51 protein-coding genes and 1 pseudogene are annotated in these 57671 nt (G+C 39.8%); 35 read left to right on the top strand and 17 right to left on the bottom strand.

What is annotated here, in order from left to right:
• The first annotated feature begins 666 nt into the window (after nucleotides 1–666).
• Together AB5Z52_RS00005 and AB5Z52_RS00010 are read left to right on the top strand one after the other, a co-directional pair.
• Entirely contained in the window at nucleotides 667–2190 is a 1524-nt protein-coding gene (locus tag AB5Z52_RS00005) for a helix-turn-helix domain-containing protein (protein ID WP_238696153.1), read from the top strand.
• Nucleotides 2191–2639: 449 nt separating this feature from the next.
• Entirely contained in the window at nucleotides 2640–4160 is a 1521-nt protein-coding gene (locus AB5Z52_RS00010) for a flavocytochrome c (RefSeq protein ID WP_005470590.1), read from the top strand.
• Nucleotides 4161–4251: 91 nt separating this feature from the next.
• Here the strand turns inward: AB5Z52_RS00010 and AB5Z52_RS00015 are convergent, their stop codons facing one another.
• Both AB5Z52_RS00015 and AB5Z52_RS00020 read right to left on the bottom strand, forming a co-directional pair.
• Nucleotides 4252–4827: a CDP-alcohol phosphatidyltransferase family protein gene (locus AB5Z52_RS00015; RefSeq protein WP_050762646.1), complete on the bottom strand. Its 576-nt coding sequence runs from the start codon at nucleotides 4825–4827 to the stop codon at nucleotides 4252–4254.
• Between the two features lie 131 nt (nucleotides 4828–4958).
• Nucleotides 4959–5399: a DUF1761 domain-containing protein gene (locus AB5Z52_RS00020; protein WP_003125662.1), complete on the bottom strand. Its 441-nt coding sequence runs from the start codon at nucleotides 5397–5399 to the stop codon at nucleotides 4959–4961.
• A 201-nt stretch (nucleotides 5400–5600) separates the two neighbouring features.
• On the opposite strand from AB5Z52_RS00020, the gene AB5Z52_RS00025 reads away from it, so the two are divergent.
• On the top strand, nucleotides 5601–5978 hold the full coding sequence (locus AB5Z52_RS00025) for a YxeA family protein (protein ID WP_003125663.1): 378 nt from the start codon (nucleotides 5601–5603) through the stop codon (nucleotides 5976–5978).
• A 296-nt stretch (nucleotides 5979–6274) separates the two neighbouring features.
• Here the strand turns inward: AB5Z52_RS00025 and AB5Z52_RS00030 are convergent, their stop codons facing one another.
• Nucleotides 6275–6595: a hypothetical protein gene (locus AB5Z52_RS00030; RefSeq protein WP_003125664.1), complete on the bottom strand. Its 321-nt coding sequence runs from the start codon at nucleotides 6593–6595 to the stop codon at nucleotides 6275–6277.
• A 169-nt stretch (nucleotides 6596–6764) separates the two neighbouring features.
• Here AB5Z52_RS00030 and AB5Z52_RS00035 point away from each other — a divergent pair, with 169 nt between their 5' ends.
• Both AB5Z52_RS00035 and AB5Z52_RS00040 read left to right on the top strand, forming a co-directional pair.
• Nucleotides 6765–7223: a DUF5626 family protein gene (locus tag AB5Z52_RS00035; RefSeq protein ID WP_003125665.1), complete on the top strand. Its 459-nt coding sequence runs from the start codon at nucleotides 6765–6767 to the stop codon at nucleotides 7221–7223.
• 127 nt (nucleotides 7224–7350) lie between these two features.
• A complete protein-coding gene (locus AB5Z52_RS00040) occupies nucleotides 7351–7668 on the top strand; it encodes a hypothetical protein (RefSeq protein ID WP_261981888.1) in 318 nt (105 codons plus the stop codon).
• Nucleotides 7669–8487: 819 nt separating this feature from the next.
• Here AB5Z52_RS00040 and AB5Z52_RS00045 read toward each other — a convergent pair.
• Nucleotides 8488–9156: a DUF421 domain-containing protein gene (locus tag AB5Z52_RS00045; RefSeq protein ID WP_287035654.1), complete on the bottom strand. Its 669-nt coding sequence runs from the start codon at nucleotides 9154–9156 to the stop codon at nucleotides 8488–8490.
• 236 nt (nucleotides 9157–9392) lie between these two features.
• On the opposite strand from AB5Z52_RS00045, the gene AB5Z52_RS00050 reads away from it, so the two are divergent.
• The 3 genes from AB5Z52_RS00050 to AB5Z52_RS00060 are packed head-to-tail and all read left to right on the top strand — an operon-like array spanning nucleotide 9393 to nucleotide 12440.
• Entirely contained in the window at nucleotides 9393–10706 is a 1314-nt protein-coding gene (locus AB5Z52_RS00050; protein WP_368243326.1) for an ABC transporter substrate-binding protein, read from the top strand.
• 29 nt (nucleotides 10707–10735) lie between these two features.
• Nucleotides 10736–11608, top strand: coding sequence for a carbohydrate ABC transporter permease (locus AB5Z52_RS00055; RefSeq protein WP_005470603.1), 873 nt, complete (start codon nucleotides 10736–10738; stop codon nucleotides 11606–11608).
• A 16-nt stretch (nucleotides 11609–11624) separates the two neighbouring features.
• Nucleotides 11625–12440 (top strand): carbohydrate ABC transporter permease, encoded by an 816-nt coding sequence (locus AB5Z52_RS00060; RefSeq protein WP_003125672.1) that lies wholly within the window; start codon nucleotides 11625–11627, stop codon nucleotides 12438–12440.
• A gap of 120 nt (nucleotides 12441–12560) precedes the next feature.
• Here AB5Z52_RS00060 and AB5Z52_RS00065 read toward each other — a convergent pair whose 3' ends face one another.
• A complete protein-coding gene (locus AB5Z52_RS00065) occupies nucleotides 12561–12698 on the bottom strand; it encodes a hypothetical protein (protein WP_021150289.1) in 138 nt (45 codons plus the stop codon).
• Nucleotides 12699–13123: 425 nt separating this feature from the next.
• Between AB5Z52_RS00065 and AB5Z52_RS00070 the strand changes: the two genes are divergently transcribed.
• The 6 genes from AB5Z52_RS00070 to AB5Z52_RS00095 all read left to right on the top strand — a co-directional run bounded on the left by AB5Z52_RS00070 (nucleotide 13124) and on the right by AB5Z52_RS00095 (nucleotide 20958).
• Nucleotides 13124–14743, top strand: a complete 1620-nt coding sequence (locus AB5Z52_RS00070; protein WP_003125674.1) for an SH3 domain-containing protein — start codon at nucleotides 13124–13126, stop codon at nucleotides 14741–14743.
• Between the two features lie 131 nt (nucleotides 14744–14874).
• Nucleotides 14875–15633 carry a DeoR/GlpR family DNA-binding transcription regulator gene (locus AB5Z52_RS00075; RefSeq protein WP_003125675.1) on the top strand — a complete coding sequence of 253 codons (759 nt, stop codon included), beginning with the start codon at nucleotides 14875–14877 and terminating at the stop codon, nucleotides 15631–15633.
• A 19-nt stretch (nucleotides 15634–15652) separates the two neighbouring features.
• A complete protein-coding gene (locus AB5Z52_RS00080) occupies nucleotides 15653–17047 on the top strand; it encodes a Xaa-Pro peptidase family protein (RefSeq protein ID WP_003125676.1) in 1395 nt (464 codons plus the stop codon).
• A 74-nt stretch (nucleotides 17048–17121) separates the two neighbouring features.
• Complete coding sequence (locus AB5Z52_RS00085; protein WP_003125677.1) at nucleotides 17122–17958, top strand: Cof-type HAD-IIB family hydrolase; 837 nt, start codon at nucleotides 17122–17124, stop codon at nucleotides 17956–17958.
• A gap of 149 nt (nucleotides 17959–18107) precedes the next feature.
• On the top strand, nucleotides 18108–19058 hold the full coding sequence (locus AB5Z52_RS00090; RefSeq protein ID WP_003125678.1) for a hypothetical protein: 951 nt from the start codon (nucleotides 18108–18110) through the stop codon (nucleotides 19056–19058).
• A 238-nt stretch (nucleotides 19059–19296) separates the two neighbouring features.
• A complete protein-coding gene (locus AB5Z52_RS00095; protein ID WP_003125679.1) occupies nucleotides 19297–20958 on the top strand; it encodes a peptide ABC transporter substrate-binding protein in 1662 nt (553 codons plus the stop codon).
• Nucleotides 20959–21222: 264 nt separating this feature from the next.
• Here the strand turns inward: AB5Z52_RS00095 and AB5Z52_RS00100 are convergent, their stop codons facing one another.
• Nucleotides 21223–21798: a polymer-forming cytoskeletal protein gene (locus tag AB5Z52_RS00100; RefSeq protein WP_288551421.1), complete on the bottom strand. Its 576-nt coding sequence runs from the start codon at nucleotides 21796–21798 to the stop codon at nucleotides 21223–21225.
• A 776-nt stretch (nucleotides 21799–22574) separates the two neighbouring features.
• On the opposite strand from AB5Z52_RS00100, the gene AB5Z52_RS00105 reads away from it, so the two are divergent.
• Nucleotides 22575–22775, top strand: coding sequence for a cold-shock protein (locus AB5Z52_RS00105; RefSeq protein WP_003125681.1), 201 nt, complete (start codon nucleotides 22575–22577; stop codon nucleotides 22773–22775).
• A gap of 225 nt (nucleotides 22776–23000) precedes the next feature.
• On the opposite strand, the gene AB5Z52_RS00110 is transcribed toward AB5Z52_RS00105, so the two are convergent.
• Together AB5Z52_RS00110 and AB5Z52_RS00115 are read right to left on the bottom strand one after the other, a co-directional pair.
• The gene (locus AB5Z52_RS00110; RefSeq protein WP_003125683.1) at nucleotides 23001–24785 is read right to left on the bottom strand and encodes an ABC transporter ATP-binding protein; all 1785 of its coding nucleotides are present in this window, start codon (nucleotides 24783–24785) and stop codon (nucleotides 23001–23003) included.
• Complete coding sequence (locus AB5Z52_RS00115; protein WP_288551422.1) at nucleotides 24766–26508, bottom strand: ABC transporter ATP-binding protein; 1743 nt, start codon at nucleotides 26506–26508, stop codon at nucleotides 24766–24768. Before AB5Z52_RS00115 ends, AB5Z52_RS00110 begins: the two co-directional genes overlap by 20 nt.
• Before the next feature lie 82 nt (nucleotides 26509–26590).
• Here AB5Z52_RS00115 and AB5Z52_RS00120 point away from each other — a divergent pair, with 82 nt between their 5' ends.
• Complete coding sequence (locus AB5Z52_RS00120) at nucleotides 26591–27430, top strand: MerR family transcriptional regulator (protein ID WP_003125686.1); 840 nt, start codon at nucleotides 26591–26593, stop codon at nucleotides 27428–27430.
• A gap of 282 nt (nucleotides 27431–27712) precedes the next feature.
• On the opposite strand, the gene AB5Z52_RS00125 is transcribed toward AB5Z52_RS00120, so the two are convergent.
• Together AB5Z52_RS00125 and AB5Z52_RS00130 are read right to left on the bottom strand one after the other, a co-directional pair.
• Nucleotides 27713–28999: a metallophosphoesterase gene (locus tag AB5Z52_RS00125; protein WP_042620360.1), complete on the bottom strand. Its 1287-nt coding sequence runs from the start codon at nucleotides 28997–28999 to the stop codon at nucleotides 27713–27715.
• A 123-nt stretch (nucleotides 29000–29122) separates the two neighbouring features.
• Nucleotides 29123–29380: a hypothetical protein gene (locus tag AB5Z52_RS00130; protein ID WP_003125689.1), complete on the bottom strand. Its 258-nt coding sequence runs from the start codon at nucleotides 29378–29380 to the stop codon at nucleotides 29123–29125.
• Nucleotides 29381–29516: 136 nt separating this feature from the next.
• On the opposite strand from AB5Z52_RS00130, the gene AB5Z52_RS00135 reads away from it, so the two are divergent.
• The gene (locus tag AB5Z52_RS00135; protein ID WP_227760635.1) at nucleotides 29517–30854 is read left to right on the top strand and encodes a CHAP domain-containing protein; all 1338 of its coding nucleotides are present in this window, start codon (nucleotides 29517–29519) and stop codon (nucleotides 30852–30854) included.
• A gap of 536 nt (nucleotides 30855–31390) precedes the next feature.
• On the opposite strand, the gene AB5Z52_RS00140 is transcribed toward AB5Z52_RS00135, so the two are convergent.
• Nucleotides 31391–33535, bottom strand: coding sequence for a UvrD-helicase domain-containing protein (locus AB5Z52_RS00140; protein WP_137264316.1), 2145 nt, complete (start codon nucleotides 33533–33535; stop codon nucleotides 31391–31393).
• A 354-nt stretch (nucleotides 33536–33889) separates the two neighbouring features.
• Here AB5Z52_RS00140 and AB5Z52_RS00145 point away from each other — a divergent pair, with 354 nt between their 5' ends.
• From AB5Z52_RS00145 to AB5Z52_RS00200, 12 genes are all read left to right on the top strand, one after another.
• Nucleotides 33890–34927, top strand: coding sequence for an NADPH dehydrogenase (locus AB5Z52_RS00145; RefSeq protein ID WP_003125693.1), 1038 nt, complete (start codon nucleotides 33890–33892; stop codon nucleotides 34925–34927).
• Between the two features lie 141 nt (nucleotides 34928–35068).
• The gene (locus tag AB5Z52_RS00150; protein ID WP_005470611.1) at nucleotides 35069–35386 is read left to right on the top strand and encodes a PadR family transcriptional regulator; all 318 of its coding nucleotides are present in this window, start codon (nucleotides 35069–35071) and stop codon (nucleotides 35384–35386) included.
• Between the two features lie 4 nt (nucleotides 35387–35390).
• Nucleotides 35391–35876, top strand: a complete 486-nt coding sequence (locus AB5Z52_RS00155; RefSeq protein WP_288551423.1) for a hypothetical protein — start codon at nucleotides 35391–35393, stop codon at nucleotides 35874–35876.
• Between the two features lie 29 nt (nucleotides 35877–35905).
• Nucleotides 35906–36229: a hypothetical protein gene (locus AB5Z52_RS00160; protein WP_288551424.1), complete on the top strand. Its 324-nt coding sequence runs from the start codon at nucleotides 35906–35908 to the stop codon at nucleotides 36227–36229.
• A 122-nt stretch (nucleotides 36230–36351) separates the two neighbouring features.
• A complete protein-coding gene (locus tag AB5Z52_RS00165; protein ID WP_137264318.1) occupies nucleotides 36352–37299 on the top strand; it encodes a tocopherol cyclase family protein in 948 nt (315 codons plus the stop codon).
• A gap of 78 nt (nucleotides 37300–37377) precedes the next feature.
• On the top strand, nucleotides 37378–39357 hold the full coding sequence (locus AB5Z52_RS00170) for a S9 family peptidase (RefSeq protein WP_137264319.1): 1980 nt from the start codon (nucleotides 37378–37380) through the stop codon (nucleotides 39355–39357).
• A 318-nt stretch (nucleotides 39358–39675) separates the two neighbouring features.
• On the top strand, nucleotides 39676–39828 hold the full coding sequence (rpmG, locus tag AB5Z52_RS00175) for a 50S ribosomal protein L33 (protein WP_003125699.1): 153 nt from the start codon (nucleotides 39676–39678) through the stop codon (nucleotides 39826–39828).
• Between the two features lie 58 nt (nucleotides 39829–39886).
• Nucleotides 39887–40006 (top strand): putative metal homeostasis protein, encoded by a 120-nt coding sequence (locus AB5Z52_RS00180; protein WP_137264320.1) that lies wholly within the window; start codon nucleotides 39887–39889, stop codon nucleotides 40004–40006.
• Between the two features lie 31 nt (nucleotides 40007–40037).
• Nucleotides 40038–40217: a 50S ribosomal protein L32 gene (gene rpmF, locus AB5Z52_RS00185; protein ID WP_003125700.1), complete on the top strand. Its 180-nt coding sequence runs from the start codon at nucleotides 40038–40040 to the stop codon at nucleotides 40215–40217.
• A 16-nt stretch (nucleotides 40218–40233) separates the two neighbouring features.
• Nucleotides 40234–40632 (top strand): hypothetical protein, encoded by a 399-nt coding sequence (locus tag AB5Z52_RS00190; protein WP_005470614.1) that lies wholly within the window; start codon nucleotides 40234–40236, stop codon nucleotides 40630–40632.
• 199 nt (nucleotides 40633–40831) lie between these two features.
• Nucleotides 40832–41059 carry a hypothetical protein gene (locus AB5Z52_RS00195; protein WP_003125702.1) on the top strand — a complete coding sequence of 76 codons (228 nt, stop codon included), beginning with the start codon at nucleotides 40832–40834 and terminating at the stop codon, nucleotides 41057–41059.
• A gap of 226 nt (nucleotides 41060–41285) precedes the next feature.
• Nucleotides 41286–41687, top strand: coding sequence for a NusG domain II-containing protein (locus AB5Z52_RS00200; RefSeq protein ID WP_005470615.1), 402 nt, complete (start codon nucleotides 41286–41288; stop codon nucleotides 41685–41687).
• Between the two features lie 77 nt (nucleotides 41688–41764).
• Here the strand turns inward: AB5Z52_RS00200 and AB5Z52_RS00205 are convergent, their stop codons facing one another.
• From AB5Z52_RS00205 to AB5Z52_RS00220, 4 genes are all read right to left on the bottom strand, one after another.
• Nucleotides 41765–42040, bottom strand: a complete 276-nt coding sequence (locus AB5Z52_RS00205; RefSeq protein ID WP_005470617.1) for a hypothetical protein — start codon at nucleotides 42038–42040, stop codon at nucleotides 41765–41767.
• Nucleotides 42041–42173: 133 nt separating this feature from the next.
• Nucleotides 42174–43319, bottom strand: a complete 1146-nt coding sequence (locus AB5Z52_RS00210) for a cation:proton antiporter (protein ID WP_005470619.1) — start codon at nucleotides 43317–43319, stop codon at nucleotides 42174–42176.
• Between the two features lie 187 nt (nucleotides 43320–43506).
• A complete protein-coding gene (locus AB5Z52_RS00215) occupies nucleotides 43507–44319 on the bottom strand; it encodes an alpha/beta hydrolase (protein ID WP_003125709.1) in 813 nt (270 codons plus the stop codon).
• Nucleotides 44320–45894 (bottom strand): PucR family transcriptional regulator, encoded by a 1575-nt coding sequence (locus tag AB5Z52_RS00220; RefSeq protein WP_003125710.1) that lies wholly within the window; start codon nucleotides 45892–45894, stop codon nucleotides 44320–44322.
• 116 nt (nucleotides 45895–46010) lie between these two features.
• Between AB5Z52_RS00220 and fdrA the strand changes: the two genes are divergently transcribed.
• The 6 genes and pseudogenes from fdrA to allD all read left to right on the top strand — a co-directional run bounded on the left by fdrA (nucleotide 46011) and on the right by allD (nucleotide 54364).
• Nucleotides 46011–49019, top strand: a complete 3009-nt coding sequence (gene fdrA, locus AB5Z52_RS00225) for a DUF1116 domain-containing protein (RefSeq protein WP_034706799.1) — start codon at nucleotides 46011–46013, stop codon at nucleotides 49017–49019.
• Complete coding sequence (locus AB5Z52_RS00230) at nucleotides 49012–49818, top strand: DUF2877 domain-containing protein (protein WP_368243333.1); 807 nt, start codon at nucleotides 49012–49014, stop codon at nucleotides 49816–49818. Before fdrA ends, AB5Z52_RS00230 begins: the two co-directional genes overlap by 8 nt.
• A gap of 15 nt (nucleotides 49819–49833) precedes the next feature.
• Nucleotides 49834–51084 (top strand): MFS transporter, encoded by a 1251-nt coding sequence (locus tag AB5Z52_RS00235; protein WP_003125713.1) that lies wholly within the window; start codon nucleotides 49834–49836, stop codon nucleotides 51082–51084.
• Complete coding sequence (gene arcC / locus AB5Z52_RS00240) at nucleotides 51081–52013, top strand: carbamate kinase (RefSeq protein ID WP_003125714.1); 933 nt, start codon at nucleotides 51081–51083, stop codon at nucleotides 52011–52013. Before AB5Z52_RS00235 ends, arcC begins: the two co-directional genes overlap by 4 nt.
• Nucleotides 52014–52026: 13 nt before the next feature.
• Nucleotides 52027–53244: a dicarboxylate/amino acid:cation symporter gene (locus AB5Z52_RS00245; protein WP_288551426.1), complete on the top strand. Its 1218-nt coding sequence runs from the start codon at nucleotides 52027–52029 to the stop codon at nucleotides 53242–53244.
• Nucleotides 53245–53310: 66 nt separating this feature from the next.
• Nucleotides 53311–54364: pseudogene (gene allD / locus AB5Z52_RS00250) on the top strand (ureidoglycolate dehydrogenase).
• A gap of 105 nt (nucleotides 54365–54469) precedes the next feature.
• Here the strand turns inward: allD and AB5Z52_RS00255 are convergent.
• Together AB5Z52_RS00255 and AB5Z52_RS00260 are read right to left on the bottom strand one after the other, a co-directional pair.
• On the bottom strand, nucleotides 54470–55252 hold the full coding sequence (locus AB5Z52_RS00255; RefSeq protein ID WP_003125717.1) for a formate/nitrite transporter family protein: 783 nt from the start codon (nucleotides 55250–55252) through the stop codon (nucleotides 54470–54472).
• A gap of 216 nt (nucleotides 55253–55468) precedes the next feature.
• Nucleotides 55469–57493 (bottom strand): urocanate hydratase, encoded by a 2025-nt coding sequence (locus AB5Z52_RS00260; RefSeq protein WP_003125719.1) that lies wholly within the window; start codon nucleotides 57491–57493, stop codon nucleotides 55469–55471.
• Nucleotides 57494–57671 lie beyond the last annotated feature (178 nt).

The raw sequence follows: 57671 nt of genomic DNA on the forward strand, positions 1-57671 counted from the left end.
ATTCGTTTTCATAAATCTATTATAAAAGAAAAGACTGTAGACATCATCCATAAAATGGACTTTGTCTACAGTCTGAATTTTTTCAAGAGACCTTTGGCTATTCTCGAAGGTCTCTTTTGCTTGTGTAAGATAAAATAGGGGGATTTGTTTTTCCTGAAAAAGTATAAAAGCATCACATGGATAATTATCGTCAGTAAATGGCTAACCGAAAGCAGCGATAAAAAGGTCTTTATTAACAATAATTTTCCTGCATTTATAGGAGTTCCTGCCAAAACATTTCTAGTGACAATGTAAAAAAAAGTGAGTTCATTTTCCCGAATTGGGTTTCTCAAGATACAGATTAACTTTATAATTTTTAGTTAGTGGAGTTAAATTCTCATTAAAAATTGATGGCTGAAAGGAAGCACTTAAGTAGTAGGGAGGATCAATTACAGAATTAAGGTCAGAGAAGGCAGTCAGATGCCTTTTTTTATAACAGTAAAAAGTTGAGCGTTCTTCCTTTGTTGAGTCGCACTACATAGAACAGATGAAGAATGAGCGACTTATTCGACAAATGTTTAAAATTAGATTAAAAATTAATATATATATTTAATCGTTTTGTCAGTTTATATGAGTATGAAAGAAAGCAACTTATGAACGAACTTCTATTTAATGCAGGAGGAAGACATGATTATTCAGGATCTTTTTGAAAAGCGAACCCAATTAATGGTCAATTGCTTGCGTTATATTTATCAGTCAAATAGTTTTGTAACAATCGTTAATTTATCAGAAAGACTGAATGTGAATCGAAAAACAACGGATAGTATTCTTAATGAATTGCAAAAAATCAATCCGCAAGCAATCAAAATCAAAAAAGCATTAGGGTGCTCTTTTAGTGGCAATAAAAACATTTATTTTGATATACAACATGAAATTTATAATCAGTCAGTCATATATCAAGTGATCGAGAACTGTCTATTGTCAAAAAGAATTAAGATTGAAGAGTTTTGTGAATTGAATTACATAAGCCTTTCAAACCTAAGAAAAAAATTTCTTTGCATCAACCGTAGTCTGCAACGCTTTGAATTAAAGATAGGCACCAAAAATAGACGAATCGTGATTGAAGGGTCCGAAAGCCAAATTCGTTACTTTGGTCATTCCTTTTTTTGGACGATTTGTAAAGGCGGTCAGTGGCCCTACCCCGAATTGAATTATGCTCATATCAGAGAATTATTCGTTCAGCGAATCTTACCTAATTTTGATTTTCAACTGAAGCAATCGATCGTGGATAAATGGTGCTACTTGATTGCGATCAACATCCTCAGAGATAAAAAAGGCAACCGCTTGAAAATGGAGGAAATGCCTCAATGGTCGATCAATATGACTCAAGATCTATTTGAAAAAGAGTTTCAAAATATCAAAGATTCTTTCTTTCAGTATAGCTTTTTTAGAGATGAAAGCATTTATTTTCTATTTTTGATGATGCAAACTTCCACGCAGTTTTACGCTAAAAAGGCGACCTATAAGCAAATCATCGATTTTTGGGAAAGAGAAAAAGCAGAGGTGTATTTAGAAGCAGTCAGTCTCTCAGAAAAATTGACATTGCCGTTAAATGGCGGAAATGAGAAAAATGTCTTCGGCATTTTATTGGCGGTGCATTCTTTTTATGACGCTTTTGAAGGATTCCTGGAAGTAGGTTCCGATTCAGATATCATCCGCTATTACAGACACTACTACCCAGTGCTTGTGAATAAAATACGTACCATTTGTTTTGGCAGCACAACAGGGCAACTTACAGAAAAACAGGAGTTTCTGCTCTTACGATATGTTCTTGCCTACACGGCTCTGATCACACCTACTTTATTTGAGAAAAAGATCATTGTTTCTGTAGAAACAGATTTTCCTTTCTCATTTGAACAGTTCTTCATTATGCAGCTGAAAAAGATCTTCTCCGCTCTTTATAATATTGATTTTATTGCTGCGGAATCACTAGTTGAAGAGCCAGACATCATTATCTCAAACACCTACCAGAATCGTTCGGCAATCTACATGAGTGGAGCGATCGACAGTTTAGAGATTGAACGTCTGACAAAGAAAATCGAATCCATCAGAGGAGAACACATCTTGCAGGAGAATGTGATTGTTTTTTCGCAACAAGTAGTCAGTGCCGTTTTCGAAAATCATGAAAGCGCTAAGGATATTTCTGTGTAATAAAGATGTAGAAAATTATCGTTCCAAAAAAGCAACTAGCAGTTGGCAAGTAAAGAATAGAAGCAATCAAATAAATTTTGACCAGAAGCAATCAAAGAAAAATTCCTAAGGTTTTGCCTGCGGTGTGTATATATTTCTATGTATGCACCGCTGATCAATGGGGACATATACACAGTAAATGAAATTTCGATTAGAACAACTAATGAAAAATTACACAAAATATAAGCGTGATTTTATTATTTTCTATTTTTATTATGTTTATATAAATATGTTGGGTTTGTTTTTTAGATGATAACGCTGATTTTAAAGCAATTGAAATTGTTAATAGTCAAAATATTTTTTTATTCTTGTTTGTTAATAAAGTAACAATCAATAGTGCTAGAGCGCTGCTTTTTCAGTGGAAGAATCAAAGAACAATCAAACAAAAGAAAGAAAGTTGGGGGAAAAAAGTGAAAACAAGTGGATTAAAGAAATTGGTCATTGGCGCTGCAAGTTTATTATTGCTCAGTGCTTGTGGTAGTAACGGGGCGACAAAAGATAGTGAAACAGCAAAAAGTTCAGCATCATCAAGCGAAACAGAAGTGGCTTCAGGTGCATCTGAACAAGAATATACCGATCCTTCTGAACTAAAAGATCAATATGACATTGTCATTGTTGGTGCTGGTGGTGCCGGAATGGCAGCTGCTTTATCTGCCAAAGAAGCTGGGATGAATCCAGTCATCTTGGAAAAAATGCCGATCGCAGGCGGAAACACATTGAAATCTTCTGGTGGGATGAATGCTTCTGAAACAAAATTCCAAAAAGAACAAGGAATCGAAGACAGCAACCAACAGTTCTTTGATGACACACTAAAAGGTGGTAAAGGTACGAATGACCAAGAACTTTTACACTACTTAGTCGATAACTCAGCTTCAGCCATTGACTGGTTAGACGGCATGGGAATCACATTAGACAACATCAGCTACAGTGGTGGTGCAAGTGTCAAACGTATCCACCGTCCACATGACGGCTCTGCTGTCGGAACCTACTTGGTAGATGGACTATTGAGAAATATCCATGAAAAGGAAATTCCTTTGTTTGTGAATGCTGATGTGAAGAAAATCAACGAAAAAGACGGAAAAGTCACTGGCGTTTCTGTAAAAATCGGTGATGAAGAAAAAACGATCAATGGGAATGCAGTTGTCGTTACCACTGGTGGCTTTGGCTCAAACAAAGAAATGATTGAAAAATATCGTCCGGATTTAAAAGGCTATGTCAGCACAACATCTGAAGGCAGTACAGGTGACGGCATCAAGATGATTGAATCTCTTGGCGGTGCAACAGTCGATATGGATCAAATTCAAGTTCACCCAACAGTTGTTCAAGATACAGGGATGTTAGTCAGTGAAACAGTCCGTGGAGAAGGTGCGATTTTAGTCAACCAACAAGGTGAACGTTTCTACAACGAATTAGAAACCCGCGACAATGTTTCTGCGGCGATTACCGCTCTTCCAGAAAGCTATGCTTACTTGATCTTTGACGATGCATTAGCAGGTCGAGCAAAACAAGTTGATTTCTACAAAGAACAAGGTGTAGTCGTTGAAGCAGATACGATCGAAGCCTTAGCGAAGAAAATCGACATGGACGCTGATACATTGGCAAAAACACTAGATACATGGAATCAATCTGTTAAAGATAAAAAAGACGAAGCATTTGGTCGAGAAACAGCAATGGATTATGACTTAACAACTGGTCCTTACTATGCAATCAAAATCGCACCAGGAATCCACCACACAATGGGTGGTGTAAAAATCAATACCAATACACAAGTCTTGAAAAAAGACGGTTCTGTTATTGATGGTTTATACGCTGCTGGAGAAGTAACTGGTGGTATTCACGGACAAAACCGTATCGGCGGAAATGCAGTTGCTGATATCATGGTCTTTGGTCGTCAAGCAGGGGTCCAAGCTTCAGAATACGCTAAAAAATAAATAAACATTACTATTCATAATAGATAGTACGCAAAAAACGTCCAGCTCTTATTACAGCTGGACGTTTTTTTGATACTCTTGTTGCTAAAATTTAGCTGGATTGATGAGAAACAGTGAAAAAGCCTTTTGGATTCGGTTCGTAATAAGTGCTGCGCCAGACAATCAGTGTTTCCTCTATAGATGAAAACAAAGCGAGCAGGAATGTCACGACCCAAATATATCCTGATACGTCACCAAAAGTAAATGCCACGAAACACAGGAGAAACAAGGCAAGACCTGTTATCTTGTTGCTCAATGTGTGCAGCATCCCCCACTGAGCAAACTTAACTTTAGTCAAAATCAAATTAAGAAATCGAATGCTAGCGACTAAGACAATGCCATAAATGATCCAATCTGGATAGATCTTAGTTTTAATGTAAAGAAATAGGACAATGGACCAAAAAACAAAATCACCTAAACTATCTAGTTTTGAGCCCAAGGTCGTTTGCAATCGATAGTTTCGTGCAATAAATCCGTCTAAAACATCCGTCAATCCGCAAATGAGGTAGCAGACTGAAAACAAAGGCTGCTGATTGATCAATAGAAGACCAGCTAACGCGATCCGTGCAATGGACAAGAGATTGGGCAGGTAGTTGATGGTGATCCCTTCTTTCTTTTTTTGGCCCAAGAATAATCAAAAAACGACAAGCTAGCCCACTCATACCTTACGACAGGTTTTCACTGATTGGTTTACATTACCTGTTTTTTTCTGCCCCCGATAGCTTGAGAAACACTTGCTTATGATTGCGTATCAGCTTGTTAACCTACCACTGGAAACAAGCCAATGATGATTCCCATAATGACTAACTCGATTGCACCATTCAATAAATGCAGACCAATCAGTTTTTTGCTTTGTCCAGCATAGGCTGCATTTACGAAAGTTGCCACAGCAAATACGCCCAGCCATAGCAAAAAGGCCACTTGCAAGCTCGTCATCATCCAACCGTCATGGTCAAACTTATTGAACCAATAGGTGACTTGTCCTAGTGTAAATGCCAATAATAGTCCGCCAACAGCTGTCCCGCCAAAAGTAAAAACGACATCGCCGGCAGACATATGATGACTTTCTTTATTTAGCATGCCAGATTCTTTTGCCCAAAAGCGCCCCCAAGCATGGATTGGATTATAAAGTAAGCTCCCGCTGATCATAAAAGCAAGTGTTGCCAAAAGAATAGCAATAAGATTGAAATGTGTAAGCATATAGGTACTCCTTTTTTTAATTATTGTAATCTTTTTTGCCTTTGTTGCCTAGCTGGATAAGCAGTATTAAGCAAATATCAATAAGTTGTAGAAGTTTTCTTACGGCAACCTTTCAATTTTGTTATTTTGGATTGGGACCTAAGGCCGATTTCCCCTGTTTTTATTTTGCTAAGATAGAAAGAGAGACGAAAGGAGAATATGATGAAAAAAATCGTACGAGCAATCTTATCCATTGGTTTGTTTTTCTTACTTCTGTGCGGGGGAATCATGTTGTACACTAACCGAGCATCGGGAGAGGTGGCAGGAATTTTAGATCAATTGAATCCACTTGTTCCAAAAAGCGAAATGTATGTAAAAACGCAAGCGCCTGAATCGGTCAACGGCTATGGCACTGCTCATTACAAACAAGTAGCTGCCACGGCAGATGGCCAGACTCGAATGATAGAATTTGAAGGCTTACAAGTGTTGAAGACAGAGCGCTTTTTGAAATTGACGAATAAAGGGGCACATGTTGAGACGTATGAAGAAATTGCCAAAGAAGACGTGCCGTCAGCAGCACTGAAAGAGATCGATGGATAGCACGAGAATGACGAATAACAGAAATAAGTTTAGCAGCAAGGCAAAAAATTTTTTGCGAAAGTCTGCTGGAAAATGAGGATGAGTTAAGATACCAGCCCAACATTTATCTGTGAAAAGGATACTTGTTGGGCCGTTTTATTCGTAAAACAGCGTGTCAAAGACCGAGTTATGCACATATTAACAGTTTTATCCACAATATATAGGGGGAACTTGTTTTCGCCTACGACATCTTGAGGTCGTATTGTCTTTGTGGATTGAGAAAGGGTTTATCCTCTTAACGAAAACATTCCTTTTATTTATAATAGTCCGCTTTGCACATGCTTATGCAGCCATTGTGAGAGTTGCTCGAACAAAAATCGGGAAACGAGATAAGTCAGCAGCACTGCAAGAAAGTAGCCAAGTAAATCAACTTGCAAGTGAGCGATCTTTTCAAAGGAAAAGAGTGCCCAATGACTTTCAAGAGGTTCATTGATACTCCTATACCAGATGAATCTTAGCGGGAAGCCAAAAGCATATTCGTACAAGGGACCAAATTGTTGGCTAGATACTGGACCGAAAAAAACACTAAAAAGCGGCAGACTAAAACTGAATAATAGGATTTTATTTTGCCTTTTCATTCTGACACCTCCCCACAGATAGTACTTTTCCATTATTACAGTAATTGTTATAGAAAAGAAGCAACCTTTTGTTTACAATGAAAGGGAAATGAAGGATGTAAACCTATAGTTTCTCCTTATATTTCAAGAAAAGCGATAAAGTGAAAACAAATAAGAGAGGAGTGTTTTTATGAAGAAATTAGTTATTTTAGTAGCCTGTTTTTTAGGTTTTTTGGGGGTGTCTGTCACAGCTGCAGCGGATGAAAAGAATACAGATGAGCTTGTTTATGAAATGACCGCTGGCGTCGGTTCTCAAGAGATATCTTATATTGATGAAGCGGGTGATGAAGTCGTACTATCTGTTGAATATATTCAACCCTTTGCACGAATTGCTCAAGGAACTTATAAAGTGTCTAAGACAGTCAAAGGAAGTTGGACTGCTTCTTATAATGTAAAGATCAACTCAAAAGAACAGATCACAGCGGCGACAAATTTGAGCATCAAAGCATTGAAAGGAAGTATTCTTTCGAGTTCATTAACCCATACGACTACTAAGGCTACTTGCAGCTTTAAACAAAAAGCTGGAACGATTACAACAAATGCAAGCGTGACCGCAACCATTTCTAATGGTAAACTAGTTGTAAAGTAATAGGTGTAGGAGATGAAATTAGTGGCCTTAGGAGAATGGGCGTGGCTATCCAGATATTGATAATTTAGTTTTACTAAGCAAACTTTATCAAGTATCGATTGATGAATTGCTGCAGGAAAATGAACAATTGAAAGAACAAATTCAAAAGAATAATGTGGAAATTGAAGATAAAAAGAAGAAGTTGAGTTTTATCACCCAACAAATGTCTTCTGATAAAGATGAAGGATTGATTTTGCTGCTTTTAGCCGGCGTATCCTCATTCATCTTTCCTTTAGGCATCCTCCTAAGCGGTTTTGCCATTTGGCGCAACAAGAAGACAAATTCTTTTTATCGACTTGTTTATATTGTCTGTGCAATCGCTTTGCTGTTAAATCTTTATGATGGGTATGTCCATGTTGCAAATGTCATGAACTGGGGGACAACGACTATCGAACAAGTGGACTAGTTGCCTGCAATTATAGCAATAGCTAAGGCCCTAGTGAAAAAATTGAGTTCTGCTTTGTATAAGAAGATTCAAGCGAAAAAAGATATCCCGCCTAAGAGTAGCTAGCCAATACTCGCGATAAAATCGTGAAGACGGGCTAACTATTTCTCATTGTTGGGATATCTTTTATTTGAGTGAGTATTCGTTCACTTATTTAATCTTAGTAAAAATAAAAAACATCTGATTGATCGTTGAATCATCGCTCTTTTGTTACAAGATTCGACTGGAGTACAACGGGACATCGTCACCGATGGGATATCCGTTTGTCGAAGATCTTATGGCATAGACTCTATTTCTTTTTGCTTTGAAAAAGCAAATAAAAGATGATAGCAATCGTTGAAAGAGCTAGTCCTAAAAGATTGTACATCAAATCAGACATGGGTTCATAATGATGATGATCAAAAACATTTAGTAAAAAAAACAAAAATGGTATCAAAAGAAAGAGTAGTACAACGACATTCTTTCGCCATGTAATAAATATCGATCCGATAATAAGAAACAATAAAACAGGAATCCAAAAAATCAATCCACCAATTACCTCTATATCCCTTCACCTCCATCTAATTCAGTAGAATACTTCTTTCATCTGAAAAAATTCCAAGAAAACAAAGAAATCTCTATGAAGAGGCAGTGAGGAAAAAATAACGTTTTTAAAGTAAGTCTTTTTTGCTCATGCTGATTGCTAAGTGATTACTCGTCGAAAATAGTTGTTTGATGGATGGTATCTTCCTGATGGCATCTTCCTAAAGAGGAAAAGTATCTTAAAATCGAATGATTGTTTTAGCCATCGATTCGGTAGCGAGCCTGGATCGTCTCTGCCTTGGTGATGATATAAAACCCATTGTCTTGGGACCACTCTACATAAATAAGATTTTTGAAAGAAGAATAGCCTTGTTTCTGTAATTCTTCTCGTAGCCAAGTTTCGCTCAAATGATGGGATTGCAGTACAGGATATTGAATATTTCCTTGGTCAACCAGCATGATTGCCAATGTTTGCTCATCCTCTGAATGTGTTAAAACACTGATTTGCCCCGCGTTTTCCAGTACAACATACTTGGCATTTGCAAGGGAGAAACATTGTTGTTGCCGTAACATGGTTCGCAACTGCTCCATTTCGATATGATTGCGGGTAATCTCTTGTATATTGAGCTGACCATTGTGAATCAAGACTACCGGTTCGCCTTTCAACCAGCGATTGATTGTCTCATTTTTTTTAACAAATTCTTCAATAAAGTAAATCAACAGTGCCCACAAAGCGATAGCGAAAAGGACATGGAAGACCGAAACGTTGTCATCGTAGATCGACTCTTCTAAAATTCCGCCTAAAACGAGAGTATAAATCAAGTCGAAAGGTGTGATTTCCGACAGTGTCTTTTTCCCTAACAGTCTTGCCACCAACAATAAGCCAAATAACCCAAAGAATAATTTTAGAATAATCGTAAAAACCATCTGCTCACCTCCTGTATGTTAGCACTACTATATCATTTTCTCATTTTAATCTCATTGTTCTGCACTTCTTTCATATTTTGTTTCCATTCATCATGGCTCAAATTTATTCATTTTTATCAACAGAAATTCAATTATTTGGTTTTTTTCATCTGATATCTATAATAAAAGCAAGGTGCAATCGCTTTCTATTGCACCTTTGCTGGGATTTTAGGAAAAGCAAATAGGAGGAGAGAAAAATGAAAAAAAGGTTGATTTTTCTATATAGTATATTGAGCTTTGCGTTGCTTGTTGGTTGTTCCAGTAATAATGAGAGTAGTGAATCAGGAGATTTTGCTAGTTCAGATGAGCAGACATTGACTGTCTGGGCTTGGGATACGAATTTCAATATTCCAATTATGGAAAAAGCAGGGGAGTACTACCGTAAGGATGGGCATGATGAGATTAAAGTGAATGTCATCGAAATGTCGAATGAGGACACAAAGCAAAAAATGGTTTCTGGATTCACGTCGGGGGTATCAGAAGGATTGCCTGATATCGTTTTGATGGATGATTATGATGTACAAAGTTATCTTACGAATTATGAAGGGAAATTTGCGGAGTTATCTGATACCATCGACTTTGCTGATTTTTCCGAATACAAAGTAGAGAATGCTACCTATAAGGAGGGAATCTATGCAGTCCCATTTGATTCTGGTTCTGCCGGATTATATTATCGCACCGATTATTTAAGTGAGGCAGGCTACAGTGAAGAAGATATGAAAGATTTGACTTGGTCCCAATTTGTCACTATCGGTGAAGATGTGAAAGAAAAGACCGGTAAATGGTTTGTCGCATTCATTCCCAACCGTGGGACCCATTATCTGCAGATGGCGATGCAGTCTGCCGGACTGTGGTATTTCGATGAAGAGGGCAAAATTTTCTTGAAAGACAATCCAGCGATCCGCGAAATGATGCCGATCCTAAAAGAGATTGACCAGAAAGAGTTAGCAAAACCGGTAGATTATTTTGCTCCTGAGGGAATCGGAGCAGTTACGAGTGGTGAAGTCGCGGCGGTTAATTCTGCCATTTGGTTTTCAGCAACGATTCGTTCCGCGGAGGATCAAAAAGGCAAGTGGGCTTATACACATCTGCCACAATTAGAGACAGTTGATGGGGCGACCCCCTATTCAAACCTAGGCGGATCAAGCTGGTTAGTTTTGAACGATTCGCCAAATAAAGAACTGGCAATGGATTTCTTGAAGACAGAATTTGCAGGCAATGATGAATTTTATCAAGAGATATTGGTCGAGAATGGGGCAGTGGGAACGTATTTACCATCTCAAAAAGGGGATGCGTATCAATACAAAGACCCATTTTTCAATGATGCGCCCATCTATAAAGATTTTTCGAGTTGGATGGCTGAAATCCCTGGTGTCGACTATGGCAACAATACGCAAGCAGCGGTTGATGCTCTTCGAGGAGTTATGCAGAGTTATTTTGATGATGCATTGAGTTTGGACGAAATGCTAGAAGAAGCCGAAAATAATTATACAATGCAAGTCGGCGAGTAGCCGATTTGCATTAGCAGGGAGTGAATAAGATGGATCCTTCGAGAAAAAGGCGAGAAGTATGGAAATTTATTAGTTTTGCAATGATCTTAAGCAGTATTTTCATGATCTATCCAATTCTTTATTCAATTTATTTATCTCTTCATACGATGCAAGGATTGCAATCCGTTTTTGTTGGTTTAGGCAATTACGTTCGGATGTTTCAAGATACCATTTTCCACAAAGCATTATTCAACAATTTTGTTTTCTTGATTTTTCAAGTGCCAATCATGGTGTTTTTAGGACTTTTACTAGCTTTTGTGTTGAATACACCAAAACTAGTTGGACGAACTTTTTTTAAGCTTGCCTTATTTCTGCCAAGTGTCACCTCTCTGGTTTCTTATGCGGTTTTGTTTAAGATGATGTTCCAGATCGGTGGGATCATTAATCGGGGCTTGCTGGCAATTGGAATTATCCAACAACCGTTAGACTGGTTAAATAGCCCTTTTTGGGCGAAAGTGACGGTGATCATTGCCTTATGCTGGCGCTGGACAGGGTATAACATGATTTTTTATTTAGCAGGATTACAAAATATTTCAGATGATACGTTGGAGGCTGCGGATATAGATGGCGCAAACAGCTTTCAGAAGTTCTTTAGGATCATTATTCCTCAATTGAAGCCAGTGATTGTTTTTACCACAATCACATCGACGATCGGAACGATTCAGCTCTTTGATGAAGTGGTGAATTTAACAGGCGGTGGCCCTTCAAATGCGACATTGACTGCAGCACAACTGATCTACAATCATTCATTTGTCTATACCTCAAATTTTGGTTATTCAGCAACATTGTCGTGGGCGTTGGTAGTGCTCATTGCGGTCTTATCCTATGCGCAGTTCAAATTAGCAAAAGACGACCGACAATAAGCAGAAAGGAGCAGCGATGAAGCGAAATGTGAATACACTGATAAAATATCTTTTTTTGATCGTAGCGGCATTCGTCTCTATCTTTCCTTTCTATTGGATGATCGCGGGAGCGACGAATACATCGAATCAGATTGCTGCTGGAAAACTCACACTAGGAAATCAGCTGATCACGAACCTTCAGCAACTATTTTCTAACTATAATGTTTCCTTGATCATGTGGAATTCGATCAAGATTTCTGTAATTACTGTTCTATTTAGTTTACTGATCACATCATTGGCGGCATTTGGTTTTGAGAAATTTCGAACCCGCAGCAGTGAAATGATTTACTCGCTTTTTTTACTGTGCATGATGATTCCACTGGCTGCATTAGTCATCCCATTGTTTAAGATGATGTCAGGCCTGCATCTTGTAAATCAGCATATCGCCGTTATTTTGCCGCTAGTCAATAATCTCTTCCTGATTTTTTTCTTTCGTCAAAATTTCAAGTCCTTTCCCGATGGCATTTTAGATGCCAGCAGGATCGAAGGAGCAAGTGAGTATACGATTTTCTTTCGGATCGTTTTTCCAATGATGCGCTCAACTTATGCAGCAGCGGCTATCTATGCTTTTATGAACTCATGGAATAGCTATTTGCTCCCGCTGATCTTTTTGCAGACAGAAGATCGTCAAACGATGACGTTGCTGATATCGAACTTATCATCGGCTTCTTATGTTGCGAACTATGGCGTGCAGATGACAGCAATTGTCATTGCAACGATCCCTACATTAGTCCTTTTTCTCTTTATGCAACGAGGGTTTGTCAAAGGAATGACGGGATCTTTAAAGCTTTAACGACACAAAAAATACCTGATTATTTAGCCGAACCGAGAGTCTACTCGGATCGGTTGAATAGTCAGGCATGTTTTTCAAGCTACAAAGCAGCCTAAAGTAAATGTCGCAGGCAGATAAGGGTCATCGTTTGTCTTTAGCGGCGGATTTTTTGTCTTTTTTTGGTACAGAAGCAAGGGCTTTTTTGAAAATTTCCTCTTTTTCTTGCTTATAACTATGCTGACGCTCGGCATAAACTTTTTCTTTCGATTTCGTTTTCATTTTAAGTCACCTCTTCCTTTTTTTTACTATAGCATAATTTCACAAAGAATTAAAACGGTTTCTCTTTTGTTTTTAAAGCTTTAACGCTTTTTAAAATAGTATTTGTGAAGAAAAAAGGACTAGATTGCAAATAAATGTCGAGTAGATGGCAGGATTATTGAAGAAAATTGGCCTACCTTGTTTATTTGATAGGAGCTACTCTAGTTTCCAAAAAAACAGTCGGGTTCATTCGTTTTGATAGCGTTCTATATTTTTTTCATTTAAAATAGAATTGTATTTGTATCGTTTGTATAGGTAAAACGTGGGTTTAGAAAGAAAATTTTTCGGTGCCAAGGAATAAACCTACATTAAATAAATGTTACAGACAGAAAAAAGATGTTAAAAATCAATCGATTTTGATAGAATGAAAAGGAGGGGGTGTTTCATTGGAATCTCGAAAAGCAATCCGTAAGCGTTTAGTGAAACAAAAACGATCACTTTTTATTCAAAAAAGTATAGGGGTTACAACGGTGTTAGCTTCTACATCAGGTGTATTCACAACTTTGGTCAACGCACCAGAGGCCAACGCTACAGGAGTAAATGAAACAGAAGTAGCAAAGTCAACTAAATCAACTGCAACGACAACTCTTGCTCGATCGTCAGAAACAACGATCAATCGACAATTTAAAACGACCGCTTCACTGAATGTGCGTTCAGACGCTTCAACCAGTGCGAGAATTATCAACGGTGTGGGGAACAATACCACGATCAAAGCTGTTGCTCAAAAATCAGGAACTTCCGTCAATGGGAACACAACGTGGTACAAGTTGTCATCTGGGGGCTGGATCTCTGGCGCTTATGTAACAACCGCCAGCAACAGCAACTCTTCCAACAACAGTACTAGCGGAGAAACAGCTGTCAATAAGACCGTCAAAACAACAGCAGCACTGAATGTACGGTCTAGTGCATCAACCAGTGCGAGTGTCGTTCGGGGATTGAGCAGCAATGCCACGGTCATTGTGGTTGCTCAAAAATCAGGAACTTCCGTGAATGGTACAACAACATGGTACAAATTGTCTAATGGTGGCTGGATTACCGCAGCTTATGTTCAGGCTGTGTCTAGCGGTTCAACGACAAGCAATCCTGGAAACACATCAACTACAGAACAAGCAATCAGCAAAAATGTCAAGACCACCGCTTCATTGAATGTACGTTCCAGTGCATCAACAAGTGGTAGTGTTGTGGGAAGTCTGAGCAATAGCACGACCGTTAAAGTTGTCGCTCAAAAATCAGGTTCATCCGTCAACGGCAATAAGACATGGTACAAATTATCTACAGGTGGTTGGATCACGGCAGCTTATGTCAAAGATGCGAGCAATACGAGCAGTCCATCAACCGGTGGATCAAGCAGCAATAATTCTAATTCATCAAATAATTCTGCCGAACAAGCAATCAGTAAAAATCTACAGACTACGACTGGGATGAATGTTCGTTCGAACGCTTCAACTACTGCCAGTATTGTCAGCAGTTTGAGCAGCAACGCTGTAGTGAAAGCAGTGGCGCAGAAAAAAGGGACTTCTGTCAATGGTAATACGACGTGGTATAAGTTATCTAGCGGTGGCTGGATCACGGCAGCTTACGTAAAAGAAGTCAGTGGAAATACCACAACAAATCCTGGCAATTCTGGCAACAATACTATCGGTACGAATATTAACGGTGCTGCTATTGTAGCTGAAGCCCGTAAATATATCGGGACACCCTACCAATGGGGAGGGAAAGGGCCAGATGTCTTTGACTGTTCCGGTTTCACTCGTTATGTCTTTTTACAAGTAACAGGGAAAAATATTGGCGATTGGACCGTTCCGCAAGAAAGTGCCGGTACGATCATCCCTGTATCTCAAGCCCAAGCAGGAGATCTTCTATTCTGGGGTGAAAAAGGCAATACGTATCATGTTGCAATTGCAACTGGTAACGGCAGCTTCATTCATGCACCAAGCACTGGGTACACGGTTACCGAAGCAAGTTCAGGTTTTTCAACAGCCAGCTTTGCGCTTCGTGTAAAATAAGAAGAACAATGACGACAAAACTACCTGCAACATGTTTGTTGGAGGTAGTTTTTTTAAGATCGTTTGCATCTTTTTGCATTGTTTAGCAATTTTTTGCATTGTATTTTTTAGTGGAAAGGAATGACAGAGAGATGTTTGTGGAACAGCGCCTAGCTAAAATCCAAGAAGTGCTAGCAGTTGAGCAAAGTGCTTCGATTGAACGATTGTCCAAGTTGTTATCCGTATCAAAAGATACGATTCGTCGTGATCTGATTCAATTAGAAAAACGGCAAGTACTTAAACGAACCCACGGAGGGGCGGTTTCGACGAACCCTGCAGCCGTGATTTATGATTATCAAACTCGCGCCGGGCAATTTTATGACATAAAAGCAAAAATTGCTAAAGCAGCTATTCATTGGATCAAACAGCCAGCTGCGATTATTTTTGATGCATCGACAACTGTAGAAGCGGTGATCAATGAACTGTCAGATTATCCTCTTCAAGCGATTACTAATTCATTGACTCATGCCCAACGATTGGCAGCGCTAAAACAGAGTACGATTACGGTTTTGCCTGGAAGATTAGACAAAGAACAATTATTTTTATATGGTGCGGATACTGTTGCCAAACTTGCCCAATTTCAGGCAGATTACACACTGTTAGGAGTATTTGCCCTTTCTACAGAAGGCGTATTTATCCATACGGAAGAAGAAGGCATGGTCAAGCGTCAGATGGTGAAACAAGGAGAGTATGTCATTGCAGTAGCTGACCATACAAAGTTAGCAACGACTGGTTTTTTTAAAGTCTGTGATCTGCCGGAGATCGATCTTTTAATCACCGATCAACAACCAGACATCGAGTTACAAGCAGCACTTGCCGCAGCGAATGTGACCATTTATGTAACAGAGTAAATCAGAAGGAGTCTTAATCATGAAAAAAGCGATTGAATTAGCCATTTTACCAGAACCACCTATTTTTGAAGAGGTCGCTCCAGTTTTTTTAAGTGATGCGACCATGAGTCAGCGCAAACTAAGTGTCTTAGAGCGAATGGCTGCTGAAGAGTTTGACACGTTGGTGATCTATGCAGACAAAGAACATGGCAGCAACTTTGAATATCTGTCAGGATTCCTGCCAAGATTCGAGGAAGGACTATTGGTTCTAGATAAAACTGGCGCCGCAACACTCATTTTGGGAAATGAAAATTTAAAGCTGCAGGCTCATTCCCGCATAGCGGCAGAGCTAGTCCATTACCCGCAGTTTTCGCTGCCGAATCAGCCTATGACAGGAGAAAAATCACTATCCTCTGTTTTTTCTTCTTTAAGGTTTAAAGAGAAGAAAAAAATTGGCATCATTGGGTGGAAGATGTTCACGACGCATCACGAAGATCCAGCCACACTCTTTGATGTTCCTTATTTTATCGTAGATGCAGTCAAACGGGCAGTCACAAGGACATGTCATGTGGTAAATGCTGCTTATTTGCTGATTGGTGAAAAAGGAAGCCGTAGTCACAACAATGCCAATGAGATCGCTCATTATGAATATGGGGCTAACCTTTCTTCTCGTTGTATTTTGAGTGCGATGAATGCGATTGAAGTTGGCAAAAAAGAAGCCGAAATTGGGGCATATTTGTTGGCAGAGGGACAAATGCCTTCTGTGGTGCCAATCGCTGCTAGCGGTAAACGATTTGAATTTGCCAATCTTTATCCAACGCACAAACGAATTGCTTTGGGTGATCCTTTCTCAATGACGATTGGTTATAAAGGAGGACTCTCCAGTCGCACGGGATTTGTCGTCTCAGAAGCAAGTCAATTGCCGGCTGAACAACAAGATTACCTTGAACGTGTCGTGAAACCGTATTACCAGGCGATCACCACTTGGTTGGAAGCAATTCGAATCAACCAAACGGGTGGCGAGATGTATCGATTGATTGAAGAAGTTCTGCCAAAAAAGAGTTATCACTGGCACTTGAATCCTGGACATCTGGTTTCGGATGATGAGTGGATGTCTTCACCAATCTACGCGGACTCTCTTACACCTTTAGAAAGCGGCATGATGTTCCAAGTAGATATCATTCCATCTGTTCCTGAGTATACTGGTGTCAGTGCGGAAGAATGTATTGCATTAGCTGATCAAGAACTGCGACAAGAATTAAAAGCCGATTATCCAGAACTGTGGGAACGTATCACGAAACGCAAAGAATATCTCGAAAACTACTTGAACATCCAACTATCTCCCGATGTTCTACTTTTATCAAACACAGTCGCTTATTTGCGTCCATTTTATTTAGCGAAGAATCAAGCATTACGAATCAAAAAATCACGCTAATTGGATTCATCCTTAGGCGAATTTGAGGATGAAGATAGTCGAATGAAAGTCATAGCTAAAGTTAGGAGGCACAAATGAATACGAGAGAAATCAAATTAATCGTAAGCGACATTGATGGAACGATTTTAGATGATACCCATCAGATTGACCCAAACTTACAACAGGTGCTGCAACGATTAAAAGAAAGTAAAATTCCTTTTGTCTTAGCGTCTGCACGATCACCAAAAGGGATGCAGCACTTAGCTGAAGCGTTAGGAATCAGCGAGTATCCTTTGGCTTGTTACAATGGCGCGTTAGTTCTGGCAAACGGAAATCTTTCTGCTCCGCCTATCTCAAGTCATGAAGTTGCCATCAAAGAAGTTGTGCGAATCATCAGCGAGACAAGAACACACTTCTCACAAGTTTCTATCAATCTTTATTCAGATACAGTTTGGTATGTGGATCGTCTTGATGAATGGGTAAAAAAAGAAGCCGCAATCACGCAGGAGGTAGCGCAGGAGGCAGATTTATTGGCCTTAGTACAGTCCTTGCAAATACCCGTTCATAAATTACTTTTGATCGGTACGTCTGCTGAGATCCAAAAAGTAAAAGGTTACTGGGAAAAGCAATCTTTGAAGACGAGCGCTCTTTACCTTTCAAAAGATAATTACCTAGAAGTCACGCATCGAGAAGTTTCAAAAGAAAAAGCATTGATGGAACTGGCTTCTTATTACAACGTGCCTCTAGCGCAAACGTTGGCAATAGGAGATAACTTCAATGATTTACCTATGATACTAAAAGCTGGAGTAGGGGTCGCAATGGCCAATGCACCACGAAGAGTCAGGGAACAGGCGGATGCCGTTACACTTTCAAATAAAGACAGTGGAGTTGCAGCTGCTCTTCAGAAATTTGTCTTATCGATCACTTCCTGAAGGCCAGCAGATGGTAATATCGGGAATCGCTTAAAGAAAACAAATCGTGTTACAAAATACACAAACGTATCTTTTGACACGATTTTGGCCTCTATTTTACACTCAAAGTTATAACGTTTGTTATAATCTATCGTTTATAAGGAGGACAAATGAATAAGAAGCTCGTAAAAACATTATCTAGTTTTGCGGAGACGTTGGGGTTGTCGGTAGATCCAAAAATGGGTGTGATTTACGGTACGTATCGTTCGTATAAAGTTATATTGACACAATTGAATAATAATAGTTATTCTTTCGCAGCAACTTTTTCGATCAGCAAAAACCAAGAACTACCTAGCTCAGAGCAAGTGAGACAAGTAGTGACTGATTCCAAAGACATATTGGACTGCTCTGTACAAGGTTACCAAGTCACTTATACATTCCGAGGGGCAATGACTGTTGCCAAAACCAAAGAAAAATTGGTTGCTGGTCTAGATACAGTCACTGATTTTCTTAAAGAAAATCACTATCAAACAGTCTGTCAGTTTTGCGGAACATCGGAAGCGCCGATAGATACCTACAGCATAGGTGGGCTGCCAGTGATCGCTTGCAGTGCTTGTTTCAAAAAGCAAAATGAAGCGATGCTTGCTAGCCTGCATGAGCAGAATCAGAAGAAAGAAAACTGGCTGGCTGGGATAGTTGGTGCATTTATAGGTTCACTGATTGGGGTCGGTGTCATTATTTTACTTGGCCAATTAGGTTATGTAGCGGCATTATCAGGTATTGCAATGGCTGTCTGTGCTTTAAAAGGGTATGAACTTCTTGGCGGAAAGCTGAGCAACAAAGGCATCATCGGTAGTGTTTTGATTATGGTCATCATGGTTTATCTAGGCAATCGGATTGATTGGTCTATCAGTGTAGCCAATTATTATACCGATGTTGATTATTTCTATGCATTTCGGATATTGCCTGACTTGCTAAGAGAAGGTTATTTGGAAGCTAGTCAATACTATGGGAACCTAGCTCTTGTCTATCTGTTTACTGCAATTGGTGCGATCCCTACGATTCTTAGTGTGATAAGAGATCGTAAGAATAGTAGAGAAAGCTACAAAATGGAAGCTTGATAATTGTTTGACTGTGATACGTAAGGAGCTGATAGGATGCTCTTGCGTATCACAGTTTTTTCTTGTTTGAAAGAGAACATAAAGGTTGTAGATTAATTATTTATGAAAAAAAGAATTTTTTTTTAATCTTTTTTGAAAAAAACGAGCGAAAAACTCTTGCAATTATCATAATTATTGATTAAAATCAAATTAAACTTCAGAAAATTCTGAAAATTATGAACTTAAGGGGAAGAGGAAAATGAAAAAGTGGGCCTTTGGATTGGTAGCAGTGTGTGGTGTCTTATTAGCCGGATGTACGACAGGAGGCACGAGTAACACAGGAGAAAGTACTTCCTCGAATGGAACAGCAGCAGCGGAACAGATCTTCAATGTTGTCGTCCAGCAAGAAATGCCTAGTGCAGATCTTTCTCTTGCAACTGATACGATCAGCTTCAGTGCATTGAATAATGTCTATGAAGGATTGTATCGTTTGGATGCTGACAGTAAGCCGCAACCTGCTGGAGCTGCTGAACTCGCAGAAGTGAGTGAAGATGGATTGATCTACCGATTGAAATTGCGAGAAGATGCTAAGTGGTCGAATGGTGATCCTGTAACAGCTGCGGATTATGTTTACGGCTGGCAACGGACAGTAAAAGCCGAAACAGGTTCAGAATACGCTTATTTGTTTGCCCCAGTCAAGAATGCTGAATCGATCACTGCAGGAAAAACAGATCCTAGCGAGTTAGGGATCAAAGCAGTCAGTGAGTACGAATTAGAGATTACTTTAGAAAAAGCAACCCCCTATTTTGATTATTTACTCGCTTTCCCATCTTTCTTCCCGCAAAATCAAGGAATTGTGGAAGAAAAAGGCGATCAATATGCAACGACCAGTGATAATTCTGTGTACAATGGCCCATTTGTTTTGACAGGATTTGATGGACCGGGTACAGATACGGAATGGTCCTACGAAAAGAATGATCAGTATTGGGACCAAGAAAATGTTAAATTACAAACCATCAATGTCAGTGTTGTCAAAGAATCTGCGACATCGTTGAATCTATTCCAAGATGGTCAAGCAGACGATGTGATCTTAACAGGAGAATTGGCGCAGCAAATGGCAAATGATGAAGCTTTTGTTTCAGAGCCTTTGGCCCGGACCTCTTATATCGAATTGAATCAGCGAGAAGAAAATTCTCCATTCCGTAATGAAGATTTGCGAAAAGCAATTTCTTATGCAATCGATCGTGATGCACTTGTATCCTCCATTCTGGGGGACGGATCTCTAGCTTCGACAGGATTGATTCCAGAAGGTATGACTTTCAGCCCGACGGATAACAAAGATTTTGTTGAAGATGCTGGCAGTGTGATCGAATACAATGAAGACAAAGCGAAAGAACACTGGGAAAAAGCCAAAGCAGCTTTAGGAATCGATTCATTAGATTTTGAAATCTTGGCTTCTGATACCGACTCGACTAAAAAAGCGATCGAGTATGTCCAAAGTGCAATCGAAAGTACATTGGATGGTGTGAAAGTCAGCTTGAGTCCGGTACCTTTTTCTGTTCGGCTAGATCGTTCCAACAACGGAGACTTTGATGTTGTAATGGGCGGATGGGGGGCCGACTATGCAGATGCCAGCAGCTTTACAGATCTGTTTGTTACTGGAAATTCCTATAACCGTGGTCGTTGGAGTAATCCAGATTATGATGCAGCAGTGAATGCCGCTGCTTCAACCCATGCGGGAGATCCTGAAGCTCGTTGGCAAGATCTACTAGAAGCAGAAAAAATCATTATGGCAGAACAAGGTGTCATTCCTGTTTACCAAAACGTGGAAGCCCATTTGCGGGCGCCAAAAGTCAAAGGAGTCGTTTCTCATGGTGCAGGTGCGCAATATGATTACAAATGGGCTTCTATTGAAGAGTGAGTAGCATTGAATTAAGCAGTTAATCGGCAAGAAGTAAAAAATCCTCTTATCGTCAAACATTTTTGGCAAGTGTGCGTCAGAGTGAAAAACGATGGGAGGAATTTTTTAGATTATCAGAAAATCTTTGTAGCTACTTACACAAAGTTAGTGGGAACAACGATAAAACAGAGAATAAAAAAACACAGAAAAAACCTTGGAGATGAATAAAATCAAATCCAAGGTTCCTTTTTCGAAAGTGTTTTTCACAAAGAAAACAGTAAAAAATTATTCGCTGACTTTCACGTCACCTGTAACAGATGCGCCTTCTTTATCAAGTGTTGCTGAATCTTGAATTTCTTTAGAAGCGAACGTGATGTTTCCTTCAACTTTAGTGCCGTTCAATACGAAGCCTTTTGCATTTACTTCGATGTCGCCTTTCACTACACCGTTAACGATGTTGAAGTTTTCTGAGTTAACAACTAATTTAGGAACAGTTACAGTGTATTCAGCAGTTACTGTACGGTTTTCATCTTGAGAGTACAATGCAAATTTACGGTAGATATCATTTGCAGCGTTCCCTTTGTCATGGAATTCGCCGTCAACTGTCAAATCTTTGTCGAAAGTCATGTTGTCTGTAACAGCAACGATCCAGTTACCGTCTGCGCTCAATGCTTTTTCAATGACTGAAGTTTGGTCACTTACTGAAGCTGTTGAAACAACATCATCTGTTGATGCAGTTGTTGCAGTTGAAGCAGCAGTTGATGAACTTGCAGTTGTATTGTTATCAGAACTACATGCAGCTAGAAGAGTTCCTCCCATTAGCAATGAAGCAGCGATTAAAGTGATTTTTGTTTTTTTCATGTTACCTTCTCCTTTGTATGCCCATAGTTTTCTTAAAAACAAAATGATTATACCATAGAGGGGTTTAGTTTGTGAAACAAAAAACATAAATGAGGAGAAATTTAATAAATATCAAGCAATTCTTACTGAAAATATCATAATCCAGTTTCAAGAAAGAAAAATTTATGAGAAAGGCAGCTTTAATGGAAATTATCTTTACAGGAATGAGAAGGACATCTATGAATCAATTTACGTTTCAGCGAGTCATTGGGGATTTTCTCTACTAACTTTTAAATAATTTTAAATAGAACTAGAATAAAAAGAAGGCTAAAAATTTCCTTAAAGTTTCCAGAGACAAGTTTGATAAAATAAAAGAATTGTTCGGTGCATGTTTCTGCAAGAGGCAAGTATCGATTGGCGTTGAATCTTGTACTTGAAACAATAGCCTAGATAGCACTGTCTTAGAATTCGCTATTTTACATGTTCTTATGTACGCAAAAGCGTCGCGTGTTCTACAAATATTCTACAAAGCGCAAAGGATATGTGAAAGGAATAAGGTGGTAAAAGAGCTAGAGACAGGATTAGAAAAGTTGTTGCCAAGGAAAACTTAAGGTTTTACGAGTATCGAAAAAGAAAAGCGGCATTATCATTGCTATTTTTCTTCTGGCATGGTATTCTATAAAAGTAAAGTTCTGATATGTTAATACTTGTTTATCTTTTGATACACACTTCAATTACACATCATTTTCTATTACAAAAATAAACACACACGATGTGTAATATGGAGGTATACGTTTATGAATAACGGTACAGTAAAATGGTTTAATGCAGATAAAGGTTTTGGATTTATTACAGGTGAAGATGGCAATGATGTATTTGCACACTTTTCAGCTATCCAAGGCGACGGCTTCAAAACTTTAGATGAAGGTCAAGCAGTGACTTTCGACGTTGAAGAAGGCCAACGTGGCTTACAAGCAACAAACATCGTTAAAGCATAATAACAACTTTTAAAAGAAGACCGGCAATGGTCTTCTTTTTTTGCTTTAAAGTAAAAAATTCATTTCCGGAAATTACTTTCTTGACCTGGTGATCTCCAAGGAAAAATGAAGGAATGAGTCAATGAATCTCAAAAAAAGACTGCGTCTGTATACTAGACGCAGTCTTTTTTGTTGGCGATGGCCTTTGCTTTTTGATCTCTAGATGAAACGTGACAAAAATTCTAATCAATTTCTGGCAAACTGACTATTGTAGAGTTGGGCGTATAATGAAGGTTTTGCTAACAGTTCCTCATGTTTGCCTTGCTCAATGATTTGTCCTGCTTCCATCACAAGGATCAAATCAGCATTCTTGATCGTGGAGAGGCGATGGGCAATGACAAAGCTTGTTCGATTTTTCGTCAATGTGTCCATTGCTGTTTGGATCATTTGTTCGGTTCGGGTATCAACACTGGAAGTCGCTTCGTCCAGAATCAAAATAGCTGGATCTGCCAAAATTGCACGAGCAATCGTCAAAAGTTGTTGCTGACCTTGTGATAGTTCGGTTTCGGATCCTATGATCGTCTCGTAGCCCTTCGGCAGTGTCCGAATAAAATGATCGCATTGTGCTGCTTTTGCGGCGGCAATGATTGCCTCTTTCGTTGCATCTTTTTTGCCGTAAGCAATATTCTCTGCAATCGTTCCTTCAAACAACCATGTGTCTTGTAAAACCATCCCAAATTTTTTGCGAATGTCTGTGGCTGAAAAATCCGTCATATTGTAGCGATCGATCCGGATCTTGCCTCCATTCAGTGGATAGAAGCGCATCAGCAAGTTGATCAAAGTTGTCTTGCCGGCCCCAGTAGGCCCCACGATGGCTACTGTCTGTCTAGGTGCAACTTGTAGGTTCACATGTTGCATCAATAATTTATCTGGAGAATAACCGAAAGAAACATCTTCAAAATCGATTCTCCCCGACAATTCTTCTGGGACTGCAAGAGGGTGTTGGGTTTCTTTTTCTTCTGGATAATCCAAAATCTCAAAGATCCGTTCCAATGACGCTAATGCACTTTGTAACGTATTAATAATATAAGAAGCTTGTGTGATCGGTTCGGAAACTTGATTGGTATATTGCAAGTAGGCTTGGATCAACCCGATGGATAACTGTCCATTGATTACCATCATTCCACCAATCACAGCACTTACGACAAACCCGATTTGGTTGATAAAGCGAATGAACGGATTGATCGCATAGCTAGCAAATTGTGCTTTACGAAAAGCATGAAATTGCTTTTCACTTAATTCGTGCATTTCTGAAGCGACAGCAGATTGCTGATTGTAGGATTTGATCAATAAATGGGCAGTATAAAACTCTTCTGCCCGGCTACCGACTGCTCCCAATGTTGTCTGATTTTCTGAAAAGTAAACCAAATTTCGCTGAGCCAGTCGATGGGTAGCGAAAGCACTTATCAGTAGGATAATGATAATCCCTACAGTTAATAATGGACTGAGCCAAAACATCACACCAAGACCAAATAAGATACTGAGAGTGGCTGTAATGAGTTGCATCAATCCGACTTGAAGGACTTCAGAGACTTTATCCAGGTCTAGAATTGCTCGGCTTAAAATATCGCCTGTCTGATGCGTATCGTAAAATCGTACCGGCAACCGATTAAACTTGTGCGTCAATTCTTTTCTGAGGGTTAAGGTCAATGTTTCGCTGACACTTGCCATTGTGTATTCTTGTAAAAATGAAAATAGACTAATCATCAGCCAGGAGATCCCTAGAAGGAGCAGTGGCCATTTGATGACTTGCAAGAATTCACTTGGTTGCCAGCCTCCTTGCTGAAGCAAAGTGATGAGATTATCCAATCCTTGACCCAACAGTAATGGTGCGATTGTCATAAGTGTCGCGTAGCAGAGAGCAGAAATCAAAATCAGTCCGAAGCGGCTTTTTTGCTGGAATAATAATTGTAAGAGCCGCATGCTCGTATGTTTTAAATTTTTTGGTGCATCAGTTATTTTTTTGCTCATTTTTTTCTCCTCCTATTCCTTGCGAAGCCGCAAATTCTTGATAGGTGCTACAGGTTTCCATCAGTTCTGAATGGGTCCCTTTTCCGACGATTTTTCCTTCATCAAGAACGATGATTTGATCAGCATCCATGACAGTTGCAACACGCTGAGCCACGATTACTACGGCTGAATCACGGACATAAGATTTTAATGCTCGCCGTAAATTTGCATCTGTTTGATAGTCAAGCGCCGAAAAACTGTCATCAAAAAAGTAAATGTGAGCGGGCTTCACTAATGCGCGCGCTATACTCAAGCGTTGTTTTTGGCCGCCAGAAAAATTGCTGCCCTTTTGAGCAACGTGACTGTCGATCCCATCGGGTAGACTTTTGATAAACGACTCTGCTTGCGCGATTTTGACGGCCTGTGCTACTTGTTGCGGATCGGGATTGACAATCCCGAAAGTCAATGTGTCCCAGATCGATCCACTGATCAACAATGCTTTTTGAGGAACATAGCTGATAAATGATCGTAGTGCGACCTGTGAGACTTCTCGAATATCACGATCATATAATGTGATTGAGCCGTTAGAAACGTCTTTTAACCGCAAAAGTGCTTTGGCGATCGTACTTTTTCCTGATCCGGTGCCGCCAACAATCGCAGTGGTCTGTCCGCGATGGATCTCAAAATCAATATCTTCCAGTACGGGTTCCTCTGCCCCAGCATAGGTGAAGGAGACATGATGAAAGGCAGCTACTAATGAGCTTTCTTTTGGCAAGATTGGCTGTGGACCGTCTGTCATCGTTTCTTCTTCAGACAAAACTTCTTCAATCCGCTGCAAGGATGTCAATCCTTTTGGGATCATGACGATCACCATTGCTGCCATGGTCAAAAACCAAAGGCTCAAAACGGTATATTCGATGATCGCAGTGATACTGCCGATGGGCAGGTTTCCTGAGAGACTTTGGAAACCGCCGAATCCCAAAATGCTTAGAATGGACAGCCCCATGAAAAAGTGTACGGCTGGATTCAAAACAGCGAATAAACGATTGACTTGGATCATCACTTTTGCGTACCCTTCAAAGGTTTGGTCTGTCCGCTTTTTTTCGAAACTAGCTTTGTCAAAGGCGCGAATCACCCGTACGCCTGTATAGGTTTCACGCAAAATCCGCATCATAGTATCTACTTTTTTCTGCGTTTTCTTTGCCAAAGGGATTGCTTGATAAATGACGAAAAGTGCGACGATCGAGAAACAAACAATCGCTGCAATAGGGATCCACACCATTCGCCAAGATACACTACCTGTTAAAATAATCGAAGCCAAAATGATCAGTGGAGCGGGAAGAATCATTTGTAAAGCCATCATCAAGATTTGTTGAATGTTATTGATGTCATTCGTTGTTCTTGCAAGCAAGGTTGGTGTACCATATTTTTCAAAACTAGAGATCGCAAGCTCCTGTATTTTGTTGAATAGTTTGATCCGAAGATGATGTCCGAATTTCCCTGCTAGATGGGCAGAAAAATAACTAGCACTGACAGCAATCACACCAGTTCCTAGTGCAACAGCCAGCATCCAGCCCCCATAGCGGATGATAGCTGATTGATCTTGTTTTAAAATGCCATCATCAATGATCTTGGCTACAAAATAGGGAAGAAAAAGTGTCCCGAAAGAATGGATCAGCATAAATAAAAAAGTACCTAGAAATAGGCGTTTTTCGGTGAAAAAAAATTGTTTTAATTGTTTCATAAAAATTCCCTCCAATTACGTCGTTCTGTGCTAGAATAAACTGTAACGTAACGTAACAGTCAATAGGAGGGAGGCATTTTTTTTGAAAAAATTTTTGACCATCAGTGAACTTGCGGCTTATGGCGGTGTTAGTCGTCGTACACTGCTTTATTATGATCAAATCGGGCTGTTCAAACCTAAACAGATCGGTGAAAACGGGTATCGTTATTACGGATTTGAACAGTGTGCGGAATTAGATGTGATTTTGGTCTTGCGAGCATTGGATATGTCCTTAGAGGAAATCCAAACATTTCTAAGAAACCGCAATCCTGAGACGATGCAAAAAGAGTTGATCATCCGTCGTAAAGAAGTAGATCAGAAAATAACGGAACTAGAGGAACATAAAGCCGTTTTGGATCGGTTCATTTCGCGATTTGAAAAAGTACAGACAGCCGATTTTACCAATATGACTTATAGTTATCGGTCAGAAGTATATTTTGCTGTTTCTGAAGAAATCAATGAGTATGATGAGACTTCGGTCTTTCAGGCTTTTTCACGTTTTTATCCTTATTTAGATTACAAGGATTTATTTAGTGGCTACCCCATCGGTTATTTAGTAGAAGGATCTGCATTCGATCAAGAGTCGATCCATGAAGCGCCTTACCGTGCATTAGTGATGATTCCCAAAGAACGACTGCCTCTTTACTCGGATCAAGCAATTATTTGTAGACCAGCAGGAAATTATGTGTCGGGATTCGTCAGAGGGGAGATCCATCATTTAAAAGATTTTACAAAACGATTCAAAGCCTATCTGGAATCAGCTAATTTACAGATAGATGGAGATATCTGGGAACTGATGTGGCAAGATGATGTATCCACGGATCAAAAAGAACAGCAGATTTTTGAAGTGATGTTGCCTGTTAAGGAAAGAATACCAAGCTAAATCTACACAAGAATGGAGAGAGGAAGTCTGTTGACGACATTTTTGCCAAAATGTGTTATACTGATTGAATACGAGAAATATTTTTGTACCAACGTTATCTTGTTTTTAGGAAATTTATTCAAAACTGGCGTAACTTCAGAGTTACAAGGATGCAGTAGAGGTTAGGGATTGTATCGTTTAAATGAGAAATAAATAATAGTAGTAATAGTCTGCTTCAACTTTCAAAGAATAAATATTGCATCGTTAGATAGCCTTCCCGTCTTATGACAGGAAGGCTATCGTTCATTTTATGGGAAGTGTCAGCGCATTATCTGGACTCTTATCTTCCAATAGCGAGTCAACATATTGTTTTAGAAAATAAGAATATGTTGCCAGCAGCTGGTATTCTTCAGAATGTCGAATCGTTTCTTTTTCTTCTTGCGAATAAACGTCGTCACCAGTAAATAACGCTGCATTCATCTTTGCAATAAATGTATATAATGTGTTGATTTGTTCTTCTGTCAATTCAGTAACAGATGCGAGCTGTTGGCGCACCATTTTAGTTGTATCTTGTTGAAAGATGGTTGCTTGATAGTTGCTATACTGCAAAAGGTGAGGATCTTTCCGCTTGTTCTTAGCAGCCCATTGGTCCAAATCAATCACCTTTTTTTCGTAGTTGATCGTTTTATCAGTAAGTGTTACGACCCCATAGCCAAGTTCTTGTGTGGAATAAGAGCCGGTGACAATTTCCTGAATACCAGAGGGTCCTTCTGTAATATCTTGGATATGGATGTGTCCAGAAAAAATCGCTGGTACCTGATAAGCAGTTAGTAATTGCTGCAATTGCGCCGAGTTATCTAAAATATAACCTTCTTTCAACAATGAATTATGTTCCAGAAGATTATGGTGCATGAAGAGAAGCGGTGTCTGCTGCTGTTGTTTAGCTGCTTCTAGTTGATCCTTCAGCCATTCTAAGGTGCTTTCTTTCAAGCGGCCATTCGTAGTTGGCTGGTTCCAATTCACTTGTTCTTCATAAATACATGAATCAAGTAATACTAAGCGATACTGATCATTGAGATTGATGCTATAGCTTAATGAGGTCCGATCAACACTGTCAGCTTTCTCGTAGCCTTCGGAAAAAATATCTTTGAAATCTTGCGGGCTGATTTGATCGGCATAAAATTCCTTATCCCCATCAAAAATTCTGGCCCAACCATTGTAAATCTCATGATTGCCGGGCAAACTCAGTACCATGATCGAAGCTTCTTGTAATGGTGCCAATAACTCGGCAAGAGATTCTGCACTTGCTTTCTCTCCATTCAATGTCATGTCCCCTGTCAAGATCACTCCTGTTGGTCGTTTTTCTAGGGCTTCAGCAACAAAAGCTTCCAAACTTTCTGCCTGATAGCGCATTTCTTTACCAGCGGCACCTTCAGCAAACTGGTTGAAGGCTATACTATTATCGTGAAGTGCTGACGACAGGAAATGAACATCGCTTAGCAGCCAAAATTCGCTTTCTGAATCTTGCTGCAACACACTGTTCGCTTTTTTGGTCGTCCAAAGAGCAAGCAAAAGTAAGCCGCAAACCAAAATGCTACTGATCCAGATAATTATTTTTCTTTTGGAAATGATGCTTCCTCCTTTCGAGCGGTATTCTTCCTATTATAGGAAGAGAAAACTTGCTTGTCACTTAGAAAGGATCAAGTATTTTGCTTACACGGTATCTTCTTTAATGAAAAAAGAAACGGATAAAGAGAGGGCCAAAAGAGAGAAAAAAGGGGATTCACACTGTAAAAAAGCAAATTTTTTGGTTTTTTCAGGAGTTTTTGGACTACCTGAAAAATAAAAAAGCGCTTTTTTATCGATTTCTTTTTTTGAAAAACATTTTAAAAATGCTGTTTTATCAAGCTTTATAGCTAGCATAGAAGAATATTTCTGATGAGAATTGTCTTTGAAACATTTTTGTAACATTTCTTTTATCTGTATGTCATATGCTTATGTTAGAATTCATTTGTCGTTAAATCGAACTTTAAATTTTCTTATATTAAGTAAATTTTTTATTAAGACAACTAATTTACACAAAAAGCGCTAGTCGGAGGAAAAACGAGTGAAGAAAAGTTTGTTATCAGCATTAATGGTGTGTTCTCTAACATTAACAGCAGTTGCAGGACCAGGATTAGTATCAGCAGATTCCATTGATGATCAAATCGAACAACAAAATCAAAAAATCGATTCCCTAAAAGGACAACAAGCAGATGCTCAATCACAAATCGATTCTCTAGAAGCAGAAATTGATTCAGTGAGTGCAAAAGTCAGTGACTTAGAAGCTAAACAAGTTGCACTAGGTAAAGAAGCAGAAAAATTACAAGATAAAATTGCCACTTTAAAATTACGTATCGCAAAACGTGAAGAAGCCATCAAAAAACAAGCACGCGATGTGCAAGTAAATGGTCAAAGCACAAACTTTATCGATGCAGTTCTAGAAGCAGATTCTTTGACGGATGTTATTGGTCGAGTACAAGCCATGACAACAATCGTAAATGCCAACAATGATCTAGTTGAGCAGCAAAAACGCGACAAAGAAGATGTTGAACAAAAAGTAAAAGAAAATGAAAGCAAAATTCAAGAAGTAGCAGCAACTCAAGCTGAGCTGCAAAATCAAAAAGATGCATTGGCTACAAAACAAGCAGACTTGAATGTGTTGAAAGCTAATTTAGCTGCTGAACAAGCAACAGCTGAAAAAGACAAAGATGCGTTGAACAAGAAAAAACAAGAAGCGGAAGCTGAAAAAGCACGTGTCTTGAAAGCTCAACAAGAAGCAGCGGCTGCTAAAAAAGCAGAAGAAGCAAAACAGGCAGCAGCATTGAAAGAAGCGCAAGAAAAAGCAGCTGTTACAGAAGATGTTCAAACAAGTACAACTAAGACAGAAAGTTCTTCAGATACTTTTGTTGTTGAAACAGCAACTGCTGGATCATCAAGCAGCTCAAGTTCATCAAGTAATAGTTCAAATTCATCAAACAGTTCTTCATCAAATACAAATAACAGCAATAATTCTACAGTCAATACCGGTGGTAGTGGTAAAGACCACTCATCATCAGGTAACATGTATGCAGTAGGACAATGTACATGGTATGTTAAAAATCGCGCACCATGGGTTGGTACTTACTGGGGAAATGGTGCCCAATGGGGTGCCTCAGCAGCAGCTGATGGATACACAGTGAATGGAACACCAGCCGCTGGAGCAGTTGTTGTCTTTGCCGCAGGCCAATCCGTTGGCGGAGAGTGGACAGCAGATGGTACGTATGGACACGTAGCCTATGTAGAATCTTATGATCCTGCAAGCAACACCATTACGATCTCTCAAGGTGGAATGGGCTTCCCTTCACCTACAGGACCAAACACAGCAACAATGAATGCATCTGGTTATACTTACATTCATCGTTAATCAATAGATTTAACCACTAATGATTCGTCATTAGTGGTTTTTTTGTATCTGCAAATAGCGGACGCTGCTCCAACTATTCCAACTGACAGTTGGGCTTCAATGCTCTACTGTTGTGAAAATTTATGTAAAAAAGCCTTCCGCGCTTGAATAAAACAATTGAATTGGAGCAACTGACACGAGCTTCTAGGGTTGACGATCGCTGCAATTTCAATTATTGGACAAATGTTGTGACGAAATTATTCCGTCTAGTTCTCATCCCATGGGGAATCTTTGCATCTACGTTTTTAAGATCATAGAAGAAGACAAGTAAGATTGTCACAAAGGGATGCGGATCAACGAAGAAGAGTCGGAGGTTGAAGGGACAAGTCAAAAAGCCTTAGGGTAAATAAAGTGAAACTTCATTTATCCTAAGGCTGGACAGATGCATTTGCTCAAATAGACAAAAAGGTATTTTTTTCTAAAAAAACTTAGTTGTTAAGTGCTGGATCTGGCAGTAGTTTGATTCTGGGCTTTATTGAAAATCAATGGTTTTCGGATTAGAAAAAGGCACTAAGTTCTTTTTTATAAGTAACCAGCATACTTTCCATGCCACGGGACAGCAGTGTATACAATATTCGCTTGTCTTGTGTTGTATAGAATTGTTCGTTTGAAACGTCATAAAGAATGACATGATCAAATTCTCTTCCTTTAGCGATGTCAATCGAATAAACAGGAAAGGGGAGTTGATTTGTCTGTCCTTTGAGATATTCTTCCAAAAAAGCAGCCTCCTTATGGCTCTTTGTCAGTATCGTATATTGCCTTCCCTTTTTTATGAAAGGTGTGATAGTTGCCAGCCATTCCAACTCGTTTTCAAAACGAATAAATCGGGGAGGCTCTCCGGCCGGGCGAACAGGCATGATCGACATAGTTGTATGGTTGGCAAGCTTTGCAAACAATTTAGTAATTTCACCACTGGAACGGTAGCTAGTTCGTAAGTCATAGCGTGTGACTGATCGATTGTTAGCCTCAAAGATTTCTTGAATCTCTCTAAAATCAATCGCAGAATTAAAAATTGCTTGATTTTCATCCCCAACCATGGTGAAAGCTGCTCGGGGAAATAGTGTCAATAACAGCGTACACTGAGCGGGTGTATAATCTTGGATTTCATCGATCAGCAAAAAAGCCAGCGAGGCTACAGGAAGTTTCTCGATAAATAGGTGTCGGTTGAATAAACGAATTACTGCTTCATCTAACGTGATAGTAGAATGTTTCAGATAAGGCTGTTGGGTGAACGCCGTATAATAGTGTTCTAAAAATTGATCCTCATCGATCCAGCTATTCTGTTTCAATTGTTCATCAACGACTTGATACCTCGTTCGCAATAATTGTTCAGTATACTTTTTAATACTGGAGGGAGAGTCGTCTTCGATCAAATGACCAAAGTATCGTTGCTGCTGCTGTTCAGAAAGTGCTAATACTTGATCTTGCAAGTGGTTCTTTTTGGCATTTCTGATCAATTGTGACTCCCACTCACTTATTAATCGTTTCTTGGTTGCTTGCAATCGCTCGATCATAGGGAGTTGTGGTGTAGATTGATAGATTGACTGAATCTTTTCTTTGGCTATAACGACTTTACCCTTTCGAAGGATTGAGTGAAACGAAGGTTCGATCAGGGCTGTCTTGCTGGCTGATTCTTGCAGAAAGGCCACAAACTCATTGCTGCGGAGCGTTTCTGTTTGAAAAGAAGTAGGTTCTTGTAAACGGAAAAAATAGGCTTCCTCATTTTCTAAAGGAACTGTATTTGCTTCTTGCAGCAAATACGAGCAAAATTGACGAATCGTCTGATTTAAAGGATTCTTTTCACCTAATGAAGGCAAGACATCTGAGATATAGTGGATAAAATCTTGATTGGGTGAAAGGATCAGTACATTGTCAGATGTGATCTGACTACGGTATTGATACAATAAATAAGCGACCCGTTGCATAATAACTGAGGTTTTTCCACTACCGGCTACTCCATTGACCAATAAGGTTTGACTTGATTGGTCACGAATGACTGCATTCTGCTCTCTTTGGATGGATGCTGTGATGTCGCGCATTTTTTTGCCGTCGTTCTTTTCTAGTGCGGTCAATAAGACATCATCTTGGATCGCGACAGAAGTATCGAAAAAGCGGATCAGTTTATCATGAGCGACAATTAATTGCCGTCTATTTTTAATAGATACAGCAATTTCATGTTCATTGACTTGGTAAGAAGAATCCCCTAACGTATTGTTATAAAAAAGCTCAGCGATTGGAGAGCGCCAATCATAGACTAAGTTATGACTATCTTCATCTGCAAAGCCGTTGATGCCAATATAAAAGGATTCAGCGGATTCACCATCAAGAAAGTCAACGACTATTTTCCCGAAATAGGGTGACTGGAGCAAACGTTCTACGGCTGCCAGTTCTTTTTCGGCTGTTTGCAAACTCAGATTCATTTGGTCAATTTCACGATTTTTGCTCTCAATGGCAGCATAAGTTTCCAGACTGTCTGACAAGTTATCAAAATTGAGTCGAATATCCGTGCCAATTGTTTGGAGGTCTTGCAAATGGCTTGCGTAGCCTTTATCCAGAAAAGAGCGTAGGGCTTTTTTTCGAGTGACCAATTTTTGATAAACAAAAGATAAATGACGTTTCTCTAATATGCGTTGCTTTTCCATCTGTTTTCACATCCATTTCCCAGAGTATGTTTCATTATACGAGGTGGCGGCAAAAATACTAGTCTGTTTTTTACTCGTTTTTTCCTGTATAATAACTATAGGGAAAAGAATTGCTGATAGAATTATTAATCAGCAATTCTTTTTTGTTTTTAAAAATAATAAAGGCTAACTCCATACTTAGCTAACGGGAGACTGTAGTTTTCAGCAAAGTAAATTGACTTTTGGTCTATTCGCCTACTGTTCTTTGATTCATGTTCAAAAAAACAAACTCTTTCTGCTTGTATTTCTATGTGTAACAACTATACTGATAACAAGCAGAAAATGCAATTTAATGAGTAGCGGAGGAATGTCAGTATGTCATTACTATTATCGCCAGTTGAACTGGCGGGGTTATCGTTAGAGAATCGTGTTGTCCTTTCACCAATGTGCATGTATGAAGTGAAAAAAGAGGATGGGATTGCCACGCCATTTCACTTTGTTCACTATGGTGCTCGTGCATTAAGTAAAGTTGGCTTGCTGATCATTGAGTCAACTGCTGTGGAAGCAGATGGACGAATCACCAAGAATGATCTTGGTTTATGGAATGAAGCGCAACAAGTTGAGTTATCAAAACTCGTTGCATTGCTTCATGGTTTCGGTAGCAAAGTGGGGCTTCAGTTGAACCATGCTGGGCGCAAAGCAGCGGATGCAGGTTACCCAATAGCACCTAGCGCCGTTCGCTTTAACGAAAGCTATGCTGTTCCTCACGAAATGACGCTTGCTGAAATCAATCGTGTCCAAGAATCCTTTGTGGCAGCAGCCAAACGTGCGCAAGCTGCTGGCGTAGACATGATTGAATTGCACGGAGCTCACGGATATTTGATTGATCAATTTCTCTCACCAATCGTGAATCAGCGGACAGATGAATATGGCGGATCATTAGCAAGCCGCTATCGTTTCGTCAAAGAAATTGTTCAAGCGGTTCGAGCTGTCTTTGATGGGTCACTTTGGATGCGGTTGTCGTTAACCGATTATGAAACAGAGGATAAACAAAATTCAATCACAGAATGGCAACAAATTGGACAGTGGCTTGAAGCAGATGGGATTGATTGTTTAGATATCTCTACGGGCGGTTTGTTAGATAGAAAGCCAACGATCCCGGTTTATGAAGGGTATCAAACACCTTTTGCAACAGCTATGAAAGCAGCTGTTAAGATCCCAGTGGCTACCGTTGGGATGCTGGATAACCCTAATTTATGTGAACACATTCTGCAAACCAAGCAAGCGGATTTAATTTTACAAGGACGAGCGTTGATTAGAAATATTCACTGGTTGGCAGATGCCGCTACCCAGCTCCACGATCGCTCATTTCAACCTTATAATGATTCCTATGGGCGAGGAATCAAAAGATAACCGAAAACACAGTATGTTTACACGTACTGTGTTTTTATTTTTTTAGCTAGTATGCTTTACATACTAGATGCTTTTTGATATACTCAAATCAACTAATAGGTAAAACATACTAGTAGGAGATGATTCGTGGAGGTGAATGTCGTGAGAGAAACGCAACTGTTAAAGGGCGTCTTAGATGGATGTGTCTTGCAGATTATTTCAAAAAAAGAAATTTATGGGTACGAGCTTGTACAAGAATTGAGAGGATATGGTTTTGAAACGATCGTTGGCGGTACGATTTACCCCTTACTTCAGAAACTGGAGAAACAACGTTTGATCAAAGCTGAACTGAAAAAATCACCAGATGGACCAGACAGGAAATATTTTTCATTGACAGAAGCTGGAGAAGAGTACCTAAACAGCTTTAAACAACAGTGGGAAAACCTAGTGAGTAAAGTAGAACGAATTATTGAGGAGTGAGAACATGAATAAGAAAAAACAACTAGCTTATTACCGAGACAAAACAAATGAGATTTCAAAACAACTGTCAGCAAGCAATCAGAAATATTTTGAAGATTTGAGGGAGTACTTATTTTTTTCTAGCCTGTTTCAAGATGAATATGCTGTGGTTGCTCAAGTCTATGAGATAGCCAATGATTTACTTGAAGCCCAAAATCATGGTGAAACAGCAGAAGAATATTTTGGGAAAAATCCTAAAGAAATGGCAGATGAGCTGTTGCGTAACACACCTAAAAGCCGTTTGATCGATCAGTTGAATTTGATTTATATTATGGTTGGCGTCTCATGGCTGGTCAAACTGTTTAATGACTTTTCTTCTGATAGTGTCTTGCAGTTAAATCTTTATTCTTATGTGACAACTGCTGTTTTTTCAGTCGTTTTGGTCATCCTTTTTTTCTTTGGGGTGCAAAAAACGATTTATTTAAAGCAAGGTTTTTTCAGAGTAAGTTAAAGAAATTTTTGGTTTTGTGGGTGATAGCGATGGTCTGGATTGGTGGTTTGGTTTTACTGAATCTATATACCCCTAACCTTTTTGTGGTGACGTTATCTTATCCAATGGATATGGTGCTAATGTTGGTGCTATTAGTCGCTGCCTGCGCCTTGATTTTCTTGCGCAAGGAAAAAGACTTTTATCCCGTCGCCTTTATGCTAACGATTTTCGTTATACTTGGAATCCTTCAACGATGGGCCTCCAAAGAGAATTTGACAAATGATAATCGGTTTAAAGGGCTGTTGATTGCATTGCTTGTGGCAGCTTTTGCTGTTTATATCCTTTGGACCAGACGTTCTGCAAAAGATAAGTAAGCCGTGATCGAGAATACGAACAGAAAAATCGTAGATCTTACAATCCTGGATTGGTGAAAACGTCATAACCCATCTTTTGTGCCATTCATGCTACACTAGTTGTAGCTGAATGGAGGGAACGTATGGCGATTACAACAGATCTTTTTTTTCATGGCAATACGAAGAAAGCTGCATTTTTTGAAGGATGGTATTTCAAACATCAAATTGGGGATGAGGTGTATGCATTTATTCCAGGGCTATCGATTGAATCGGATGGAAGAAAACAGCCATTTATTCAAGTGATCAGCCATGAAGGATCCCATTATTTCCCCTTTAGTGAAGCGGAATTTTCAGCTGCTGAAGACCAGTTATTAATTAAGATCGGGGAGAATTACTTTAGTGAACAAGGAATTTCGCTATCATTAGAGAGTACTGAATTATCAGTTAAAGGCACATTGACCTACGGTGCCTTTCATCCAATATCTCGGAGTCGCTATGCCCCAAGTATTATGGGGCCTTTTTCCTACCTTTCATTTATGGAATGCTACCATGGTATTTTAAGTATGGCTCATAGCCTCTCGGGAACTTTGCTATGGAATGAGCAGTCACTTGATTTCTCTGAAGGAATCGGGTATCTCGAAAAAGACTGGGGAACCTCGTTTCCTGCTGCCTATCTATGGGTACAATGCAATCGATTTGAGGCACCTGATGTCCGTTTCTTTTTCTCAGCAGCAGACATTCCTTTTTTAGGAACGGCTTTTTTAGGGATTATTTCAGTCTTACAAATAGGGGATAAAGAATATCGCTTGGCAACGTATTATGGTGCCCGCTTAGATTCTGTGACTCGCAAACAAGGTCGATTAGTGATTATTGTTAGGCAAAAAGGGCTTGAACTAACGATTGAAGTTGCAGAAAAAGAGGGCCATTCCTTGATGGCACCAACGGATGGTGTGATGAATCGAATTATTCGGGAAAGTGCCAGTACGGAGATTTTGCTGACGTTGATAGAAAATGGTCAGACGATTTTCCGACAAACGGGTTTCTCTGCCGGTTTTGAAGAATCCGGCATCGTTCGTGGATATACCTATTAAGAATAAAGAGTAAATCCGCTGACTTCACGTCAGCGGATTTTGCTATAATGGAATTATCCTAATTTTGGAGGCGGGTAAATGAAAATAAAAAAAGAGTCGTTGTTTGAGTTGAAGAGTGTGGCACAGCCAGTAGCGGCTGGGAACCGTATCTTTTATCTTGAGAATACGGTTAACGAAGAAAAGAACTGCTATCAATCAGAAATTTTCAGTGTTGATCGAGAGACAAAAGAAAGGCAGGTATGGGGCAACCAATTAAAAAATAGTACCGAGCTAAAAGTTTCTCCCGATGAAAAATGGCTGAGCTTTCTGTCGACAGAGAAAGAAACAGAAAAAAATCAACTAATGATTATGCCGTTAAACGGTGGACGAGCTTCTGTCTTAGTAGCAGAGCAGGGAATCAGCAATTATTTTTGGACAGACGATGCTACAGCGGTCTATTATCAAGTCTCAGCAGATAAATCAAAAGAACGAGTGGATGACTCTGAGAAAAAATACGATACGTCAAAAGAAAAAGCTGCTGAAAACGATTTTCCTAAAATAAAAATGACGACCAAATTAGGCTATCAAGCAGATGGTGCGGGCTTTTTATCTGAGAAAATCACGCGCGTAAAGAAAGTCTTATTAACGACGAAAGAATCAGCAACTATTTTTGAAACAGATCTGGAAATCCATCTTGAAGCAATCATGGAAAAAGAGCAAGGTCTACTCTATACCGCAGAGACGAAACCCGAACGAGAATGGCATTATGGAAGTATGCTGTATGCGTATGATCTGACAACGAATCAGCATCACTCATTTGAATCTGATCTGCCTGAAGGGACTTATTCTTTTGCTGCTTTATCTGGCAACCAATTGCTGCTTTTGGGGAATGACCTAACCTATGGATTTGTTACCCAGGAAGATCTTTATCTCATGGACCTTGAAACAAAGGAAGTAGTCAACCTCTCAAATGAACAAGACCTTGCCATCGGCAATACGATCATCGGTGATTTTCAACAAAAAAATCGTGGTGTTTCAGTAACCTGGATCAACAAACAACAGTTTATTGTACCAGTGACTACTCATGGAAAATTGCAATTGTACCGTGTCGATACGAAAGGACAATGGACATTACTATTTGACCAATTAATGGATATCACTGATGCAGCAAAGATTGATGAAACCCACTTAGCAATCACTTATTCGACACTAACGATCCCAAGTCGACTAGCGGTGCTTGACTTAACTAGTGGCGAGCTAGAACTAGTAGCTGATCCGAATGAAGCTCTGATGAATGACCTGTCGATCAGTGAACCGCAGCGTTTTTGGTATGAGGGAGCAGATGGTTGGCAAATCCAAGGATGGTATCTACCACCGATCGAGACTAGTCAAGAGCACCCTGCGATTTTATATATTCACGGTGGACCGCAAGTTTGCTACGGGGAGACTTTCTTTCACGAAATGCAAGTTCATGCAGCCAATGGTTACGGAGTGATATTGCTGAATCCTCGCGGTGGGCAAGGCTATGGTCAGGAGTTTGTTCGCTCGATCCTAGGAGATTATGGCAATAAAGATTACCAAGACTTGCTCTTAGGTGTGGATGACGTGCTTAATCATCATCCAGAGATCGATCCCCAAAAAATTCATGTCGTTGGCGGTAGTTATGGGGGCTTTATGACCAATTGGATCGTAGGGCACACGGATCGTTTCTGCTCTGCCGTCACACAGCGGTCGATCTCCAATTGGATCAGTTTCTATGGAACCAGCGACATTGGACCATTTTTCGTAAAATATCAGTTGCTGCATGACCTAGATGAGTCTAAGACACTCTGGGAAATGTCACCATTAGCGTATGCAGATCATGTCAGCACACCAACGCTTGTTTTACATGGCGAAAATGATCTGCGTTGTCCGCAAGAACAAGGGCAACAATTTTATACGGCATTAAAACGGAATGACATTGACACGAAATTGATCCTCTTTCCGCATTCTAGTCATGGCCTTTCTCGCAGCGGGTTGCCCAATCTACGTCTTGAACGCTTATCGGCTATCACGGAATGGATGAAGACACACGAATAATAAAAAACAAGATACCAGTAAAGTATTGGATAATTACTAGAACAATTTTTAAGAAGTTGTTCTAAAATACCAGCTTGCGGGTATCTTATTTTTTTGTTAAATCAAAGTTTTTAAAGAGAGAAACAGCTATTTTTATTTCTGGTATTTTATTAAATAGAATTTTTTTCAGAAACGATCAACGACTCATATGAAACATCTTTCATTTATAAAATAACAAAAATATAAAAAACTTCTTGAATCTTCTACTCTTCTATGATAAGGTTTAAAACGTAATCGTTACGTTTTGTTTTTGAAGAGATTTTTGGAAGGAGTTTGAGGATGCAAAATAATATTATATTGGAATGTGTAGAAACCGGAGAACGACTCTATCTGACTAGCAAAAATCAGCGCAACACACCCTATCGATTGGAATTAAAAAAATATTCACCAAAACTACGGCGAAAAGCAATTTTTCGTGAAATAAAGAAGTGAGTAAAGAATACAGATGAATCTTAAAGAGAGAAGTAGGACGATAAAGGAGGAAAAATGATTGGAAAAAACAGATCTGGCAAGTGCTTATCGCCGCTTGAAAAATCCAAATATCAAGACTCGCAAGCGTGCGCTAAAAATTATCCATGAATACAAGCGGAACAAGAAAAAAATTAGCTAACGAAACTATTTTTCCAAGAAAGGATTAAAAAATGGCAGTACCAGCTAGAAAAACTTCAAAGGCAAAGAAAAACCGGCGGCGGAGAAATCAACAATTGAAGAAGCCAGCCATCCATTTTGACAGTACCAGTGGGAATTATACACGAAGTCACCATGTGTCATTAAAGGAATATCTTTTGAAGAAACCGATCATAACGAAAGCAAATGACTGAAAGGAAGTAGAGAATAATGATGATCCAATATCCATCATTGGTTGAAGAGGCTTATTGCTACAAAAAGAAAGTTGATCCGACAGTCACTAAAGCAGAAATTTTTCAGCTGTTATATCACAAAGGATTGATTGGGCCAAAGGGTGAACCAACCAAAGAAGCATTAGATTCAGGTTACGTAAAGGATTATACAGAGTCCATGGACCTGACATACACTGACTTCTTGATTCTTTATCCAGTATTTGCCAGGTTTTCGGCTGACCATTTCAAAAAGATCGACCATTTCTGGGAAATGGATCGAACACTGCAAGAAAGGATTTTAGGTGAAGTAGAAATGAATCAGTTTACAGAGGATGAATTGATTGATTTATCGGCTTATTTTGAAGACCGTAGATTATCAGAACCAACTATCGAATAGAAAGATCAATTGAAAAAAGCTTTTTTCAATAGAAGATATGCAAATACTTTAACAAAAAAACGGTGTTGTTTTCCATCCGAAAAATAGCCCTTCCTACTTTCGTTTTTCTTTTGGAGATATTAAAACTGGGAAAAACAAAGCAAATCAATTTGGTTTTTAAATAGAAGTTGCTACAATAAGATTCAGGAGGGGAAGTACAATGAAAAAAATTGAAGATGTGAAAGAAACTGAGGTGCTTGCCAAAGCCTATATCGCTGTAAAAGGGTATCAAGACCAAATCAATGTTTCAGGGGATGAAGTAAGTTTTTCCGGAGAAGTCGACAGTGGTAAGCATGATGGGGTACCAAGCAAATTACCCGATACAGAAGATGAAATCAAACAAGCAATCGATCAAATGATTGAAACCATTAAAAAAGAAACGATTTAAGTAGCCACAGCTGACAATGATGCAAAAACAGGAAGCATCCATTGAAACGCATAATGAGCACAACCAATCATTTATGATTTTAATTGTATTCAATAAAAAGGCATTGGCAAAATCAGGTGATTTTTGCCAATGCCTTTTTATTCAATTATTGAAATCAGCAAAGGACATAACTAGACGACTAGCTGTTTTAAAGAAAAAACAGTAAAAAAAGAAAGAGGTGATACGAATGAGGCTGCTAGATTCTTTTATTCGTTTATTAAAACCCTTTGATTACCTCCTCTTTGCTGCATTGATTGTAGGATCTTTTCTGCCAGTCTTTTTCTCTGCCCAAGCTACGGAACATACAGGTGATCGTTACGCCATTGTTCGAATCAACGGGCAGGAGGTTGATCGATTCAACCTCGAAAAAATAGAATCATTGACAAAAACGTATGTTCCGTCTAGAAAACAATATAATATTATCGAAATAAATAACGGGAACATTCGCGTGAAAGAAGACAATAGTCCAGATCAGATTGCTGTTAAAACGGGCTGGATCTCTCAAAATGGACAAACCAGTATCTGTTTGCCTCATAAATTAGTGATCGAGATCTATCAAGCAGGAAGCGATGACTATTATATTTACTGATTGAGACCGTCTGGATTGAATAGTATTTATCGTAGAAGCAGTTGAAAAGTGCTCTTGCCAGTCATTCTAAACAAGAGTTAGTTCTGCCTTTTTGAATGATCAACAACTCGTCTTTGTTCTTCTAAAAAATAGTTGAATGTTTCGTCATTGTTTCCGGTAATATCGATGGTGCCTCTATTGATTTTAACGAGTGCACCATTTGCACCGCCGGATCCGGTATCGACCATGGGGTGCCACCCTTTATGAGGATCTTTTCCTCTTTCACGTAATTCAAAGTTCTTTTTTCTTAAAATCAGTTTTTTTTGCTCTTTTTTCTTTTGGTGATTTTCAATGGAGTTCTTGATGATTTTCATGAGAATACGCCCTTTCACGGTGTGTTGTCGGCCTTTTGATCCTATATAGCTTTATTGTAATGTTTTTTTGCTTTAAATACAATAAAACACCTTCTCAACTGAATTGAGAAGGTGTTTTGCCTTTTACGATGCATCAATAGATTTTTTTTGTAAAATATTTCAAAATCAGTGGGGAGATCAGTGTGCTCAATAAAACCACAATTACTAAGGGTGAATAAAGAGCAGGTGTGATCAAGTTATTTTGTTGTCCGATTTGTAAAATGATCAGAGCCATTTCGCCGCGAGATATCATCCCTGCACCAACCATCCAAGCACTATTGTTGGAGAACTGAGCGATTTTTCCGCCAGCAAAACCTCCGACAAGTTTAGTCAAAATAGCTACTACCGTAAAGGCTAAGATAAAGAGTAATTGCTCATTCAACAAAGAAAAGTCTACTTCTAAGCCGACACTAACAAAGAATACTGGAATAAACACGGCATATCCCAATGCTTCTACACTGTGTTCCACTTCTTCTTTGACTTTTGTTTGGCTAACAGCGATCCCGGCAAAGAAAGCACCAATCACAGAGCTCAAACCGACTAAGTCAGCAAGATAAGCCATACCTAAACAGATGATCAGAGACATGATGATGACTGAGGCATTGGCAAAGAGCTTTTCTGCTAAAGAAAGTAAGAACGGCGCAATCCATTTAACAAGTAAGAAGATCAAAACAAAATAAATAAGTTCTACAAATAGTGTGACAGGCAAAGGGGTGCTTTGCGTACCAGAACCTCCCAAAAAGGAAAGGCTGAGGCTCAATACCAAAACGACCAAAATATCGTCGACAACTGAGGCGCCTAGAATCGTCGAACCCTCTTTGGTATTAACAACATTTAGTTCTTTGAGTACCTCGACAGAGATACTGACAGAAGTTGCTGCTAGAACAATACCAAAAAAGAAGGCTTCCGTTCCGCTGCTTTGAAATCCGATACCTGTGAGATAGCCGAATAACATCGGGAAGAGGATCCCCAAGATCGCTACAAACATTCCAGGGCGAAAATAGCGTTTCAGTAAAGAAATATCACTTTCTAAACCAGCTAAAAACATTAGCAAAATAACACCGATCTCAGAAAAATCGTGTACTAAAATGTCTGGATGTACCCAATTAAGTCCTGCACCTCCTAATAAAACACCAGCCAACAATTGCCCAATTACAGCAGGGACGCCAATCCGTCTTGCTATATGAGAGAAAAGAGTTGTTGTGAGGAGGATTAGGCATAAGATACCCACAAATTCCATTAAATTCATCCTTCTTTCTTTCAAATAATCATTTTTAGTATAGCATGTAACCAGCAATCTTGGTGTAAGTAAGCATTATTTGCTGATTTTCAAGTTGAAAGAGAAGAAAAATTGATCAAAGGCAGCAGAGGGTTCTTTTTATAACACTCTGCTGCCTGTCAAAAATGATTTTGTTTTAGTTTTTTTGTCAGTGGTCATTTAACCAGGTATTTAAACGGGAAAAAACCATTTGGACTTGGTCATCATCTGTTTCTTTCAGGAAGTCATGCGGCAGGTCATAAACAGCTATAAATTTACTATCTGGAATTTTCTTTAATGCCTTACTATAGCGAAATGGGACTTCTTCATCGGTACTGCTGGCTGTACTAAAAACAGGAGGAAAGAGTTGTAGCTCTTCCGCTGGGAGCGCATAATCCGTCAACTGATTGGAGGAAATGCCATATACCTCAGTCAATTTTTGTTGCTGAAGTGCATAAATATAAAAGAGATAACGCTGAAACTGGGGATCATCCCATACTTTCTCTGTTAACTCGATTTTTGGCAGAAGGGACTCAGACAATGGTGGTTGAGTCGTCTGACGAGAAGTTTCAATGAAAGCTAAGTCTGTATAGCCATAAAAGTTAATTAGGCTTTCGGGCATTGGCAGTTTTTCAGCAAAAATTTTTTTCGTCAATGCCATCATCAAATACCCTCCCGCTGAACGACCGCAGATTCGATAAGGGTGCTCCTTGATTACTTTCGCTTTTAATTCCAAGAAATTCTCCCAGGTAGCGGCAATAATTTCAGAAAGTGAACTGTTTGGTGCCAACAAATAGTCCATAGATAGGATCGTATAGTTGTGTTCATGAAACAATTCGATCAATGGTTTGGGAATATCCTGCCGACTGCCGTAAACGAATCCACCGCCATGCAAGTAAATCAGATAGCTCTCTTGCTCAATGGAATCAGCAGGATAAAGACTAACTGAGGCACCGGTAGATAATAAAAAGTCTGTTTTCATTTATAAACGACTCCTTTTCTTCAATTCTAATAAATACGTACCGATTTCATAATTGACCAATTGGATAGGATTTGTCAAATCAATCTCCAGCAACTGCTCGATTTTGTTGAGACGATAGCGAATCGTTTTCGAATGCAGAAAAAGAGCCTCGGCAGTTTTCTTGTAATTGCGGTTGCTGATAAAAAAAGTATAGAAAGTAGTGAATAATTCCTCGTCTTCTTCTGACATTTGGTACAACTTTGGGGGAATGCTTTGCTGCAGTCGTTCCAGCTGATTTTCTTTGATAAAGGAGCTAAAGATTCCTAAATCACTGTAAGTTAAGATCGGTCCTAGATAGAACTGGCGGTTGAAGCGAATGGCATCGAGACATTGGGGCAAGATTTCCTTGATATGTTCTTTAGTGAAGACTTCGCTGACTGCTAAGCAAGCAGATTCTTCTGATAAGAGAGAGACTTCAAATTGTTTTTCCAAGTTCTTTTTACTGATTTCTTGGGCTAGCTGCTGAAAATTATACAGGACGACTAAATAATTATGATGCTCAAAAAACACATGGGCAGTTTTCAATGCCCGTAATTTGTGCAGGACAGCTATTTTTCTTTGCTTATCTTTAAAGGTATTGGAGGCAAAAGCAATTCCTTGGTAGTAATCATAACGATCTAATTGTGCCTCTTGCAGCAATGCAGCTAATTCTTCGGAATTATTCGGTGTACTTTGCAAAATGGCTTCGGCCAGATTGTTCATCCGATTATAGCGCTCTTTTTTTAGAAGATATTCCATTTGCAGCCGTTCGTAAATAACGTCTACGACATTCTCGATAATCATGACCTTTGCTTCGGGGATCTGAGAATCTTTTTGATAAACGATCAATGTACATAAGTCATTGAATGGGTTGATGATATCCACTTTGATTGCAGTGACATACTGATTGTTCTCATGAGAAAAAAGCTCTAGATATTCATAATGATTTTTTGTGAATTCGATGGTTTTCATTGGTTCACTCTTTGTGACTACATAATTCTTAAAGGATTGACCGATCGCAACTTGAACATCCAAATGGGGGATCCGTAATGAACAAGGTTTTTCGATCAACTGATAAAACTCTTGCATGATCTGCTCAAAGGACGAATGGTTGCGTTCAACCTTCATGAAACGCTGACGGACCTCATAGTAGGTTCGCAAGAGATGTGTTTGGTGATTCAAAAGCGGTTCATAAACCGCCAACATGATTGCTTCGTAACTAACATCTTGCTGTACTTTGATCAATGGGATCTGATAATCAAAACTAAGACCAATGATCCATTCAGGAATCATTGGAATCAGGCGATCGACTTTGACGACTAACCCACTGACCCCAATCTGCTGCATCTTTTCAAAAAAAACACGCAACTGATCCATAGAAAGATCCGTGAAGGCATAGAATGAAGTCAAGATCAACTGATCTTTCTTACTCCATTTTTCAATATCGATGGCTTCAAGCACCATGACAGAGGCCACTGGATTTGTTAAACCAATCGTGCCAGTCAGTGTCTTGCTATTTTTGAAAAGCGGCAGCTCAATCAATTCTTTTAATTGCATAAGATTCTCCTTTTTCCCCTTTCGGATAAAAAGTATAGCATTTTTTTAGACTTTTATCCAATGAAAACGCAAACAAGTCGCGTTAGAATAAAAATATAAGAAAAGGAGGAGAACAAATGTTAAACACAGTGATCTTAAAGAACAACTATCAAGATTCGATCAATCTCATGTTGTTGACGAATACGATCAATGATCTTGATGGCGTGACAATGAGTCAGATCATGATGGGGACAGATGCAAACAAAGATATTTTAAATAACACTGGCTTGCTGACGCCTGAAGCAGAAGCTGCTTCCCCGAATGACATGATGATCGTTGTCGACAGTGAAGACGAGCAAATCATGGAGGAAGTTTTACCGGCGATCGATACCTTTCTAGCTGATCTTTCCGCTAAAGGTGACGACAAAGAGAAACCTGCTGCAGCTTCTTGGCAAGAAGCACTGACTGCTTTGCCGGATGCCAATGTGGCGTTGTTCAGTATTCCGGGAGAATATGGCGCAGCCGAGATGGAAAAGGCTTTGAAGAATGGTCTGCATGTTTTTTCTTTTACGGACAATGTAGCTATTGAAGATGAAGTTCGCTTAAAGAAATTAGCACATGAAAAAGGACTATTAATGATGGGACCAGATTGCGGAACAGGGATCATCTCTAGTATCCCGATTGCCTTCACCAATGTGGTTTCACCTGGAAATATTGGTGTAGTTGGTGCATCAGGGACAGGGATCCAAGAAGTCACAACGATCATCGATCGTCTAGGTGGCGGGGTAGTACATGCAATCGGAACTGGTGGACGTGATCTCAGTGATAAGGTGGGAGCCATCACTGTGAAAGATGCGATCGTCGCTCTGGAAAATCATGAACCAACCGATGTGATTTGTGTCATCTCGAAGCCACCTGCAAAAGAAGTGCGGGATGAAGTCGTTCAATTGCTGCAAAGCATCAGCAAGCCAGTCGTTGCTATTTTCTTAGGAGAAAAACCTGAAGCCCATGAAGGAAAAGTTTACTTGGCACACACATTGGAAGAAACTGCACAAATCGCTGTTGATTTAGCAAATGAAGAAGCTGTCAAACGGAATTATTTTACAAAATTGGACAAACCAAACGTATCCACTTTAGACAAAGACAAAGTTGTTAAAGGCCTTTATTCTGGCGGCACACTAGCTGCTGAAGCGGGCATGTTGATTTCGGAAGCGTTGAACTTAGAAGGTTTAGTCAAGCAAGAAGGATATATTTTGCATTCTCACGGCTACGATGTGATCGATTTAGGCGATGATATTTATACGCAAGGAAAACCTCATCCAATGATCGATCCAGAGGTACGGATTCAAAAAATCGAAGAGTATGCAGAGGATGAACAAACAGGAATTATTTTGTTCGATGTGGTTTTAGGTTACGGTGCACATGAAGATATGGTCGGAGCATTGCTACCTGCCATCGAAGCAGCACAAACAAAAGCTAAAACAGCTGGAGGTGATCTTTACTTCGTGGCTACAGTCTGCGGAACCACGAAAGATCCGCAAAATTATCAAGATGCAGTCGATCGCTTGAAAGCAGCGGGGGTTTATGTAGCAGAAAGCAACGCGAAAGCTGTTCAATTAGCACTCTTGTTAAAAGGTGTCGAAATGTCAGAAGCAGATAAAGCGGTGGAAGACTACACGGGGACAACGATTGATGTACCAACGGTTAGTGAGCAAGTGATGGAATTATTGACAACAAAACCGCGAATCATCAATGTCGGCTTACAAAGTTTTAATGAATCAATCTTGCAATATGGTGGACAAACGGAGCAATTTAACTGGCGTCCTAGAGCGAGCGGCAATAAAAAAATGATTCGCATTCTGGATGCACTGGAAGATTTTGAGGATCAAATTACAGCGGACAACCAAGAAGTGACAGACAAAATCAAGAATGCGCAACCTTTCTTGATCGATGTGGTACCTGCTAAAACAGTCATTGCTGAACTAAATGAGCAGCAAAAAACGTTATTACATGCTGGACCTCCAATTGAGTGGTCAGAAATGACTGGACCGATGCAAGGTTCTTGTATTGGCGCGGCGTTATTTGAACGGTGGGCAACGAATGAAGAAGAAGCACGCCGATTGTTGGAAAGCGGAGAAGTTCGTTTCATGCCTTGTCATCATGTACAAGCTGTTGGCCCGATGGGAGGGATCACTTCTGCAAACATGCCTGTCTTTGTGGTTGAAAATCGTCTGACAGGAAATCGTGCTTACTGTATTTTGAACGAGGGTATCGGTAAAGTGTTACGTTTTGGTGCTTATTCCCAAGAAGTCATTGATCGCTTGGATTGGATCAAAGATGTTTTAGGACCGACGATCGCTAAAGCATTGCAGTTGACAGAAGAAGGCATCAATTTGAATGTCTTGATCGCGCGTTCGATCACGATGGGGGATGAATTCCACCAACGAAACATTGCGGCCTCATTGAACTTCTTGAAAGAAATTTCGCCACTAATCATTCAAACAGATATTCCGGAAGATCAAAAGTACGAAGTTATCAAGTTCTTAGCAGATACTGATCAATTCTTCTTGAATATCATGATGGCTACCGGTAAGGCCATCGTTGACGGTGCTCGTTCAGAAACAAAAGGGACAGTGGTGACAACGATGACCCGTAACGGTGTCAATTTTGGGATTCGTATCGCAGAAACAGAGGACGAATGGCACATTGCCCCGGTCAATACGCCAAAAGGTCTGTACTTTACCGGCTTTACTGAAGCAGACGGTAATCCTGATATCGGAGACAGCGCCATTACGGAAACCGTCGGTGTTGGGGCAATGGCCATGGTTGCTGCACCAGGCGTGACGCGTTTTGTCGGTGCCGGCGGTTTTGAAGATGCCTTGGAAACATCGAATGAAATGGCAAAAATTTGTCTGGGACACAATTCGACATTTTCGATCCCAACATGGGACTTCCAAGGAACATGTTTAGGAATTGACATTCGAAAAGTAGTCGAAACAGGGATCACACCAGTGATCAATACTGGAATCGCCCACAAAGAAGCTGGAGTAGGACAAGTTGGTGCGGGAACGGTTAGAGCACCTCTAGGCTGTTTTGAAAATGCTCTAACAGCTTATGCGAAGAAACTAGGGATCGACGTTGACTGAAAAAATCATTGCGAGTGATTACCTGTCTCCGATCCAGCAATTTGGAGAAATGGGGAAAATCCATAGTGTATTTGATCGTTCATTTAATATTCAAGTCAATGAACAGTTGATCAACATCAATAATTACCGCAGCTATCTGGCAGGATTTGGGATGTATTTACCTGAAGAACAGTTTCGGGCAATCATGCCTTATGTGGAGCCGGGAAATTTAGTCAAGATACGTAGTCATAGTTTGACATTTTATAGTACCAAAGGAACGATTGTTTTGCCTTTGACAGATGTTGCTTTTGTTTCGCTGCAAGTGAAGGACCTTACCTTCACTGCAGCGGAGCGAAACAGCTTAAAAGAAATACTGACCCAGCAAAATTTAGTAGAAAAAATTGGACTTCCTTTAGAAAAACGAGCCTTAGAAATTTTTGAAGTGTTGCGGCATCCCGAGCCAGATTGGCAGCAAGTGACTGCTTATCTAATTGGCCGAGGGAAGGGATTGACACCTAGCGGAGATGATCTATTGGTTGCTTACCAAGCAATGTTTTATGCCTTTGACCAACCAGCGGAGAAGTTAGCAACTGCTCTAGCGGTTCCTTTGTCTACTACTGATGTCAGTAAAGCCTATATTTCCGCCTCTATCAAAGGTTATGTCAATTCATTGATCTATCGATTATTGACTGATTTGAAAAGCCAAGATCAGCAGCTGATCGAAAAAGATGTAAAGGATGTCATGAAAATCGGCCATTCATCGGGCATTGATTTGTGTTTTGGCATGCTGCTAGCATTGGAATCAATCACTTTAGAATAGAAAAGAGGAGAAATCATGGAATCTATCAACCAGCGACCAGCTGAAAAAGTAAGTAACAATTATTGGAAAAAAGTTGTTGCCATTTTCTTTGTGGGTTGGATCTTAATGTATGCCACAAGGACGATCTTTAATCCAATCATGGGTGTGATCGGAGAACAATTCAATTTAAGCAATACGCAACTAGGTCTAGCAAATAGTATCTTCTTCTTGACCTATGCCATCGCCCAAATTCCTTTTGGGATCGTTGGGGACAAAATCGGTCGAAAGCTAGTCATTGCCATTGGTTTTGTACTGCTGGCCGTGACCACGTATTTCAGTGGATTAGCTACGAGTTTTGTCTTGTTCTTAGTCATTCGCGCAGTTGCCGGTATCGGTCAAGGTGCGTATTATGGGCCTCAATACGCGTTATCAACAGAAGCGATTCCAGATAACAAACGAACCGTTGGGAATGCGATTATCAACAGCGGAATGGCTTTTGGGACTTCTGGCGGGTATCTATTGTCAAGTAAACTTGTTTTGGATAATGGCGATCATTGGAGCAAACCATTCTTTATCATGGCGATCCCAACATTGATTCTCGGTATCTTGTTTTACACGGTATTGAAAGAGAAAGTCATCCGTCCTGAAGATGAAGAAAAAGTGGTTAAAGAAGAAGGACCAAAAGAAAAAATCTCTCTTAAACAAATTTTTTCTAATCGTAATTTAGTGGCTGCCTTTATCTTATGTTTTACTAGCATTTATGCAAATTTTGTTATCATTACATGGTTACCACAATTTTTGATCGCAGAACGTGGATTTGAAGGAGCAAGTGTTGGATTTATTGCTTCTCTCGTCCCATGGGCTTCGATTCCTGGTGCCTTGATTTTTGCTCGGTTGAACGACAAAACAGGAGCAACGAAAAAACTGGTGTATTTCTTGGTACCCCTTGCGACACTTTCAGTTTTTGCGATTGCCTTTGTTACAGACCGCACGATATTGATCGCCGTGTTGATTTTGTATGGATTGACGGGCAAGCTTGCTCTTGATCCAATCGTGGTGACATTTGTAACGAAAAATGCACCAGCCGGAGCGTTAGGCACGACGCTTAGTGCCTACAACTTCATCGGAATGTCTGGTTCGATCCTCGCGCCATATGTCACAGGATTTTTAGCAGATTCATTAGGATCAATGCAAGTCGGTTTTTACTTATCGTGTGTGTTGCTGCTGATCGGATTAGGAATATTTGCCGTATTAGCGAAGGAAAATGAGAAGGAGACAGTAAAATGAGTTTAAATGTGATCGCACTAGGCGGAAATGCCATTTTGGATAAAGACCCTAGTGATAGTGGACAAAAAGCGGTAGTTGCTCAAGCAGCCAAATATATTGCTGATTTTGTTGAAAAAGGCGAACAAGTGATTTTGTGTCATGGAAATGGCCCACAAGTCGGTAATTTGCTGCTTCAGCAAAAAGCTGCTGAAAGCGAAAAAAATCCACAGCTGAAATTGGATACCTGTGTTGCGATGACACAAGGAAGTATCGGCTATTGGTTGCAACATGCACTAACCAATGAATTTGCCCAACGGGATGTGCCGCAATCCGTGATTTCTTTAATCACACAAGTCAGAGTGGATAAAAACGATCCTTCTTTCCAGAAACCATCGAAACCGATTGGTCCTTTTTATGATAAAGAAGAAGCGGAAGCAGCGATGGCTAAAACCGGGGGTGTCTATCAAGAAGATGCCGGACGGGGCTACCGAAAAGTGGTTCCTTCTCCGATGCCACAAGAAATCGTCGAAAAAGACGTGATCAAGACCCTAGTCGATGCCGGGGTAATCACGATTTGTGCTGGAGGTGGTGGGGTACCTGTTTATCAAGAAAATCAGCACTATGTTGGCGTGGAAGCAGTCAATGACAAAGATTTTGCAGCCAAGGTTTTGGCAGACAATGTCCAAGCAGATCGTCTGATTATTTTAACGGGTGTTGATAATATCTACATTAACTACAATCAACCAGACCAACAAGCTCTCAAAGAAATCACTGTCGAGCAAGCAGAACAGTATATTGAAGAAGGACACTTTGCTGCTGGCAGTATGTTACCGAAGATCCAGGCAGCCATCGGCTTTGTAAACGAGGATGCGTCAAGGACAGCGATCATTACTTCAATTGAAAATTTAGCTGTACTTGATCAACAGGTAGGGACTATACTCCGCAAATAAAGAGGGGATCAAGGTGAAAATAAAAAAAATACCAATGGTCACACAAATCGTTATTGCTGTTTTGTTGGGGATCGTTTTTGGATTGCTGTTTTCACAAGCGGGCGTTCACTTAAAAATCGTTGGCGATATTTTTCTACGGCTCATGCAAATGGCAATACCGGTATTGATCTTAGGGCAAATCATTCAGGCTGTTGGGGGCATTGCCCCCAAAGAATTGACACGGTTAGGTGGGAAAACAATCGCGGTCTTCGGGATTTCCTCCTTACTTGCTGCGGCTTGGGGTGTCGCAATGGCAGTTTTCTTTACCCCTGGTAAAGGGATCGATTTTTCACAAACGGCTGCTGACACTGTCCAAGCGCAAGAAATCTCACCATCGGAGACGCTGATCAATTTTATTCCTACCAATATTTTCGATGCCTTGTCAAAAGGATCGGTTATTCAGATCATCGTTTTTGCCCTGTTTTTTGGGATTGCTTTAAATCGTTTTTTGCAAAAGAATCCGCAGTCGCAATTATTAACAATCATTGTTGACTTGAATGAAGTCGTGCTGACGATCATCCGCTATGTCATGATTTTAGCGCCCATCGGGATCTTTGCGCTGATTGCTTCAACGATCAGTTCTTTGGGGTTACAGATCATTTTACCTCTAGGAAAGTATCTTCTAATCTATGGGTTAGCCACACTGACGTTTCTTGCCTTATGGATTGTTGCTTTGATGATCTATTGCCGCGTGAATCCATGGCGCTTGATCCAAAATATGAAAAATATGACCATTATGGCATTAGCGACTACCTCGTCCGCCATCACATTACCGGTCGCTATGGAAGAAGCCCAACATAAGCTGGGATTAAGCAGCCGTATCACAAATCTAGTCTTACCACTAGGAATGTCTTTAAATAGTAATGGTTCTGCGATGCATATGGCGATCACAGTGATGACGATTGCCCAGATGTATCAAATGCCTTTTGATTTGATCCAAATGATTACAGTGGCTGTCACTGCAACATTCGTGTCCTTGGCGAATGCAGTTGTTCCGGGAGCTGGCCTCGTTTCACTGGCGATTGTCGTCCCTCAATTAGGACTCCCAATCGAGAGTATCGCGATTTTTGCTGGTGTAGAATGGTTTGTCGGTATGCTGCGAACGATTTTGAATGTCAATTCAGATGTTTATTCTGCGATGATCATTGCGAAATCTGCGGATGAATTGGACTATCAGATATTTAATCAATAAGAGAAAGGAGAAGTCGCTGTTGTCACTATCAGGTACTTCTCCTTTATTGTTAAAGGAGGATTCACGATGGAAGAACTAGTCACTCTTTCTATTACTCAATTGGAAGAATTGATGAAGAAAAAACTGATTGCTGCTGGGTTGCCGCAAGAAGCTGCCAGCGAAACATTTAGCTATTGCAGATGCAACAGGTGTCCATTCCCACGGTGCTGTACGCATGGACTATTATGCCGAACGGATCGCTAAAGGCGGAATCACATTGGCGCCTAAATTATCTTTTGAGAAAACCGGCCCTGCTACAGGGATTTTTCATGGCGACAATGGCATGGGACAATACGTCTGTAATGAAGCGATGAAGATTGCGATCCATCTTGCCAAAGAAGCTGGAATTGCCTATGTCGGTGTCGAACAAACCAGTCATAGTGGTACCATGGCTTATTATGTCAAAAAAGCGGCAGAAGAAGAGTTGATCGCATTAGCGATGTGTCAATCAGATCCAATGGCAGTTCCCTTTGGCGGTACCCGCAATTACTTTGGCACGAACCCAATTGCATTTGCTGCGCCACGAGCGGGACATGAACCCATTGTTTTTGATATGGCTACCACCGTTCAAGCGTGGGGCAAAATACTCGATGCCCGAGCCAAAAATCAGCCGATCCCAGAAAATTGGGCAGTGGACGATACAGGACAACCAACCACAGATCCTACGGACGTTAAAGGATTATTACCGATCGCTGGCGCCAAGGGCTATGGCTTGATGATGATGGTGGATATTTTAGCCGGTTCACTGTTAGGACTGCCTTTCGGGAAACATGTATCTTCTATGTATGCCGATCTCACTGAAAAAAGACGCCTAGGACAAATGTTTCTAGTCATTGATCCCAAACGCTTTACGGATCTTTCGGCATTTAAAGAACAGATGGATCAAATGGTAAATGAATTACATGAAATTCCGCCTGTAGAAGGACAATCAACGGTCTATTATCCAGGCGAGATCAGTCAACTACAGTTTGAGAAAGCAAAGCAAGATGGTGTACAGATTCCGCGTTCCATCTACGAGTACTTGATCAGTGAGATCATCCACCAGAATAAGTATGGAGGGCAAGATGCATTTGCGAAGTAGGTGCTGAACTATTTTATAGTGGAAAATAACGAATAGGTATACGTCTTAAAAAGAAGATAAACATACGTATTGAGGATACATATGTTCATCTTCTTTTATTCTGTGCTAGTTATCTTTGGTAGTAGCATTTTTTGCTGAATAACTAAGATAATAAAATCCAGATACGAGAACTGCACCACCTACTATATTTCCTAGATAGACAGGGATAAAATTTAAAACAAACGCTTTCCAAGTAGCTTCTCCTTCAAAGATTGCTGCGGGAATAACAAAGCAGTTAGCGACACTATGCTGGAATCCAATTGCCACGAAAATCATGACTGGAAACCAGATAGATAGAATCTTTCCTGCCGCATCTTTTGCACCGTAGCATAACCATAATGCGAGTCCAACAAACCAGTTACAGCCAATACCGGAAATGAAGGCTTGTGAAAAAGAAGTGTTTAGCTTGTGCTGCGCTATTTTTATGACCTGTTCTCTAAAGACATCAGTATGCGTCAGTCCAACAAAGTAACCAAAAAAATAGGCAACAAAAATTGCTCCAATCATGTTTGTGATTGTAATCAATACCCAGTTGCCTACAAGCTTCTGATAAGAAATCCGGTGATCGTAAAAGGCAATTGTTACAGCCATCATGTTTCCAGTGATTAATTCCCCGCCAGCTAGTAAAATGACGATTAATCCAATAGGAAAAATTGCTGATCCTAACAATGTCCCTAATCCGGAAAAGTTTGATGGTATGGGGGCGGATACTCGGATATAAGCTAAATATCCCAAAGAAATCATAGCACCGCCAATAAAGCCTAACAAACATTTTGCTATTAGTGTTTTTTTTGTTTTGTTTGCCCCGTTTTTGATTGCTATTTCAACAATTTCTTCTGGTGCGTACATGGTTCGCTTCCTTTCAGTAGATCACTTAAAAAAGGAAGTGTGACAGAAGTATAAACTAGCCAAAAGGTATCCGTTCTCTATAATGATGAATTGTCTTTCTCTTATGATTGTGCTGAAGACCGACTTCACCGTAAATGGTATCATGCAGTTCAGATGTTTAGTTTATTAAAAAGTACTTATATCACAGTTCCTGGGAAAAAATAATCCGTGTTTGATTTAATCAAAAAGCGCATTGATTGCGGCATCGATGCTGCTTTGTTCTGCAAGATAAGGGATAGTGATATGATCAGTCCCTTGATTCATTTTGTTATATTCAATGGACGTTTCAATTGCGTGATCATTTCGAGCCCAGCTTCTACGTGCCACTCCGCCCATCGTATCCCAGGCAATCGCTGACTTGATGATCTCGTCCACTTGTTCTGAACCATCTAGTACAAGTCCAAAACCGCCATTGATTGATTTGCCAATTCCGACACCACCACCGTTATGCAGTGCAATCAAAGACATCCCCCTAGCTGCATTTCCGGCGTAGCATTGTGTAGCCATATCGGCACAAACATTACTTCCATCTTTAATATTTGATGTTTCACGGAATGGAGAATCTGTTCCAGAAACATCATGGTGATCACGTCCTAGCATAACAGGACCAATTTTACCTTCTCGAACCAATTCATTAAATTTAAGTGCAATATTCACTCGCCCCATACAGTCTTGGTATAAGATTCGAGCTTGTGTACCAACGACTAATTGATTTTTTTCTGCATCACGAATCCAGTTGTAATTGTCTCGGTCTTGATAACGGCGAGTCGGATCAATCACTTCCATTGCAGCATGATCTGTTGCGACCAAGTCTTCGTGTTTACCGCTTAAGCACACCCAACGAAATGGACCGTAGCCATAATCGAAAAGCATTGGTCCCATGATATCTTCAACATAAGATGGCCAAATGAAGCCATCCTTATCATCAATCCCATTTTTTGAGATTTCTTTAATGCCAGAATCATAGATTGCTTTCATGAAAGAGTTACCATAGTCAAAGAAATAGGTGCCTTTTGCAACAAGCGACTTGATTACATGGTAATGGCGTTTCAATGTTTCATCCACTAGCTGATGGAATTTTTCACTATTTGTGGCTAATAGTTTTGTTCTTTCTTCAAACGTAATGCCAGCAGGGCAGTATCCTCCATTGTACACATTATGACAAGAGGTTTGATCAGATAGTAAATCAACTGGTACATCATTTTGGTCAATGTATTCCAATAAATCGACAATATTGCCGTGATAGGCAATTGAAGTCTTTTCATTTTTATTTAGATAGCTTGTAGCAATGTTTATTGCTTCTTCTGGAGTTTCCGCAAGATTAGAAATCCATCCTTGTTCTAATCTTGTATCGATTCGTGACTTATCCACTTCAGCAATAATTGCCACTGCATTGGCGATTTCTCCAGCCTTACCCTGAGCGCCAGACATCCCACCAAGTCCAGAGGAAACAAACAGTTTTCCAGCTAAATCGCCATCATCTTTAATTCCAAGTTTCAAACGACCAGCATTCAAAAGGGTATTGAACGTGCCATGAACGATTCCTTGAGGACCAATGTACATCCAGCCGCCAGCGGTCATTTGTCCATAATTGGTTACTCCCATTTCTTCGGCAATTTCCCAGTCATCAATATTATCGTATTCCCCAACTAATAATCCATTCGTGATAATCACACGGGGAGCGTCTTTTTTTGATTTGAAAAGGCCCAAAGGGTGACCTGATTCAATCACCAATGTTTGTTCCTCTGTCATGATTTCGAGATATTTTTTAATCAAGTGATACTGCATCCAGTTGGAACAAACCTGACCAGTTTCTCCATAAGTTACAAGTTCGTAGGGATAAAGCGCCACAGCAAAATCAAGGTTATTATCAATCATTACCTGCATTGCTTTTGCGGCAGTACATTTACCTTTATATGCATCAATTGGTTTGCCATAGATTCTTTCCTTAGGATACCACCGATAACCGTAAATACGCCCACGTGTCTTTAACTCTTCTATAAATTCTGGAATCACGATTTCATGATATTTTGGATGAATGTAACGCAATGCATTTTTTAATGCGAGTTCTGTCTGGTCTTTTGTTAAACGGAATCCGCGATCAGGTGCGCGGCGAATGCCTTCTTGAAAAATAGTTTTTTCAGGTAAAAAGTCATCTAACTTAACTGTCATCGCTTGTTCGATGTCTTGTAATTGAATCATTAATATTTCCTCCTCAAGTGTATAATAATGGTGAATGAATAAAATATTCTTAATCGGCTTACGATTCTCAGTATATATAAGCGGTGTCAACGAAACGTCTATCCGCACAAATAATTTTATTCCAATTTTATAAATGGTTGAGACGCATCGTTTGACTTCTGTTAGACTATGATTTTTT

Origin of the sequence: Enterococcus sp. RTP21361st1_A6_RTP21361_211029 (assembly GCF_040910045.1) — a bacterium.
GTDB lineage: Bacteria > Bacillota > Bacilli > Lactobacillales > Enterococcaceae > Enterococcus_D > Enterococcus_D gallinarum.

Excerpts from the sequence above, each read along its gene's own strand:
- AB5Z52_RS00160 (WP_288551424.1), top strand. The coding sequence starts at position 35,906 with ATGGTCTGGATTGGTGGTTTGGTTTTACTGAATCTATATACCCCTAAC.
- AB5Z52_RS00195 (WP_003125702.1), top strand. The coding sequence starts at position 40,832 with ATGAAAAAAATTGAAGATGTGAAAGAAACTGAGGTGCTTGCCAAAGCC.
- AB5Z52_RS00020 (WP_003125662.1), bottom strand. The coding sequence starts at position 5,399 with ATGCTTACACATTTCAATCTTATTGCTATTCTTTTGGCAACACTTGCT.
- AB5Z52_RS00030 (WP_003125664.1), bottom strand. The coding sequence starts at position 6,595 with ATGAAAAGGCAAAATAAAATCCTATTATTCAGTTTTAGTCTGCCGCTT.
- AB5Z52_RS00260 (WP_003125719.1), bottom strand. The coding sequence starts at position 57,493 with ATGATTCAATTACAAGACATCGAACAAGCGATGACAGTTAAGTTAGAT.
- AB5Z52_RS00060 (WP_003125672.1), top strand. The coding sequence starts at position 11,625 with ATGAAGCGAAATGTGAATACACTGATAAAATATCTTTTTTTGATCGTA.
- AB5Z52_RS00200 (WP_005470615.1), top strand. The coding sequence starts at position 41,286 with ATGAGGCTGCTAGATTCTTTTATTCGTTTATTAAAACCCTTTGATTAC.
- AB5Z52_RS00065 (WP_021150289.1), bottom strand. The coding sequence starts at position 12,698 with ATGAAAACGAAATCGAAAGAAAAAGTTTATGCCGAGCGTCAGCATAGT.
- AB5Z52_RS00220 (WP_003125710.1), bottom strand. The coding sequence starts at position 45,894 with ATGCAATTAAAAGAATTGATTGAGCTGCCGCTTTTCAAAAATAGCAAG.
- AB5Z52_RS00140 (WP_137264316.1), bottom strand. The coding sequence starts at position 33,535 with ATGGAAAAGCAACGCATATTAGAGAAACGTCATTTATCTTTTGTTTAT.
- AB5Z52_RS00155 (WP_288551423.1), top strand. The coding sequence starts at position 35,391 with ATGAATAAGAAAAAACAACTAGCTTATTACCGAGACAAAACAAATGAG.
- AB5Z52_RS00090 (WP_003125678.1), top strand. The coding sequence starts at position 18,108 with ATGAATAAGAAGCTCGTAAAAACATTATCTAGTTTTGCGGAGACGTTG.
- AB5Z52_RS00025 (WP_003125663.1), top strand. The coding sequence starts at position 5,601 with ATGAAAAAAATCGTACGAGCAATCTTATCCATTGGTTTGTTTTTCTTA.
- AB5Z52_RS00145 (WP_003125693.1), top strand. The coding sequence starts at position 33,890 with ATGTCATTACTATTATCGCCAGTTGAACTGGCGGGGTTATCGTTAGAG.
- AB5Z52_RS00050 (WP_368243326.1), top strand. The coding sequence starts at position 9,393 with ATGAAAAAAAGGTTGATTTTTCTATATAGTATATTGAGCTTTGCGTTG.
- AB5Z52_RS00190 (WP_005470614.1), top strand. The coding sequence starts at position 40,234 with ATGATGATCCAATATCCATCATTGGTTGAAGAGGCTTATTGCTACAAA.
- arcC (WP_003125714.1), top strand. The coding sequence starts at position 51,081 with ATGAGTTTAAATGTGATCGCACTAGGCGGAAATGCCATTTTGGATAAA.
- AB5Z52_RS00115 (WP_288551422.1), bottom strand. The coding sequence starts at position 26,508 with ATGAAACAATTAAAACAATTTTTTTTCACCGAAAAACGCCTATTTCTA.
- AB5Z52_RS00255 (WP_003125717.1), bottom strand. The coding sequence starts at position 55,252 with ATGTACGCACCAGAAGAAATTGTTGAAATAGCAATCAAAAACGGGGCA.
- AB5Z52_RS00165 (WP_137264318.1), top strand. The coding sequence starts at position 36,352 with ATGGCGATTACAACAGATCTTTTTTTTCATGGCAATACGAAGAAAGCT.
- AB5Z52_RS00100 (WP_288551421.1), bottom strand. The coding sequence starts at position 21,798 with ATGAAAAAAACAAAAATCACTTTAATCGCTGCTTCATTGCTAATGGGA.
- rpmF (WP_003125700.1), top strand. The coding sequence starts at position 40,038 with ATGGCAGTACCAGCTAGAAAAACTTCAAAGGCAAAGAAAAACCGGCGG.
- AB5Z52_RS00035 (WP_003125665.1), top strand. The coding sequence starts at position 6,765 with ATGAAGAAATTAGTTATTTTAGTAGCCTGTTTTTTAGGTTTTTTGGGG.
- AB5Z52_RS00095 (WP_003125679.1), top strand. The coding sequence starts at position 19,297 with ATGAAAAAGTGGGCCTTTGGATTGGTAGCAGTGTGTGGTGTCTTATTA.
- AB5Z52_RS00210 (WP_005470619.1), bottom strand. The coding sequence starts at position 43,319 with ATGGAATTTGTGGGTATCTTATGCCTAATCCTCCTCACAACAACTCTT.
- AB5Z52_RS00005 (WP_238696153.1), top strand. The coding sequence starts at position 667 with ATGATTATTCAGGATCTTTTTGAAAAGCGAACCCAATTAATGGTCAAT.
- AB5Z52_RS00080 (WP_003125676.1), top strand. The coding sequence starts at position 15,653 with ATGAAAAAAGCGATTGAATTAGCCATTTTACCAGAACCACCTATTTTT.
- AB5Z52_RS00075 (WP_003125675.1), top strand. The coding sequence starts at position 14,875 with ATGTTTGTGGAACAGCGCCTAGCTAAAATCCAAGAAGTGCTAGCAGTT.
- AB5Z52_RS00235 (WP_003125713.1), top strand. The coding sequence starts at position 49,834 with ATGGAATCTATCAACCAGCGACCAGCTGAAAAAGTAAGTAACAATTAT.
- AB5Z52_RS00110 (WP_003125683.1), bottom strand. The coding sequence starts at position 24,785 with ATGAGCAAAAAAATAACTGATGCACCAAAAAATTTAAAACATACGAGC.
- AB5Z52_RS00130 (WP_003125689.1), bottom strand. The coding sequence starts at position 29,380 with ATGTTACAAAAATGTTTCAAAGACAATTCTCATCAGAAATATTCTTCT.
- AB5Z52_RS00105 (WP_003125681.1), top strand. The coding sequence starts at position 22,575 with ATGAATAACGGTACAGTAAAATGGTTTAATGCAGATAAAGGTTTTGGA.
- AB5Z52_RS00215 (WP_003125709.1), bottom strand. The coding sequence starts at position 44,319 with ATGAAAACAGACTTTTTATTATCTACCGGTGCCTCAGTTAGTCTTTAT.
- fdrA (WP_034706799.1), top strand. The coding sequence starts at position 46,011 with ATGTTAAACACAGTGATCTTAAAGAACAACTATCAAGATTCGATCAAT.
- rpmG (WP_003125699.1), top strand. The coding sequence starts at position 39,676 with ATGCAAAATAATATTATATTGGAATGTGTAGAAACCGGAGAACGACTC.
- AB5Z52_RS00055 (WP_005470603.1), top strand. The coding sequence starts at position 10,736 with ATGGATCCTTCGAGAAAAAGGCGAGAAGTATGGAAATTTATTAGTTTT.
- AB5Z52_RS00205 (WP_005470617.1), bottom strand. The coding sequence starts at position 42,040 with ATGAAAATCATCAAGAACTCCATTGAAAATCACCAAAAGAAAAAAGAG.
- AB5Z52_RS00085 (WP_003125677.1), top strand. The coding sequence starts at position 17,122 with ATGAATACGAGAGAAATCAAATTAATCGTAAGCGACATTGATGGAACG.
- AB5Z52_RS00045 (WP_287035654.1), bottom strand. The coding sequence starts at position 9,156 with ATGGTTTTTACGATTATTCTAAAATTATTCTTTGGGTTATTTGGCTTA.
- AB5Z52_RS00170 (WP_137264319.1), top strand. The coding sequence starts at position 37,378 with ATGAAAATAAAAAAAGAGTCGTTGTTTGAGTTGAAGAGTGTGGCACAG.